This window comes from Bradyrhizobium sp. Arg237L (genome assembly GCF_029990105.1).
Taxonomy (GTDB): Bacteria; Pseudomonadota; Alphaproteobacteria; order Rhizobiales; family Xanthobacteraceae; genus Bradyrhizobium.
Window position 1 is genome coordinate 1 of sequence record NZ_JAQMIL010000052.1, and the last position, 57,671, is coordinate 57,671.

Annotated in this window: 49 protein-coding genes and 1 tRNA gene; 30 read left to right on the top strand and 20 right to left on the bottom strand. The window is 63.1% G+C overall.

The genetic code is table 11. The annotated features are described in order from the left end of the window. Positions 1-286: 286 nt before the first annotated feature. Both OZ411_RS27795 and OZ411_RS27800 read right to left on the bottom strand, forming a co-directional pair. The gene (locus OZ411_RS27795; RefSeq protein ID WP_282530508.1) at positions 287-1,453 is read right to left on the bottom strand and encodes a cytochrome P450; all 1,167 of its coding nucleotides are present in this window, start codon (positions 1,451-1,453) and stop codon (positions 287-289) included. A gap of 84 nt (positions 1,454-1,537) precedes the next feature. Continuing rightward, positions 1,538-2,314, bottom strand: coding sequence for a LuxR C-terminal-related transcriptional regulator (locus OZ411_RS27800; protein WP_282530509.1), 777 nt, complete (start codon positions 2,312-2,314; stop codon positions 1,538-1,540). A gap of 231 nt (positions 2,315-2,545) precedes the next feature. On the opposite strand from OZ411_RS27800, the gene OZ411_RS27805 reads away from it, so the two are divergent. The 4 genes from OZ411_RS27805 to OZ411_RS27820 are packed head-to-tail and all read left to right on the top strand — an operon-like array spanning position 2,546 to position 6,518. Next, a complete protein-coding gene (locus tag OZ411_RS27805) occupies positions 2,546-3,694 on the top strand; it encodes an ABC transporter substrate-binding protein (RefSeq protein ID WP_282530510.1) in 1,149 nt (382 codons plus the stop codon). A gap of 23 nt (positions 3,695-3,717) precedes the next feature. Further along, the gene (locus OZ411_RS27810) at positions 3,718-4,932 is read left to right on the top strand and encodes a cytochrome P450 (protein WP_282530511.1); all 1,215 of its coding nucleotides are present in this window, start codon (positions 3,718-3,720) and stop codon (positions 4,930-4,932) included. Positions 4,933-4,943: 11 nt separating this feature from the next. Continuing rightward, a complete protein-coding gene (locus OZ411_RS27815; protein WP_282530512.1) occupies positions 4,944-5,267 on the top strand; it encodes a 2Fe-2S iron-sulfur cluster-binding protein in 324 nt (107 codons plus the stop codon). A gap of 39 nt (positions 5,268-5,306) precedes the next feature. Then, positions 5,307-6,518, top strand: coding sequence for an ABC transporter substrate-binding protein (locus OZ411_RS27820; protein ID WP_282530513.1), 1,212 nt, complete (start codon positions 5,307-5,309; stop codon positions 6,516-6,518). An 80-nt stretch (positions 6,519-6,598) separates the two neighbouring features. On the opposite strand, the gene OZ411_RS27825 is transcribed toward OZ411_RS27820, so the two are convergent. After that, positions 6,599-6,675, bottom strand: a tRNA-Arg gene (locus tag OZ411_RS27825). A 299-nt stretch (positions 6,676-6,974) separates the two neighbouring features. Between OZ411_RS27825 and OZ411_RS27830 the strand changes: the two genes are divergently transcribed. Together OZ411_RS27830 and OZ411_RS27835 are read left to right on the top strand one after the other, a co-directional pair. After that, positions 6,975-8,324: a globin-coupled sensor protein gene (locus OZ411_RS27830; RefSeq protein WP_282530514.1), complete on the top strand. Its 1,350-nt coding sequence runs from the start codon at positions 6,975-6,977 to the stop codon at positions 8,322-8,324. A gap of 362 nt (positions 8,325-8,686) precedes the next feature. Then, positions 8,687-9,304: a hypothetical protein gene (locus OZ411_RS27835; RefSeq protein WP_282530515.1), complete on the top strand. Its 618-nt coding sequence runs from the start codon at positions 8,687-8,689 to the stop codon at positions 9,302-9,304. A gap of 115 nt (positions 9,305-9,419) precedes the next feature. Here OZ411_RS27835 and OZ411_RS27840 read toward each other — a convergent pair whose 3' ends face one another. Both OZ411_RS27840 and OZ411_RS27845 read right to left on the bottom strand, forming a co-directional pair. Beyond that, complete coding sequence (locus tag OZ411_RS27840; RefSeq protein WP_282530516.1) at positions 9,420-9,638, bottom strand: hypothetical protein; 219 nt, start codon at positions 9,636-9,638, stop codon at positions 9,420-9,422. Positions 9,639-9,698: 60 nt separating this feature from the next. Then, the gene (locus OZ411_RS27845; protein ID WP_282530517.1) at positions 9,699-10,703 is read right to left on the bottom strand and encodes a 2-dehydropantoate 2-reductase; all 1,005 of its coding nucleotides are present in this window, start codon (positions 10,701-10,703) and stop codon (positions 9,699-9,701) included. A gap of 146 nt (positions 10,704-10,849) precedes the next feature. On the opposite strand from OZ411_RS27845, the gene OZ411_RS27850 reads away from it, so the two are divergent. Together OZ411_RS27850 and OZ411_RS27855 are read left to right on the top strand one after the other, a co-directional pair. Next, a complete protein-coding gene (locus OZ411_RS27850; RefSeq protein WP_282530518.1) occupies positions 10,850-11,455 on the top strand; it encodes a YidB family protein in 606 nt (201 codons plus the stop codon). Positions 11,456-11,505: 50 nt separating this feature from the next. Next, positions 11,506-11,784 (top strand): GlsB/YeaQ/YmgE family stress response membrane protein, encoded by a 279-nt coding sequence (locus tag OZ411_RS27855; RefSeq protein WP_130583799.1) that lies wholly within the window; start codon positions 11,506-11,508, stop codon positions 11,782-11,784. Positions 11,785-11,913: 129 nt separating this feature from the next. Here the strand turns inward: OZ411_RS27855 and OZ411_RS27860 are convergent, their stop codons facing one another. Further along, positions 11,914-12,696 (bottom strand): SDR family oxidoreductase, encoded by a 783-nt coding sequence (locus OZ411_RS27860; RefSeq protein WP_282530519.1) that lies wholly within the window; start codon positions 12,694-12,696, stop codon positions 11,914-11,916. A 266-nt stretch (positions 12,697-12,962) separates the two neighbouring features. Between OZ411_RS27860 and OZ411_RS27865 the strand changes: the two genes are divergently transcribed. From OZ411_RS27865 to OZ411_RS27875, 3 genes are read left to right on the top strand one after another with little or no spacing between them, the layout of a single operon-like run. Beyond that, positions 12,963-14,030, top strand: coding sequence for an acyl-CoA dehydrogenase family protein (locus tag OZ411_RS27865; RefSeq protein ID WP_282530520.1), 1,068 nt, complete (start codon positions 12,963-12,965; stop codon positions 14,028-14,030). Between the two features lie 15 nt (positions 14,031-14,045). Next, complete coding sequence (locus OZ411_RS27870) at positions 14,046-15,206, top strand: acyl-CoA dehydrogenase family protein (RefSeq protein ID WP_282530521.1); 1,161 nt, start codon at positions 14,046-14,048, stop codon at positions 15,204-15,206. A gap of 39 nt (positions 15,207-15,245) precedes the next feature. After that, complete coding sequence (locus OZ411_RS27875; protein WP_282530522.1) at positions 15,246-16,046, top strand: enoyl-CoA hydratase/isomerase family protein; 801 nt, start codon at positions 15,246-15,248, stop codon at positions 16,044-16,046. Positions 16,047-16,149: 103 nt separating this feature from the next. Here OZ411_RS27875 and OZ411_RS27880 read toward each other — a convergent pair whose 3' ends face one another. From OZ411_RS27880 to OZ411_RS27890, 3 genes are all read right to left on the bottom strand, one after another. Continuing rightward, a complete protein-coding gene (locus tag OZ411_RS27880; protein WP_282530523.1) occupies positions 16,150-16,902 on the bottom strand; it encodes a hypothetical protein in 753 nt (250 codons plus the stop codon). Positions 16,903-16,904: 2 nt separating this feature from the next. After that, on the bottom strand, positions 16,905-17,699 hold the full coding sequence (locus tag OZ411_RS27885; RefSeq protein ID WP_282530524.1) for an enoyl-CoA hydratase: 795 nt from the start codon (positions 17,697-17,699) through the stop codon (positions 16,905-16,907). 145 nt (positions 17,700-17,844) lie between these two features. Then, positions 17,845-19,053, bottom strand: coding sequence for an ABC transporter substrate-binding protein (locus OZ411_RS27890; protein ID WP_282530525.1), 1,209 nt, complete (start codon positions 19,051-19,053; stop codon positions 17,845-17,847). A gap of 519 nt (positions 19,054-19,572) precedes the next feature. On the opposite strand from OZ411_RS27890, the gene OZ411_RS27895 reads away from it, so the two are divergent. After that, a complete protein-coding gene (locus tag OZ411_RS27895) occupies positions 19,573-20,313 on the top strand; it encodes a hypothetical protein (protein ID WP_282530526.1) in 741 nt (246 codons plus the stop codon). A 145-nt stretch (positions 20,314-20,458) separates the two neighbouring features. Next, complete coding sequence (locus OZ411_RS27900) at positions 20,459-21,493, top strand: LysM peptidoglycan-binding domain-containing protein (RefSeq protein ID WP_282530527.1); 1,035 nt, start codon at positions 20,459-20,461, stop codon at positions 21,491-21,493. Positions 21,494-21,631: 138 nt separating this feature from the next. Here OZ411_RS27900 and OZ411_RS27905 read toward each other — a convergent pair whose 3' ends face one another. The 3 genes from OZ411_RS27905 to OZ411_RS27915 are packed head-to-tail and all read right to left on the bottom strand — an operon-like array spanning position 21,632 to position 23,877. Next, on the bottom strand, positions 21,632-22,258 hold the full coding sequence (locus OZ411_RS27905; RefSeq protein ID WP_130579256.1) for an isoprenylcysteine carboxylmethyltransferase family protein: 627 nt from the start codon (positions 22,256-22,258) through the stop codon (positions 21,632-21,634). A 25-nt stretch (positions 22,259-22,283) separates the two neighbouring features. Continuing rightward, positions 22,284-23,333 carry an NAD-dependent epimerase/dehydratase family protein gene (locus OZ411_RS27910; protein ID WP_282530528.1) on the bottom strand — a complete coding sequence of 350 codons (1,050 nt, stop codon included), beginning with the start codon at positions 23,331-23,333 and terminating at the stop codon, positions 22,284-22,286. A gap of 25 nt (positions 23,334-23,358) precedes the next feature. Beyond that, positions 23,359-23,877 (bottom strand): Mpo1-like protein, encoded by a 519-nt coding sequence (locus OZ411_RS27915; RefSeq protein ID WP_282530529.1) that lies wholly within the window; start codon positions 23,875-23,877, stop codon positions 23,359-23,361. A 263-nt stretch (positions 23,878-24,140) separates the two neighbouring features. Between OZ411_RS27915 and OZ411_RS27920 the strand changes: the two genes are divergently transcribed. Both OZ411_RS27920 and OZ411_RS27925 read left to right on the top strand, forming a co-directional pair. Then, positions 24,141-24,884, top strand: coding sequence for a thermonuclease family protein (locus OZ411_RS27920; protein ID WP_282530558.1), 744 nt, complete (start codon positions 24,141-24,143; stop codon positions 24,882-24,884). Positions 24,885-25,068: 184 nt separating this feature from the next. After that, positions 25,069-26,565, top strand: a complete 1,497-nt coding sequence (locus OZ411_RS27925) for a M48 family metalloprotease (RefSeq protein ID WP_282530530.1) — start codon at positions 25,069-25,071, stop codon at positions 26,563-26,565. Between the two features lie 172 nt (positions 26,566-26,737). Here OZ411_RS27925 and OZ411_RS27930 read toward each other — a convergent pair whose 3' ends face one another. Beyond that, on the bottom strand, positions 26,738-28,054 hold the full coding sequence (locus tag OZ411_RS27930; protein ID WP_282530531.1) for an MFS transporter: 1,317 nt from the start codon (positions 28,052-28,054) through the stop codon (positions 26,738-26,740). Positions 28,055-28,247: 193 nt separating this feature from the next. Here OZ411_RS27930 and cyoA point away from each other — a divergent pair, with 193 nt between their 5' ends. The 12 genes from cyoA (at position 28,248) to OZ411_RS27990 (ending at position 43,647) form a co-directional block, all read left to right on the top strand. After that, positions 28,248-29,414, top strand: coding sequence for a ubiquinol oxidase subunit II (cyoA, locus tag OZ411_RS27935; RefSeq protein ID WP_282530532.1), 1,167 nt, complete (start codon positions 28,248-28,250; stop codon positions 29,412-29,414). A gap of 10 nt (positions 29,415-29,424) precedes the next feature. Further along, entirely contained in the window at positions 29,425-31,434 is a 2,010-nt protein-coding gene (cyoB, locus tag OZ411_RS27940; RefSeq protein ID WP_130579246.1) for a cytochrome o ubiquinol oxidase subunit I, read from the top strand. Next, entirely contained in the window at positions 31,431-32,060 is a 630-nt protein-coding gene (gene cyoC, locus OZ411_RS27945; RefSeq protein ID WP_130579244.1) for a cytochrome o ubiquinol oxidase subunit III, read from the top strand. Before cyoB ends, cyoC begins: the two co-directional genes overlap by 4 nt. Beyond that, positions 32,057-32,452, top strand: a complete 396-nt coding sequence (gene cyoD, locus OZ411_RS27950; RefSeq protein ID WP_282530533.1) for a cytochrome o ubiquinol oxidase subunit IV — start codon at positions 32,057-32,059, stop codon at positions 32,450-32,452. Before cyoC ends, cyoD begins: the two co-directional genes overlap by 4 nt. A gap of 26 nt (positions 32,453-32,478) precedes the next feature. Then, positions 32,479-33,273 (top strand): SURF1 family protein, encoded by a 795-nt coding sequence (locus OZ411_RS27955; protein WP_130579267.1) that lies wholly within the window; start codon positions 32,479-32,481, stop codon positions 33,271-33,273. Further along, positions 33,245-34,636 carry an ATP-binding protein gene (locus OZ411_RS27960; protein WP_282530535.1) on the top strand — a complete coding sequence of 464 codons (1,392 nt, stop codon included), beginning with the start codon at positions 33,245-33,247 and terminating at the stop codon, positions 34,634-34,636. Before OZ411_RS27955 ends, OZ411_RS27960 begins: the two co-directional genes overlap by 29 nt. Next, on the top strand, positions 34,626-35,159 hold the full coding sequence (locus OZ411_RS27965) for a response regulator transcription factor (RefSeq protein WP_282530536.1): 534 nt from the start codon (positions 34,626-34,628) through the stop codon (positions 35,157-35,159). The genes OZ411_RS27960 and OZ411_RS27965 overlap by 11 nt, the downstream gene beginning before the upstream one ends. A 148-nt stretch (positions 35,160-35,307) precedes the next feature. Further along, positions 35,308-38,352, top strand: coding sequence for a GAF domain-containing protein (locus OZ411_RS27970; RefSeq protein ID WP_282530537.1), 3,045 nt, complete (start codon positions 35,308-35,310; stop codon positions 38,350-38,352). A 2-nt stretch (positions 38,353-38,354) separates the two neighbouring features. Continuing rightward, positions 38,355-38,744 carry a response regulator gene (locus tag OZ411_RS27975; RefSeq protein ID WP_130579234.1) on the top strand — a complete coding sequence of 130 codons (390 nt, stop codon included), beginning with the start codon at positions 38,355-38,357 and terminating at the stop codon, positions 38,742-38,744. Next, positions 38,741-39,991 carry an adenylate/guanylate cyclase domain-containing protein gene (locus tag OZ411_RS27980; protein ID WP_282530538.1) on the top strand — a complete coding sequence of 417 codons (1,251 nt, stop codon included), beginning with the start codon at positions 38,741-38,743 and terminating at the stop codon, positions 39,989-39,991. Before OZ411_RS27975 ends, OZ411_RS27980 begins: the two co-directional genes overlap by 4 nt. Before the next feature lie 299 nt (positions 39,992-40,290). After that, complete coding sequence (locus OZ411_RS27985) at positions 40,291-41,919, top strand: GMC family oxidoreductase N-terminal domain-containing protein (RefSeq protein WP_282530539.1); 1,629 nt, start codon at positions 40,291-40,293, stop codon at positions 41,917-41,919. 390 nt (positions 41,920-42,309) lie between these two features. Continuing rightward, complete coding sequence (locus OZ411_RS27990; RefSeq protein WP_282530540.1) at positions 42,310-43,647, top strand: extracellular solute-binding protein; 1,338 nt, start codon at positions 42,310-42,312, stop codon at positions 43,645-43,647. A 61-nt stretch (positions 43,648-43,708) separates the two neighbouring features. Here the strand turns inward: OZ411_RS27990 and OZ411_RS27995 are convergent, their stop codons facing one another. Then, positions 43,709-45,043, bottom strand: coding sequence for a TAXI family TRAP transporter solute-binding subunit (locus tag OZ411_RS27995; protein WP_282530541.1), 1,335 nt, complete (start codon positions 45,041-45,043; stop codon positions 43,709-43,711). Between the two features lie 252 nt (positions 45,044-45,295). Continuing rightward, positions 45,296-46,054, bottom strand: coding sequence for an autotransporter outer membrane beta-barrel domain-containing protein (locus OZ411_RS28000; RefSeq protein ID WP_282530542.1), 759 nt, complete (start codon positions 46,052-46,054; stop codon positions 45,296-45,298). 607 nt (positions 46,055-46,661) lie between these two features. On the opposite strand from OZ411_RS28000, the gene OZ411_RS28005 reads away from it, so the two are divergent. After that, positions 46,662-48,104 (top strand): FAD-binding oxidoreductase, encoded by a 1,443-nt coding sequence (locus OZ411_RS28005; protein ID WP_282530543.1) that lies wholly within the window; start codon positions 46,662-46,664, stop codon positions 48,102-48,104. A 141-nt stretch (positions 48,105-48,245) separates the two neighbouring features. Here the strand turns inward: OZ411_RS28005 and OZ411_RS28010 are convergent, their stop codons facing one another. From OZ411_RS28010 to OZ411_RS28030, 5 genes are all read right to left on the bottom strand, one after another. After that, on the bottom strand, positions 48,246-49,181 hold the full coding sequence (locus OZ411_RS28010) for a CarD family transcriptional regulator (RefSeq protein ID WP_282530544.1): 936 nt from the start codon (positions 49,179-49,181) through the stop codon (positions 48,246-48,248). A 250-nt stretch (positions 49,182-49,431) separates the two neighbouring features. Further along, positions 49,432-49,770 (bottom strand): ferredoxin FdxA, encoded by a 339-nt coding sequence (gene fdxA, locus OZ411_RS28015; protein WP_130584213.1) that lies wholly within the window; start codon positions 49,768-49,770, stop codon positions 49,432-49,434. A 150-nt stretch (positions 49,771-49,920) separates the two neighbouring features. Then, on the bottom strand, positions 49,921-50,190 hold the full coding sequence (locus OZ411_RS28020) for an RNA-binding S4 domain-containing protein (protein ID WP_282530545.1): 270 nt from the start codon (positions 50,188-50,190) through the stop codon (positions 49,921-49,923). A 29-nt stretch (positions 50,191-50,219) separates the two neighbouring features. Beyond that, positions 50,220-53,708, bottom strand: a complete 3,489-nt coding sequence (locus tag OZ411_RS28025; RefSeq protein ID WP_282530546.1) for a helicase-related protein — start codon at positions 53,706-53,708, stop codon at positions 50,220-50,222. Between the two features lie 609 nt (positions 53,709-54,317). Next, complete coding sequence (locus OZ411_RS28030) at positions 54,318-55,100, bottom strand: DUF3108 domain-containing protein (protein WP_282530559.1); 783 nt, start codon at positions 55,098-55,100, stop codon at positions 54,318-54,320. 442 nt (positions 55,101-55,542) lie between these two features. Between OZ411_RS28030 and rpmB the strand changes: the two genes are divergently transcribed. Next, positions 55,543-55,848 carry a 50S ribosomal protein L28 gene (gene rpmB / locus OZ411_RS28035; RefSeq protein WP_282530547.1) on the top strand — a complete coding sequence of 102 codons (306 nt, stop codon included), beginning with the start codon at positions 55,543-55,545 and terminating at the stop codon, positions 55,846-55,848. Between the two features lie 224 nt (positions 55,849-56,072). Next, entirely contained in the window at positions 56,073-57,566 is a 1,494-nt protein-coding gene (locus OZ411_RS28040; protein WP_282530548.1) for an ATP-binding protein, read from the top strand. The last annotated feature ends 105 nt before the right edge of the window (positions 57,567-57,671 follow it).

Genomic DNA, 57,671 nt, shown 5'->3' on the forward strand with positions numbered 1-57,671 from the left:
CCGCGCCGCTACCCGCGATGGTCAGACGAAGCAAATCACGCCGAGGAATTTTTCGCTCAGGGTTTTCCTTCTCAGGATATTCCTTCATCGCGGCGCGCTCCCAAAACCAGGTTCGCTATTCGCTACGCTACTCCGCGCGATGCCGGACTTCAATTGCGAACCGATCACCTCGCAGTGCAGCAAGCGTTACCATCCGCGCACCGCGACAGCCGGTCGCATCCAGTCGGAAAAACCTGGACGTGCCGTTCTCTGTAGCTATCCGTTAAAAGCGAATCTCTTGAGGTGCCTAACCCCATGCAACAGGTAAATTGAGCAACCCGCGAAACGCCCAGCCGCCGATCCGCACAGGCTCGTTCTCGACGATGCGGAGGTTCTTCAGTCTGGCAAAGACAGCCGGAAGCGCAACATCGGCGACCATGGCGCGCGAGGCCCAGGCGCCGGCGCAGAAATGCGGGCCGGCGCCGAACGCGATGCTTTTGCTGGTGTCGCGTCCAAGGTCGAACTCATCAGCGCGTTCGAAATGCTTTTCGTCGCGGTTTGCCGAGCCGAACATCAGGAACACCCGATCCTCGGGCGCAAAGGCGACGTCACGGATTTGCCACGGCTTGGCGATGCGGCGGGGCGACATGCCGATCGGCGAGATCCAGCGGGCATATTCCTCGAATGCCTGCATCCAGGGAATCTTGCCATCCATGACCGATCTCAGTTGATCGGGGTGCGTCAGCAGTGCCCAGGCGGTGCCTGCGATCGCATCCCGCGGTTCGTTTTGACCACCGCTGATCGAAAGCTTGATGTTGGCGCGCACGCTCTCCATCGGCATGCCGGATGCGAGCATCACGCCGAGCAGGCTTTGATCGGGCTTCTTGCTGAGCACCGGCAGCATATCATCGATGGCCGCATCGATGCCCGAAGTCGCGGCGTGACAGCGCGCCTCGACGGCGGGGTCTCCAATATAATTGGCGATGCCGTCGATCATCCCCTGCGACCACGCGTTCATGTCCTGAAAGCGCATGTTGGTCAGCCCGGTGATCGATTTCAAACACTCCGCCGAGAACGGCAGCGCGAAGTCGCGCACGAAATCGCATGCACCCGCGGGCTCGAGCTCGGCGATGATGCGGTCGGCATGGGCCTGGAATTGCGCCGTCCAGTAAGATTTGACGGTCTTCGGAGATACCGCAGGAAAGATCGCCTTCCGCTCCGACAGGTGCGCCTCGCCGTCCTTGCGCATCATGTTGTGGCCCATCAGCCTGTTCATCAGGCCTGCGGGCTGGTGCGATGAGAAGACGTCGATCTGCTTTTCCGAGATGAAGATGTCCTCGCGACTGCAGAGCAGCGTGCTGCCGAGCTGCGGCACGAATGCGATCGGGGCATCCTGACGCAACTTTGCAAGCGTCGGATAAGGATCGCTCCAGAATGCCGCGACGTCGATATCGATACGAGGCGCAGTGCTCACGGTTTGGCCCTCCGGGTATTCCTCAAGCGTACCCGAGGAGTCGGAGAGACGTCTGTCCCGCTGGTTGGGGACAGGAACTCCCGGCTAATGCGCGGAGCGGGGCAGCGCCATCAGGCGCAATGCAATGCTGAACAGTTCGTTTTGCGACGAAATACCGAGCTTCTCATAGGCTCGCTTGCGATAGGTGAAGGTCGAGTGCAGGCTGATCCCGAGATCCGCCGCGATCGCCTCGGACCCATAGCCCGACAGGATCCGCAGGCAGACGTCCTTCTCCCGGCCGGTCAGCCTGAGGAACGGCTCGCGGGTCGCAAACAGCGTCTGCAGTTTTGTCGGAGCCTCCGCGACAACCTCCTCCTGACAGTGACGCGCCACGATCGCGGTGATGGCCGGCGCCATGTTGCAGAGACGTGTGGCCTCACTGCGCGTAAACCGGCCTTGCTCCGTGGTCCGGTAGAAGTTCACGTAGAAACAGGCGCTGTCGACCCAGATCGCGGCAGCGATCTTGTCGACGATCTCTGCGTCCTCAAAAAACATCTTCCGATAGCTGTCGCTATACATGCGGCGGGAAAAGCTCGGCAGGACGATCGGGCGAGGTGCCGCTCGTTGGTGCAGGATCGTCTCCCGGTTCGGATCGGCCAGATGAAAGTGTTCGGAATACGCGGCGCCGAGGTCCGGCCCGATGCCGATGTTTCCGATTCCCAGCGCGCAACGCGCCGTCCGCTCCGTCTCAAAGGCAAACACCATGCAATGGCCGACACCGGCCACGGCCCGAACCGTATCCATCAGGACCTGCGAGAACGAAGGCCGGCCGATGGCAAGCACCATCGGCGCAAGGACGCCTGACGAATCTCCCGGTTCCATCGCTCCTGTCCCCATCGCTTCCTCCGAATTTTTCTTCAAGCCTATCAGCAACATCCGCGGGTTTGAAGCGTCTCCTGCGACATCCCGCACCCCTTTTGGGCCGGCATGTGTCACCAATCAGGGGGACAGACGCACACCGCGAGACAGGCGATAATTGCAGAGCGCGGATGTGGCTGACGTCCTCGGCGTATCCGCGCGCCTTGAAAAAGAATTCTTGCGGGAGGGACTACAATGAGGCTGGGCCTTGCCGGGCTTTGGATCTTCGTGACCGCGGTTCTCTGCGCCTCGGACGCGAATGCGGACATCAAGGTTGGGATCGTTGTCTCCGCGTCCGGACCGGGCTCGGCGCTCGGACAACCACAGATGCGAACGGTTGCGGCACTGCCGAAGGAGATCGGCGGCGAAAAAGTCGTCTACATCCCGCTCGACGATGAATCGGATACCACCAAGGGCGTCCAGAACGCCCGGCGCCTGGTGATCCAGGACGGTGTCGACATCCTGATCGGATCGTCGCTGACACCAGTGACGATGCCGATGCTCGATATCGCCATGGAATCGAAAACCCCGATCATCTCGCTGGCGGCTGCGACGGCCATCGTCCAGCCGATGGATGACCGCCGCAAATGGGCGTTCAAGGTCGTGCCGAACGATGACCTGATGGCGGCGGCCATTCTCAAACATATCGCGAAGTCGGGCATCAAGACGCTGGGCTATATCGGGGTTTCGGATGGATATGGCGAAGGCTATTACAAGGAGGTCAGCCGGCTCGCTCCGACGCTTGGCCTGACGGTGACGACGCATGAAGTTTATGCGCGCGCCGACACCAGCGTCACGGGCCAGGCTTTGAAGGTGATGGCGACCAATCCGGAGGCGGTGTTCGTCGCATCCGCGGGCACGCCGGCCGTATTGCCCCAACAAGCCCTCCGCGAACGGGGCTATGCCGGCAAGATTTTCCAGACCCATGGCGTCGCGACCGAAGAGTTCATCAAGCTCGGTGGCGCCAATGTCGAAGGCGCGGTGTTTACCGGGGAAGCGTTCACCATCGCGGAGGACCTGCCGGCGAACGATCCGTTCCGGCTGGTCCGGGAGGAGCTTGTCTCTGCCTACGAAAAGGCGAATGGACAGAAGCCCAACATCTTCGCCGCGCATTTGTGGGATGCCGTCGCGCTGTTCAAGAGGGCGGCGGCAAACGCCTTGAAGACCGCCAAGCCGGGCACGCCGGAATTCCGGGCTGCGCTGCGCGACGAGCTTGAACGCGGCAAGGACGTCTATTTGAACAACGGGCTGTCCACCATGAGTCCGACCGACCACAATGGCTACGACGAGCGTTCCGCCTTTCTCATCAAAGTGGATGGTGGAAAATTCCGGCTGGTGCGATAGGGCAAGCAAGAGGGAGGACTTGAATGAGCACACTCGGCTCCTCTTCCACGACCAGCACCGTTCCGCATCTGGACGTTGATCCCTTTGCGATCGAGTTCTTCGCCGATCCTTTCCCGATCCATGAGGTCCTGCGGGAGGCGGGGCCGGTCGTGTATCTGGATAAGTGGAACGTCTACGGCGTTGCGCGCTACGCCGAAGTCCATGCGGTGCTGAACGATCCTGCGACCTTCTGCTCCAGCCGCGGCGTCGGCCTGAGCGATTTCAAGAAGGAGAAGCCATGGCGGCCGCCGAGCCTGATTCTCGAAGCCGATCCGCCCGCCCATACCCGGATGCGCGCCGTGCTCAGCCGCGTGCTGTCCCCTAGCGTCATGAAGCAAGTGCGCGACGGCTTCACTGCTGCCGCCGAAGCGAGGGTCGACGCGCTATTGGACAAGCGCAGTTTCGATGCGATCGAGGATCTTGCGGAAGCCTATCCGCTCTCGGTCTTCCCGGATGCGCTCGGACTGAAGGCCGAGGGCCGCGAGCATCTGCTCCCTTATGCCAGCCTGGTGTTCAACGCGTTCGGTCCGCCTAACCAGCTACGGCAGGAGGCGATCGAACGCTCGGCGCCGCACCAGGCCTATATTGCCGAGCAATGCCAGCGCGAAAACCTCGCGCCCGACGGCTTTGGCGCCTGCATCCACGCGCGCGTCGACGAAGGCGAGATCACCGCCGCCGAGGCGCCGCTCCTGGTGCGCTCGCTGCTGTCGGCCGGCCTCGATACGACCGTCAACGGCCTCGGTGCGGCGATCTATTGCTTGGCGCGCTTTCCGGATCAATGGCAATTGCTGCGCAACAATCCGATGCTGGCGCGCAACGCCTTCGAGGAGGCGGTGCGTTTCGAAAGCCCTGTTCAGACCTTCTTCCGCACCACGACGAGAGAGGTCGAACTCGGCGGCGCGCCGGTCGGCGAGGGCGAGAAGGTGCTGATGTTCCTCGGCGCGGCCAATCGCGATCCGCGGCGCTGGGACCAGCCTGACAGCTACGACATCAACCGGCGCACCAGCGGCCATGTCGGCTTCGGCTCGGGAATCCACATGTGCGTCGGCCAGCTCGTGGCCCGCCTCGAAGGCGAGGTGATGCTGTCGGCGTTGGCGCGCCGCGTCGCGAAAATCGAGATCACGGGCGAGCCGAAGCGCCGCTTCAACAACACGCTGCGCGGGCTCGACAGCCTGCCCGTTACGATCACTCCGGCATGACGAGAGACGCGATGACTGCGATCACCTTCATTCATCCCAATGGCCGAAGCGATCGGGTCGAGACCGGCAACGGCGAGAGCGCGATGCAGGCCGCGACCCGTCACGGGCTGGATGGCATCCTGGCCGAATGCGGCGGCAACGCCATGTGCGCCACCTGCCATGTCTATGTCGACGATGGCTGGCTTGCGCGCCTCCCGCCGATGGGCGACGAGGAAGACGCCTTGCTCGACGGCACCGCCTGCGACCGCCTGCCGAGCAGCCGTCTGTCCTGCCAGATCAGGATGACACCCGACCTCAATGGGCTCGTGCTGCGCCTGCCGGAACGGCAGGTCTGAGCAACGATCGGCTGCGAGGACATGACCGGGGAGAGGATGATGAAGCGGCTGGGCTGGACCCTTGTGCTACTCGGAAGCCTGACGGCGAGCGCAGCGAGCGCCGAGATCTCCGACAACATCGTGCGCATCGGCGTGCTCAATGACATCTCCGGCATCTTCCAGGACACCAATGGCATGGGCTCGGTGGAAGCTGCGCGGATGGCGGCGGAGGATTTCGCCGGCGGGGGCAAGAACATCAAGGTCGAGATCGTCTATGCCGATCATCAGAACAAGGCGGATGTCGGGTCCGCGATCGCGCGCAAATGGCTCGACGTCGACGGGGTCGACGCGATCGTCGACGTCCCGAATTCGGCCGTCGGCCTCACCATCAATTCGCTGCTTCGCGGCACGCGAATGACCTTCCTGGCGTCCTCGACGGCAAGCTCTGACCTGACCGGCAAGGCCTGCTCGCCCAACACCATTCAGTGGGTCAACGACGCCTGGGCCACCGGCAACACCACGGCCGCGGCCATGATGCAGCGCGGCGGCAAAGACTGGTACTTCGTCACGGTGAACTATGCGCTAGGGCAAGGCATCGAGGCGGAAGCGACCAGCTACATCGAAAAGCACGGCGGCAAGGTGCTGGGATCGAGCAAGCATCCGCTCGGCACCTCGGACTTCGCGTCGTTCCTGCTGCAGGCCCAGAACTCCAAGGCCAAGGTTATCGGGCTCGCCAATGCCGGCGGCGACACCATCAACGCGGTCAAGCAGGCTGCCGAGTTTGGCATCCAGGAAGGCGGCCAGACACTGGTCGCGTTCCTGCTGTTCATCAATGACGTGCACGGCATGGGACTGAAGGTCGCGCAGGGACTTCAGCTCCTGGAAGCCTTCTACTGGGACATGGACGACGATACCCGCGCCTTCGCCAAGCGATTCGCCGCGCGACCGGGCATGAACGGCAAGATGCCCAGCGGCAACCAGGCCGGCGTCTACGCCTCAACTCTGGCCTATCTCAACGCGGTCGCCGCAACGGCAAGCGACGATGCCAAAGAGGTCGTGCCTCAAATGAAGAAGCTCAGAGACAAAGACAAGCTTTTCGGCGACGTCGCCATCCGCCAGGACGGCCGGGTCATTCACCCGCTCTATCTGTTCGAGATCAAGAAGCCCGAGCAGTCCAAATACCCCTACGACTACTACAAACTGATCGCGACCATCCCGGCCGAACAGGCATTCCGGCCGATGGCGGACGGCGGCTGTTCGCTGGTGAAGTAGGAGAGGTCCTGAAATCGGCGGAACGGATGCAGTACGTCAAGAACTGCCCGTCTTTATCGGGATTCCTGCGTCCGGAAGAATGGCGATCCCGGGAAGACTCGAACTTCCGACCTACGGTTTAGGAAACCGCCGCTCTATCCGGCTGAGCTACGGGACCGCGAACCCCTCTCTCGGAGCTTCGGCACCTCATAGCAGACTGAAAGTCCGATCGCCAGACTCCGCGGCGGTCGGCGCCGCTCGCGGCTGATCGCGTGAGAAAGGGTTCCGGCGCGCTGTCCGTACCTGGTCGAAGGGCCGCTTCCGCGAATACGCGCGCGCCAGATGTGAACAACAAGTTAACCGGCTGACCTGCCTTGCTTGAGCCAGATCAAGGTCATCTGGCTCGAATCGCGCAAGAATCCGGAGCGGCCGCTTTCGGCCGTCCCCACCTCACTCCTTCCCCATCCGGAGCACTCTGTGAATAGCGCCGGCAGCCTTGCCACCCGTCTCGCCTTCCATCGCATCGACCATCACGCCACTGCCTTGTTGCGCGAGGCGCGCAGCCTTGTCATCGACGCGCTGCCCGGGATCCTTGACCGCTTCTACGATCACGTCAGTCGCTTCGCGCAGACCGCGCGCTTCTTCCGCAGCCGCGAGCACATGATGCATGCCAAGCAGATGCAGATAAAGCACTGGTCCATCATTCTGGAGGGACGCTTTGACGCCGACTATGAAGCATCCGTGACGCGGATCGGCGAGATTCACAACAAGCTCGGGCTCGAGCCGAGCTGGTATATCGGCGGCTACAATGCGCTGTTGTCGGATCTCGTGAGCGAGGTCGCGATCCGCATGCCGATGCGCATGCTGAGTCGCGGCTCCGCAGCGAAGCAGGCCGCGATGCAGCGCGCGATCGTCAACGCGGCGCTGCTCGACATGGATATTGCGCTTGCCGTCTACACCGAGGCCGAACGCCGCGACCGGCGGCAGATGCTGGACCGGCTGGCGACGGATTTCGAGACCGCGATCGGCGGCGTCGTCGGCATTGTCGCCTCCGCATCCGCCGAGCTGCAGGCGGCGGCGCAATCGCTGCAGGGCGCGACCGATCGCACCTCGGCGAAGTCGGGTCTGGTCACGGTGGCCTCGCGCGAGGCAACGACGAATGTCAACGCGGTCGCCGCCGCGGTCGAGCAACTCACCAATTCGATCCGCGAGATCGGCGCGCGCGTCACCGATTCGGCCCGGATCGCGACGGAGGCGACTGCGGCAATCAATGCCGCCGGCGACAAGATGCAGAAGCTCTCGGCCGCCGCCCAGCAGATCGGCACCATCGTCCATCTCATCACCGACATTGCCGGCCAGACCAACCTGCTCGCGCTCAACGCCACCATCGAGGCGGCGCGCGCCGGCGACGCCGGGCGCGGTTTTGCCGTGGTTGCGCAGGAGGTCAAATCGCTCGCCGAGCAGACCGCCAAGGCGACGGCCGACATCGCCGCGCAGATCGGCGACATCCAGCAATCGACCACGGAGTCGGCAAGCGCCATCGGCGATATCGTCGGCGTGATCCGCTCGATGGGCGAAGTGTCGACCGCGATCGCCTCCGCCGTCGAGCAGCAGGACGCCGCCACCAGCGAGATCTCGCGCAACATCCAGCAGGCGGCCGTCGGCACCAGGGACGTGTCTGAGAATATCGAGGACGTCACGCATGCCGCCGAGGAGAGCGGCGGCAGCGCATCGAATGTGCTCGATGCGGCGGGCGAATTGTCGCGGCAGTCGGAGCTGCTGCGCAATGAAGTGTCAAAATTCCTCGCGACCGTGAAGGCCGCCTGAGAACGTTCCGAGCAGACGCCGCTGTGGTTCTGCATCCTGGGCGGGGCGGAAAACGGTGGCGGCCGGGCGAGGTAAGCGAAATCCTCGTCGCTGTCGCGTGGGTTCCATCCGGACCCAAGCCCATTGTGTGAATCGCGGCGACAACGACCGCGGCCAGCTTGCGTGCCGTCCTTCGCCTTGAAATTTCTTGAAAATCTTAATCGAAGCCAAGCGTGACCGGGTGCGCTATGAGACCTCGCCCACACCCTGTGGACGCACGGTTCCACCGTGACAAGCGCCATCAAAATGACGACAATCCGCCCAACTCTCTCGCCCGTCCGAATCTGGCTGGGAATGCCTCTGTGATCGCCTCGCGTTTGCTAATGCTCAGTGTTGCCGCCACCGCCGGTGCAGCCGTGCTTGCGCCCGCGCGCGTCGACGCGCAATGGTGGCGCGGCACGCCGAGGGATTTCGAGGAATGCGCCGACGTCGCCGAGAAGGCGAAGACCAAGGAAGACAAGACCTCGCAGCTTGGCGACTGCAACGCGAAATTCGCCGGCCGCCGCAAGCCCGGCGGCGGCTACACTTATTATGACTTCCTGCAGGACCGCTCATTCGACATCTCCGGCCCCAACCCGACGCCGGAGGAGCAGAAGAAGATCGACCAGGAATATGCACGCTATCTGGAAAAGCAGCGCCGCGAGAGCATGACCGCGGCGCTCGCCTTGAAGCAGCAGCAGGAAGCGCAAGCGCAGCAACCGCCAATGCAACCGCCCGCGCAGCCGGACGTCCAGAAGGTGACATTGCGGACCGAGACGGTGCGGGTGCCGGTGCCGGTGGCAAGCCCGGTCAAGCGGGCCGAGCGCATCAGAGCCGCAAAATGCGCCAAGGACTCGTTTTCCTGCGACTGGCCGCGGGTCTCCGCGAGCTGGAACGAGTTCAAGAAGATTTTCGCCCCGCAGCCGCCGGCGCCGCCCGCCAAGGCGAAGCAGCGGAGCTGATCCATTCGGAATTGTAGTAGCCCGGGTGAAGCGAAAGCGTAACCCGGGGCCGCCCCCGCCTAAGGCAAAGATCCCGGGTTGCGTTTCGCTCCACCCGGGCTACGACGTGCCCTAACTAGCGCGGATGGGTCCGCTTGGCGCGGTGCGGCGCGACCGGCTTGCGGGCAGGCGCAACCGGATCAAAGGTCGGCGCCCGCGATGCCGCGCGGCTCTCCTGCAATCGTGCGTCATAGCCCGGCGAAGGGACGACCGTCGGCGGCGCGGCATGGGACGCCGCGACTGAACCTAGAGTCAGGGTCACAACCGACCACAGTGCGGTGGCGATCCGTCTCATCGATCCTCCTTCATCATGTCCTCATTGAAAGTCGTGCGGGACCGACGCCGTTTCAAGGCATCAGCCTCGGATCTGCTCGACCGTCAACCCGGGCGAGCCCTTGCCCGCCGCCTCGGCCTGCTTGACCAGTTCGACGATACGCCGCGACAGCGGCGCCTTCAGGCCGCGCCGGTCGGCGATATCTGTGATGACGCCCTGCAGATAATCGATCTCGGTGCGGCGCCCGCGCTTGAGATCTTCCCACATCGAGGAGCGCGCCTGCGGATCGATCTTCATGGTGCGCCCGAGCAGTGCCCCGAAGATCGTATCGGGTAGCCGCAACAGCGGCGGCATCAGCCCAGGCGGAATCGGCGTCGGCGACACCGGCCTGATGCCTTCCGCCTTGATCACCGCGAGCCCCTCCGCCATCTGGTCGGCGAACAGCTTTCGCCAGCTTCGCTGCGCGAGCTGCCGGCGCAGCGGGACGTCGGAGAGCGCATTCAGCGCGTTGTTGAGATTGACGATCAGCTTGCCCCACTGCACGCGGTCAATATTGTCGGTGGCGCGCATCGCAAGGCCCGGCACCGATAATCGTTGCGCCGTGCCCGCCGCATCCCGTTCGACGACGATCGCGCCTGATGTCGAGCGGTGAAACCTGCCCTCGCCGAGCCCGACCACGTTGAACGGCACCATCCCGCCCAGCACCTTTCGCCCGGGCAAACGCTGGCGCAACAGGCCGACATTGCCGACGCCGTTCTGCAGGCTGACGATATCAGCGTCTTCAGGCGCGTGGCCGGCGATGATGTCGGCCATATCAGCGGTATCCGCGCTCTTGACCGTGACCAGCACCGTGCCGGCGTCGTCAAAAATCGAGGGATCGTCCGACAGCGTGATTTCATTCGCGGCAAGCCTTTGCTCCGACCCGTCGAAGCCGGTCAGCCGCAGCCCGTTACCCCTGATTTCATCGATCACGCGCGGCCGCGCCAACAGCGCCACCTTGCGGCCGGCGGCAGCCAGCATGCCGCCGACAAAACAGCCGATGCTGCCGGCGCCGGCGATCCCGATCGGTCGATCTAAAGCATTCATCCGCCGTTCAACCTCGTGACCATAATCGATAGCAGAGTTGGTATTTTGTGCCTACCGAACGGAAGCCGCAGCTTGCGGCCGTGCCTTGTAACCGTCATGGGCGGCCGTTATGTTTTCGGCGCGGGGCAGATACGCGGGAGAAGACGATGGGTTTACTCGACGTACTCAACGGCATGCAGAATGGCCCGCGCGGGCCCAGCACGCCGAGCGCCGAATCCGACAAGGGCGGCATGTCGCCAATGACCATGGCCATCCTGGCACTGCTGGCCTGGAAGGCGGTCAAGCATTTCACCAATCAGCCCGGCGAGGCCCCACGGCAGGCGCCGACGCCGACGCCACCTCAGACACCCGCTCCCCCGCCCGGCAACGTCGTGGCCGCAGGCCTTCCCGGCGGTCCCGCCGGCGGCGGACTGAGCGACCTTCTCAAGGGCGGCCTTGGCGGACTGCTCGCGGGTGGTGCGGCCGGCACCGTCCTGAGCGGCGGGCTCGGCGATCTCCTCAAGCAACTCCAGGACAAGGGCCTTGGTGACCACGCCGATTCCTGGGTCAGCAACGGCCCGAACAAGCAGGTCGCGCCGGGCGATCTCGCCAATGCGCTGGGTGCCGACCAGATCGACCAGATCTCCGCGCAGAGCGGAATGTCGCGCGACGACCTGCTCCGCGGCTTGAGCCAGTATTTGCCCGACGCCATCAATCATCTGACGCCGGACGGCCGGTTGCCGAACGACGATGAAATCTCGAGGCGGATCTAATTGCGACCGTGTGAAGCGGTGATCTCTCGTTTCAGGAAAGGACGACCGCCATGAGCGGCATTCTCTGGATCATTATCGTCGGCTTTGTCGCCGGCATCATCGCGCGGTTCCTGTCGCCGGGACCGAACAACCCGAGCGGGTTTATCCTGACCACGGTGCTCGGCATCGCCGGCGCGTTCCTCGCAACCTGGATAGGTCAGGCCATCGGCCATTACAGCCCCGACCAGGGCGCCGGCTTCATCACCGCCACGATCGGCGCGCTGGTGGTGCTGTTCATCTGGAACCGGCTGGTGGCGAGCGGCGTCATTCCCGATCCCGGCAGGCGGTAGTCGTTCGCCGCTTTGAGCGCGCACGTAGGGGTGGGCAAAGCGCAGCGTGCCCACCTTTCTCGCACGGTCCGTGGATGGTGGGCACGCTGCGCTTTGCCCACCCCACCGCAGTGCTCTCGCAATCGACGATTATGCGATCAGATGCATCCCCGCATCCATGCGCACGCACTCGCCGGTCATGTTGCCCGAGGCCGGCGTCGCCAGGAAGCAGACGAGCTGCGCGATATCTTCGGCCGTTGAGGCGACCTTCAGCGGCACCCTCGCCACGACAGCATCGCGCACCTGCTTGGCGCCGGCTTCGCCGCGGCCCTTGGTGAACCAGGGCGTATCGATATAGCCGGGACAGACCGTGTTGACGCGAATGAGCGGCGCGAGCGCGCGCGACAGCGACAACGTCATGGTGTTGAGCGCGCCCTTGCTTGCAGCATAAGCGATCGAGGAGCCGACGCCGGAGATGCCCGCGACCGACGAGACATTCACCACCGCCGAGGCGCGCCCCGACGCGCTCGCGGCGGCTTCAAGAAGCGGACGGGTCGCGCGCACCATCTGGAACGGCCCGATCGTGTTCACCGCGTAGATGCGCTGGAAATCTTCCGCCGAGAGCCCGTCGAGATTGTCGTGCGCGACATGCTTGGTGGTGCCGGCATTGTTGATCAGCGCATCCAGCCTGCCCCAGGATGCCGCCGCGGCGGCGATCTTCCGACAATCCTCGTCGCACGACACGTCGCCCTGCACCACCACGACCTCGGCGCCGGCGCTGCGGCAGAGATCGGCGGTCTCCTCGGCTTCCTTCTTGCTGTTGGAATAGTTGACGACGACGCGCCCGCCGACCTTGGCCAGGATCTGCGCGGTCGCGGCCCCAAGGCCGGACGCCGAGCCCGTTACGATTGCATACAAACCATCCTTCGACATCCGCACTCCCTCTTTAGCTTTTGCGCTCAAAACGTTCCGGCGCTGGCATACCATATCGCGCACCCAGCGCGACAAGCCAGAACTCCGTTGCGTGGAATTTTTGCTTTCCGCACTATGGCTCGCATGCCGCCGCCGCAGGCGGCCCTGCGGACAGCGCTTGTCACGGCTATGGCTTTTCCGCATCATAAAGCGCAAGAACGGAACGCACTTGGCGCGACAGTTTGGCGCGTCCGAGACGTGCCAAATTCCATAACTTGAGGAACGCCGTGGCGGAGAGTGAGAATATCGTCGTCGAGACCGCAGAGAAAATCTTTGCCGATCTCGCCGACGCCCAGACCATCAACAGTGACAAGACGGGAAGCTGGAAAGCGCCACTCTGGCAGGCGCTGAGCGAGGCCGGCCTGCCGCTTGCCTGGGTGCCGGACGATCTCGGCGGCTCCGGCGCGAGTCTGGCCGATGGTTTTGCCGTGCTCAACGCCGCCGGCCGGTTTGCGGTCGCGGTCCCGCTCGCCGAGACCATGCTGGCTGGCTGGCTGTTCGCGCAAGCGAAGATCGCTTCTCCCGACGGCGAGATGACGGTGATCCCCGGGAGCCCAAAGGATCGCATCACGCTCAATGCCGATGGCAGCCTGTCCGGCCGCGCCCGCGGCGTGCCGTTTGCCAAAGCAGCAAAGCATTTCGCGGTGCTGGCGCATGGCAACAATGGCGGCATCTCGATCGCATTGGTCGACGCTGCCAAAGGCCGGATCGAGGCCGGCCTCAATGTCGGCTACGACAATTCGGACACCGTGACGCTGGACAAGGTCGAGCCTGTTACGATCAAGCCGGCGCCCAAGGGGTTTGACCAAGCCACGCTGATGCTGATGGGCGGCGTGGTCCGCAGCCTGCAGATCGCGGGCGCGCTGGAAGCGATGCTCGACATTTCCGTGCGCTATTCCAATGAGCGCGTCGCCTTCGAGAAGAAGATCTCGAAATTCCAGGCGGTGCAGCACAATCTCGCACGCCTCGCTGGCGAATCGGCCGCCGCGCTCGCCGCCGCTACCTCTGCTGCCGATGCCATCGCGAACGCGACCTCCTTCGACGACGCGGTGTACCTCGAAGCAGCGTCCGCCAAGATCCGCTGCGCGGAGGCGGCGGAGAAAGGGGGCGCCATCGCGCACCAGGTGCACGGCGCGATCGGCTTCACCATCGAGCACATCCTGCACCGCTATTCGCTGCGCGCGCTGGCCTGGCGCGACGACTTCGGCTCGGAAAGCCATTGGGCGGTCGAGCTCGGCAAGCGCGTCGCCGCCAGAGGCGCCGACGAATTGTGGCCGCTGGTGGCCTCGCGCTGATTTACGGAAAGAGCTATGACTGCAGCCCTACGTTTCGATCCGATCCGCCTGCCGCCCGAATGCGAGCGATTGCGTAAAGAAGTGCGCGCCTTCCTTGCCGAAGAGATCGCCGCCGGCACCTTTGATCCGAACAAGCCCAACCGCGAAGACACCGACGCACCGGAATTCTCGCGCCGTGTCGGCGCCAAGGGCTGGCTCGGCATGACCTGGCCAAAGAAATATGGCGGCCAGGAGCGCTCGTTCCTGGAGCGTTATGTGGTGACCGAGGAAATGCGGGTCGCCAACGCGCCGACACGACGCTTCTTCGTCGCCGACCGCCAGAGCGGACCGGTGCTGCTGAAATATGCGCCCGAGCATGTCAAGATGGACATCCTGCCGCGCATCTGCCGCGGCGAGCTGTGCTTTGCGATCGGCATGAGCGAGCCGAATTCCGGCTCGGACCTGTTCGCGGCGAAGACGCGCGCGACCAAGACCGATGGCGGCTATCTGATCAACGGCAGCAAGATCTGGACCTCCTCGGCGCATATCGCCGACTACATGATCGCGATCTTCCGCACCTCGCCGCCGACCAAGGAAAATCGCCGCCACGGCCTGACCCAGTTCCTGGTCAAGATGAAGCAACCAGGCATTCAGGTGAATCCGATCGGCCAGATCACCGGGCAGTACGAATTCAACGAAGTCGTCTTCACCGACTATTTCGTGCCCGACGATCACGTGCTCGGCGAGATTGACGGCGCCTGGAAGCAGGCGACGAGCGAGCTCGCCTATGAGCGCAGCGGCCCCGAGCGCTTCCTCGAGACTTACTACGTGCTGACCGAACTCGTGCGCGCCGTCGGCGACAAGCCGGACACCCGCAGCGCCGAAGGCATCGGCCGCCTGGTGGCGCAGCTACACACCATGCGCCGCATGTCGGTCTCGGTCGCCGGCATGCTGCAGGCCGGCAAGGAGCCGGTGGTGGAGGCGTCCATCGTCAAGGACATCGGCACCGTATGGGAGCAGCAATTGCCGCACCGGGTGCGCGACCTCGCCGCCTTCGTCGAGGAGACCGCATCCAACCGCGAGACGCTGGAGAAGCAGCTCGAGTTCGCGATCAGGACGGCGCCGAAACTGACGATCCAGGGCGGCACCACGGAAGTGCTCCGCGGCATCATTGCGCGCGGACTTGGTTTGCGCTAGGCGCGCGGCCGGCCTGCGCTAATTCAAAGGGGAACGCTCATGAGCAAATATACCGATATCGGCGTCGAGAAGCAGGGCCACGTCGGCCTGATCGAAATCCGCAAACCGCCGTTGAACTTCTTCGACGTCGCGCTGATCAATCAGATCGCGGATGCGCTCGAGGAATTCGACCGCGACATCGAGATCCGCAGCAGTGTGCTCGCCGCCAAAGGCAAGGCGTTCTGTGCCGGCGCCAATTTCAGCGATCCGGCACGGCAGGAGCAGGAAGCGCGCGCGGAGTCCGATCCGGCCGCCAATCTGCCGATCAACCATCTCTATGTGCAGGCGGTGCGCATCTTCCGCAACAAGAAGCCGATCGTCGCCGCCGTCCACGGCGCCGCCATCGGCGGCGGACTCGGACTTGCCGTCTCCGCAGACTTCCGCGTCACCTGCCCCGAGGCGCGCTTCTCGGCGAACTTCACCAAGCTCGGCTTCCATCCCGGCTTCGGATTGACATTCACGCTGCCCGAGTTGATCGGCAAGAACAATGCCGAATTGATGTTCTACACCAGCCGCCGCGTCACCGGCGAAGAGGCCTATCGCTGGGGGCTCGCCAACGTGCTGGTGCCGCAGGACCAGGTGCGATCAGAGGCGCTCAAGCTCGCGCAGGAGATCGCCGAATGCTCCCCTCTCGGCCTCATCTCCACCCGCGCCACCATGCGCGGTGACCTCGCCGACCGCGTGCTCGCAGCCACCAACCATGAACTGATCGAGCAGACCAGGCTGCGCGCCACGGAAGATTTCAAGGAAGGCGTCAAAGCCAGCGCCGAGCGCCGCGTCGCGAATTTCAAGGGGCGGTAACGCCGCTTGCGCCGACGCGTAGGGTGGGAAAAGCGCAGCATGCCCACCTTCTCTTGGACGGACCGTGAATGGTGGGCACGCTGCGCTTTGCCCACCCTACAAGTCAGTGCATTAGGCGGAACGTTACCCCACCCAACGAGAATTCATCGCCGGCGACGTTCAGACCTTTCTTCCCGGCAGCGTCGCGGACCTTCGCAACATCGGCGACCTTGAACGTGAGCGCGCTCATGATCTCGCTTTCGCCGTTGACGAAGCGGAAGCTGCAATTCGGCAGGCGTAACTCGGCCTCGCCGTTCACCGGCCAATCAAGAATCCGCCCCCAATGCTGCGCCAGCGCTTGCGGCTCCGGGCTCTGCATCTCGACTTCCGTCAGCGCCTGCGTCACATCTTTTCGGATGTGTTTCTGCCACTCCGGCCCGGCCGGGGGATAAGGCCCCAGAACATCGTCGCTGCCGTCGGTGTGGTTGAACTCGATGAAGGCAGCGCGGCAGTCGCGCGGGTGGAGCTGCACGCCGTGATAGGGCGCATGCGTGATGACGTTCGCGGTGCGCACGCCGATGGCATTGGCATGCGCGCCACGCGCGTCAGGATCGTCGCAGCAGAAGATCGCCATGTAGCCGCCGCGGCCGCCGGTCTTCTCGATGAAGCGGCCCGCCGCCGTGCCCGGCTGAAACGGCGCCACCACTTCGAGCAGGATGGTGTCGACCGGCAGCAGCGCGTTCTCCAGCCCATATTTCGCGACATTGCCGTCGCGATAGCAGACGTTCAGGCCCATGATGTCGGTGATGTCAGAAATCACGGGCGCGAGCTGTGGGGCCACCAGGCAGATCTGGCGCAGCCTGAGATAGCCGGCCATCCCTACTCGCCCTTGAAGACGGGCTTGCGCTTCTCGACGAACGCCTTGGCCGCTTCCTTGTGGTCGGCGGTCTCGCCGCAGCGCGTGTGATGGATCGCTTCGCCATCGAAACAATCCTCGAGCGACAGATGCTCGGCATTGTTGATGTTGCGCTTGATGAAGCCGAGCGCGATCGACGGTCCCTGTGCCAGAGACATCGCAAGCTCGCGTGCGGCGGCGTCAATCTGCGCATCCGGCACCACCGTGGTCACGACGCCAAGCGCATGCGCCTCCTGTGCGGTGAGGACCGGCGAGCTCAGATAGAGCTCGCGCGCCTTCGCGCTGCCGAGGAGCTGGGTCAGGAAATAGGTCCCGCCATAATCGCCGGAGAAGCCGACCTTGGCGAAGGCGGTCGTGATCTTGCATGACTCGCTCGCCACGCGCAGGTCACAGGACAGCGCGATCGAGAGCCCGGCGCCGGCCGCCGCGCCATCGAGCTGCGCCACCACCGGCTTTGCCATCTGATGCAGGATCCGCGAGACCTCCATGCCGCGGCGCAGATTGGCAAGCTTGGCCTCGAACGGCAGCGGCGCCCGGCCCTCCGCCATCGACTTCACGTCGCCGCCGACGCAGAAGGTGCCGCCGGCGCCCTTGATCAGCACCGCGCGCACCTCGTGATCCTCGGCCGCCCGACGCGCCGCCTCGACAAGTCCGCGCGTCATATCCGGGTTCAGCGCATTGCGCCGCTCCGGGCGATTCATGGTGATGGTGAGCAGGCCGTTGTCGAGGTTTTGCAGGACGATGCTGTTTTCAGTCATGGGATTCGCTTTCTTGGTTGTTGGTTCTCGACATCATATCCCCCGCCGTCATTGCGAGCGCAAGCGAAGCAATCCATCTCGCCGCTTGCGGAGGCATGGATTGCTTCGTCCGCTACGCTCCTCGCAATGACGACCACGTTTCGCGTCACTTCTTCACCAGCGGGCAGCGCGAGTTCTCCAACGATTGGAACGCCTCGTTGCCCGGAACGGTCGCGAGCAGCTTGTAGTCGTCCCAGCGTCCCTTCGACTCGGACGGCTTCTTCACCTCGAACAGATACATGTCGTGCACCATGCGGCCGTCCTCGCGGATCCTGCCGTTCTTGGCGAACATGTCGTTGATCGGGGTCTCCTTCATCACCTTCATGACAGCCGCGGAATCCGTGGTGCCCGCGGCCTTCACCGCCTTCAGGTAATGCGTGACGGACGAATAGACGCCGGCCTGCGCCGAGGTCGGCACGCGCTTGGTGCGCTCCATGAAGCGCTTGGTGAACGCGCGGGTATCGTCGTTCAGGTCCCAATAGAAGGCTTCGGCAAGCAGCAGCCCCTGCGCTGTGTCGAGCCCGACGCTGTCGATGTCGGTGACGAAGGCGAGCAGCGGCGAGAGTTTCTGGCCGCTCTTGGCCAGGCCGAATTCGGCCGCCTGCTTGATCGCGTTGATGGTATCGCCGCCGGCATTGGCAAGCCCGACCACCTTGGCCTTCGAGGCCTGCGCCTGCAGCAGGAAGGACGAGAAATCCGATGTGTTGAGCGGATGGCGCACGCTGCCCAGCACCTTGCCGCCGGTCTTGACCACGACATTGGTCGTGTCCTTCTCGAGATCCTGCCCAAAGGCGTAGTCGGCGGTCAGGAAGAACCAGGTGTCGAGGCCGGACTTCACCGCCGCGAGACCCGTCACATTGGCCTGCGCGAAGGTGTCGAACACATAGTGCACGGTGTAGGGCCCGCAGGCCTCGTTGCTGAGGCGGATCGAGCCGGGGCCGTTGAAGATGATGATCTTGCCCCGCGCCTTGGCGATCTCGCCCGCGGCAAGCGCGGTGGCGGAAGCCGCGACGTCGAAGATCATCTCGACGCCCTGGTTGTCGAGCATATCGCGCGCGATGTTCGCGGCGAGGTCGGCCTTGTTGAGATGGTCGCCGACGACGACTTCGACCTTGCGCCCCAGCACCTCGCCGCCGAAATCCTCCACCGCCATCTTGGCGGCGGCTTCGCTGCCGGGGCCGGTGATGTCGGCGTAGAGGCTCGACATGTCGAGGATGCCACCGATCTTGAGCGGCGGCGGCTTGCTTTGCGCCAGCGCCGCGGTGGCCGAGACCGCCAGCATGCAGGCGAACGCGCCTGACAGAATTCGTTTCATGAAGCCCTCCCGGTTCGTCAGCCACATTGACTGTGGTCTACCATTTTGCGGCGCGATCATGCCGCATGGGATTGATGGCAGCAAGCCGCGGCAACGCATGAATCCATCTTTGGTTTTCCGCTAAGCGGAATGATCTTCGGCGTTGTCAGCCGCACGAAATATCTCGATGTTCATCGAAGTTTGTGGTCGCGGCGGCCGGACCAAGCAGCGCTTTGACCGCGGATCGCCGCCCCAAGCAGCGGCTTGCAAATCGAGCCCGTAAGCGCGCCGGATATGCCGCAATCAAAAGCGCGTGCCCGGCCGCTAATTTCGTTTGCCTCCCGACGGTCGCCATGTTCTCGCCAAGTTCCCGCCCATTCCCCTAGCTCACGACAAACATTAACGAATCCCGCAGATCGTGTTGCTCCCGAGACACGCCGCAACAGTAAAGCCACGCTACGCGTACCGCTTTTGTTGCGGTTGCGAGCGCGCCGGGGTTACGGTCATCGGCAATATTCGGTAGCGCTTCGAGGAGGAGCCATGAACGCATATCGCGGCCACACTGGACTGGTCGGCCGGCATTTGTCTCCGCGGCTGCGCGCCATCGCGACCGCGCTGTTGCTGCTGCTTCCGGTCGTCGCAAGCCCGGCGCAGGCTGCGCCGGAATCGGCGGCCGCTCGCGCCTCCACCGCGCACGTCTATATGCTCCGAGGGGTGTTGAACATCTTCTCGCTGGGACTGGATCAAATTGCCGCCAAGCTGCAGGCCCAGGGCATCCAGGTGACCATCAGCAATTACGTATTCTGGTCGTCGCTCGCCAACGAGGCCGCGGCCGAATACCGAAGCGGCAAGACCAAGACCATCATCCTGGTCGGCCACTCCTCGGGCGCGACCTCCCTGCCCGACATGGTCGGGAGGCTGGACCAGCTCGGCGTTCCCGTGAAGCTCGCAATCGGGCTGGACTCGGTGTTCCACACCAGCCTTTCCGGACGCGTCGGACGATACGTCAATTTCTACGTCGCCAACGGCGCCGGCACGCCGGTCGAAAAGACCAGGGGCTTCCAGGGCACGCTGGAGAACGTCAATGTGGCGAGCGTGCCGGGTGTCGGGCACCTGACGATCGAAAAGAACCAGATCATGCAGCAGAAGGTGATCGGCGAGATTGACGCCGTCGTCTTCGGTCGACCGAGTCCGGCATCGCCGACGAGGCGACGGCAGCCGAGTGAGGCAAGCGTCGCCGCACCACCACGGGCGGCCAGCGCGGCTGCTGCTCGCAACTGATCCTGGGCCGATCGAATTGCGGCGCATTGGTTGCGCCGCAATTCTGCCAATTCCTGCGCGATAGTCCATCCTGAACGCGGGCAAGTGGCCTGCCGGCGATCGAGAGCCGGCGTATCTGCGCGCCGAAACCACAGGCGGAAGGCGCATGATCAATCCGAAGCCGGTTATGGCCATTGTGTTCCGGGCGATGCTTATCGCCTGCGTCTGGTCGGCTGGTTGCAATTTCACACTCGCGGCTCCCGCCGCAAAGCAGGCCAATACCGCCGCTGCGGTGGCGGCACCGCCGCCGCCTGCCCCGGAACAGCCCCCGCCGACTCCACGCGTGCGCGCCTATCTGTTTCGTGGCGCGATGGGCCCGATTTTTTCGCGCGGCATGGATCAACTGACCAGCCGCCTCGAGGAGGTCGGCGTCCAGGCCGACGTCTACGAGTTTACCATCTGCCGGCTCATCGCCGCGAAGGCGATCCGCGAATACAAAAAGGATCCTCTTCCGATTGTCCTGATCGGGCACTCGATGGGCGGACTCTGCTCCGTGATATTCGCCGAGGTCCTGCAGCAGGAAAATATCCCGGTCAACCTGATTGTCGCCATCGATCCGGCGCACGCAACGGGGAAAGTGCCGCTCAATGTCGAGCGCTTCATCAATATCTTCATGTCCGACAGCGTGCTGGGGGGCGGCGATGTCGTCGCGGAGACAGGCTATCAGGGCCACTATGCAAGCTACGACTTGAAGGATCACTCGGAAGTCACCCACATCAACATCGACAAGATGGACACCATCCACGACCAGTTGGTGAATGCGGTCGTGCAACTCGGGACGACACCGATGCAGGTCAAGGGCGAGACGGCGCCGCTGCGCTACATCGTTCCATCGGATGCGCCGCTCGAGCTGTGGGATAGCGGCATTCCGCAATTCGCCCGCGCAGGCGACACCTTGCAGAGCCTCGCCACGGCGAACCACGTCCCGCTGTGGGCGCTCACCCAGGCCAATCAGCTACCGGATAACGCCCCGCTGACCGCCGGTCAGCGCATCGTCATTCCGCGTCACCTGATGCCGATCGCACAGCAGCCCGCCACGACGGCGACGGCTGCGGAGCCGGCAAAGCGACCGACAAGTCCCGCTCCCCGCTCTTCGCGGGGCCAGGCTTCGGGCGACAAGTCCTCGCCGCGACCACGGTGACGGATTTCTGCACGTAGCCCGGGTGGAGCGGAACGCGCAAACCCGGGGCCACTCGCAAACGCTGAAGCAGATGTCCCGGGTTACGCTGACGCTCCACCCGGGCTACGGCACGCTGATTTAGGCAGAAACCATCCTGCGCTAGCCGGCCGGCATGAACGGGATCAGCATCGGAACGCGCCGGCGATAGGCGCCATATTCCTCCGCGCCGAGTTCGGCGCTGAGGAATACCTCCTCCATGCGGGCCTTCTGCGCCATGCCGAGCGAGATCAGCACTGCCCCGAGGATCGCCGTCACCGTCCCGACGGCAATGCCGGTGACCAGCATTCCTGCGATCAGGCCGGTATAGATCGGGTGGCGCACAAGGCCATACGGCCCGGTGTCAATGACGTGGTGGCCTTCCTTGTGCGTGATAGCGTTCGACCAGAACCGTCCGAGGTGGATTCGCGCCCACCACGTGAAGGAGATTCCGGCAAGCGTCAGGACCGCCATCACATAGATGCCGAGGCTGCCGAACTGCCACAGCGGCTTTTCACCCAGGATCCTTCCGGTCCACGGCAGGAACAGGATCGCGCCCAGGAGGATGGGGATGCGGTACCTCAGCGACTCCGAGGTCATGACATGCTTCTTGGTCTGGCCGGACCACACCGACGCCACGACCCAGCTCGTGACCCACAGAATCCAGATGATGGCGAGCAATTGGGTGGGCCAGGTGGCGGTCCACCCGCTCCAGACAAACGCGAACCATTGACCAGGGTCTTGCGACATATTGCAACCGTATCAGGCGATTGGATCAGACGCCAAACCGGCGCGTGGTATTGAACGATTGGGCGCCCGGGCTCGACGCCGGTTCCCATTCCGCCTGATTGTGACCGGAGCCAAGCAGATGCGCAATGGTTTCGCGAAGCACAGGCTCGACCGGCCCCGGCGCATAGCCGAGTTCACGCTGCGCTTTTTCGATCGACAGCGCCTCGGCCCGCCGCGCGATCCGCACCCCTTCAGCCGTACCGGATGGCGGCCGGTGGGTCACGTGATCGGCAACGAACTCCAGGAGGCCCGCGGTGATCTCAGCGAGGCGGCCGTTCATCGCAAGGCGCGGCGTGCGGCGGCCCCGGACATGCGCCATGATCCGCAGCACCTGCTTCAGCGCGATGCCTTCGCCGCCGAGAATGTAGCGATGTCCGAACTGCCCGCGTTCCATGGCGAGGATAAGCCCTGCCGCGACATCGCGCACGTCAACCAGGTTCACGACGAAGTCCAGATAGAGCTGCACGCGCTGGTTCAGGAACAGCCGGAGCATCTCCGTCGGCGGCGTGAAATTGTGGTCGTGGGTCCCGATCGGCATCGTCGGGCAGCCGATGACGACAGGATATCCCGATGCCGCCTGCTGCATCGCGTAGCGCTCGGCGAGCATTTTCGAGCGCGTATAGGGCCCCGGCATGTTGTCGGGCAATAGCGCATCGTCGGCCAGGCGATCGTCCGATCGCGAGGCGCGGAACAGGATTGATTCGGTGGAGCAGTGCAGGAGCCGCTTCACGCCACGCTTGCACGCGGTCCCGATCACGACCTCGGTGCCACCACAGTTGACGTCGTGGAAATCGGCCTTCCGCGGCAGCCACATCCCGGGCAGCCCGGCAAGGTGATAGACCTCGTCGACGCCGTCGATGGCGCTGTGCACGAGGTCGCGGTCAAGCACCGATCCCTTGACATACTCGACCTTCGGCAACGCTCGCGACGGCGGCTGCAGATCAAGCACGCGCACGTCGCTGCCTTGCGCGACAAGCGCCGAGACCAGGTGCTTGCCAATGAAGCCGTTACCGCCTGTAACCAGGATTCGTGTCATGCGGTGGGATGCAGTACGGCTGGAGCTACTGGGAATACGACAGGGAATCTTGCGGAGGCTGGATAATACTCGCGAGATCGTGCCGAAAGCCCAGCGCGATGAATAATTTCGCCATCACGAACATCGGTCCGAGCAGCAGATGGGTGGGGTGGTCAGCCATCGAGGGTTTCCTGCGTTCGAACACCTGGTGCCCGATGATCTGCGAGGCGACTCCCACGACAAGGAGGACCGCCGTAAGCGACCACAGGCCGGTGATGGTCACATGACTGACGATCCAGGCGGCCAGTGACAGCAGAACGACAGCCCCGCAAAAGATTCCGGCGCCAAGCGCCAGATCGAGCAAGAACCAATAAAACAGGACCGGCAGCACGGCGATCACGGCCGCGCTGACCTCAACTCCGAACAGGGTGAAGGACAACAGGCTGAGGGGGAGAATGGCCGCCAGAAACAGGAACACGATGCCGAACACATGCATCACGCAATTCCAGGGGTCACGATGGTATTCAACGTAATCGGTCAACTGCCGCCGAAAAAACGAGTTCATGCAGCACTTATCTTTCCTGTTGTGCCGGGACGCGCGGCAAGACTGGCTTGCGCGAAACCCAGCGCTCCGGCTTCATTGCTGGTCCCCGCCGATGGGGTGCTACTTATGCTCGCAATCGGCCTCAAGTCAAAATGCCCCGGGGATAGTGTCGGACGGAGACCGACGTCGTTGCGGAAAATCATGTCCTAATTCAGTCGGCTAGCAGCGGCGTCATGACACGGGGCCACAAAGTGACAGCGCATCACACGAAATTTTGTGCACAAATGTTGCTGTTGTGCCTCATCAGTACAGTGGTAACCGATTCGGCCCGCGCGGCGGGATGCGCTTTCGAAGCCCAGGGCGAGGGCCGGGTCGTGTCCGTGACCGACGCGCGCAGCTTTCGCCTCGAGGACGGCCGCGAGATCCGCCTCGCCGGCATCGAGATTGCGGACCGGCAGAAAGGGGCCGCAGCCCTGTCGGCGCTGGTGATGGGACGCGACATCTCGCTGCAGGGCGAGGACGACGTGCCGGACCGCTATGGACGCCAGGCGGCCTTCGTCTTTGTCTCGGGGTCCGACGCGGCCGTACAAAGCGAACTATTGAAGCAGGGCCAGGCGATGGTATCGCCTGATGTCTCGAACCGGGATTGCGCCACCCTGTTGCTTGCGGCCGAGGCCGAGGCGAGGCAGGCCAAAAGGGGAACTTGGGCCGACGCCTCCGCCATAAAAAACGCGGAAAGTCCGGGCGATATTTTGGCGGGGATCGGGCGCTTTGCGGTGGTCGAGGGGAAGGTTTTGTCCGTCCGTCAGGCGGGAGCAACCACCTACCTCAACTTTGGCCGGAACTGGACACGGGACTTTGCTGTGACTATTCCAAGGCGCATGATCCCCGCGCTCGAGGCGGCCGGGCTTGCGCCTAAGTCCCTGGAAAATCGACGGATTCGTGTCCGCGGCTGGGTCGAAGCGCGCAACGGGCCACGGATCGAACTGCTCCGGGTGGGGCAGTTGGAAGTGCTTGGCGGGACCTAAGGGCATGAAAAGGGGAAGCGGTTCTCCGAAAAGATCGTGCTCAAGCAAACAGATGAGAGCATGATCCGGGACGTGGAGGCTCGTTCTTTCAAGAGATCATGCGCAAACAGGGCGCAAACAGGGATGGGGTCATGATCCGGCCGGTCGGACCATGATATCTTCCGGCAGCTTGAGAGTAGCTGACGTGATTGAGGGTGTGGGACGGCGGGACAGGACGGGCCGCGGCCTTTCGGCTGCGCTGGCGCTCCTGTGCGCGGCGACCCTGCTGTCCGCCTGCGGCAACCTCGGCATCGGCCGGTTCGAAACCGCAGCTCCGGTAGCGACGCCCCAACCGGCAAAGCCGAAGCCCACGGTGGCGCAGACGCCGGCGAGCGAACGCGAGCATGAGCGGATCCTTGCCACCTATGGCGGCGCCTATGACGACCCAAAGCTGGAAGGCCTGATCAGCAAGACAGTCGATCGGCTGGTCGCCGCGTCCGACCGTCCCGACCAGGGTTACAAGGTGACGATCCTCAATTCCGGCGCGGTGAACGCTTTCGCGCTGCCGACCGGACAGCTCTATGTCACGCGTGGCCTGATCGCGCTCGCCAGCGACACCTCGGAGTTGTCGTCCGTGCTGAGCCACGAGATGGCGCATGTGCTGGCTAAGCACGCCTCCATCCGTGAAGACCAGGCGCGGCAGGCGGCGGTGGTGACGCGTGTCGTCACCGACATGAGCAACGATCCCGACCTCACTGCGCTGGCCCTGGCCAAGACCAAGCTCACGATGGCGAGCTTCTCGCGCCAGCAGGAATTCGAGGCCGACGGCATCGGCGTCGGCATCGCCGCGCGCGCGCATTTCGACCCCTATGGCGCCTCGCGTTTCCTCACCGCGATGGAGCGCAATGCGGCGCTGAAGGTCGGCAAGACCTCGTTCGATCCGCGCGCGCAGGATTTCCTGTCCTCGCATCCGGCAACGCCCGAACGCGTCTCCAATGCGCAGGCCGCGGCGCGGCAATATACGGCGCCCGAAGGTGCCGAGCGCGACCGCGAGACCTATCTCGCCGCGATCGACAACATCGTCTACGGCGAAGATCCGAGCGAAGGTTTCGTCCGCGGCCGCCGCTTCCTGCACCCCAAGCTCGCCTTCACCTTCCAGGCACCCGAGAACTTCACGCTCGACAACACTGCGCAGGCGGTGATCGGCGTGCGCGAAGGCGGCTCGCAGGCGATGCGGTTCGACGTGGTGCGGGTGCCGGCGGAGCAGTCGCTCGGCGACTATCTCAACTCCGGCTGGATGGAAGGCGTCGACAAGGCTTCCACAGAGGATATCACCGTCAACGGCTTCCCGGCGGCGTCCGCCACCGCGCGGGGCGACCAATGGCAGTTCAAGGTCTACGCGCTGCGCTTCGGCAGCGACGTCTATCGCTTCATCTTCGCGGCCAAGCAGAAGACGACCGAGAGCGAGCGCAATGCGCGCGAGACCGTCAATTCGTTCCGCCGCCTGACGCTCGAGGAAATCCAGGCCGCGCGCCCGCTGCGCATCAAGGTCATCACCGTGCAGCCCGGCGACACCGTGGAATCGCTCGCGCACCGCATGGGCGGCGTCGACCACCCGGCCGAGCGCTTCCGCGTCCTCAACGGGCTGGACGCCCACGCCCAGGTCAAGCCTCGCGATCGCGTGAAGATCGTGGTGGAATAGCGAAGCGTTTTCGAGCGAAGCATGCCCTCGGACTTGATCCGAGGGTGGATCCCGGTTCGCGTAGCAATCAAGTTTACGCAGATTGCGTACACTTATCTGCGCAGAAAACGCGTCAAAACAAGGGTCTGGAGCTTCGGTTCTGATTCAATCAGAACCGAAATGCGCTTTACCCTTACTCGATGATATTTTCGCGCAGCCCGCTCAGCCAGAGCGCCAGCAGCGTCCACACCGCGCCGGACAAGAGATAGGCGCCGGCGGAGATCAGGCCGAAATGGGTCGCGAGCAAGAGCGCGGCCAGCGGCGCAAATCCTGCGCCGAACAGCCAGGCGAGGTCCGAGGTCAGCGCCGAGGCGGTGTAGCGGTACATCGGCGCGAAGCTGGAGGCGATCGCTCCCGAAGACTGGCCGAAAGACAGGCCCAGCAGAATGAAGCCGAGCACCATATAGATCGTTTCACCGACGGCGCCGGCATCGAGCAGTTGCGGGGCGAAGCCGCTATAGACCGCGATCGCGATCGCCGAACCGGTCAGCAGTAATTTTCGGCCGACGCGATCGGCGATCACTCCCGAAGCCACGATCGCGACGACGCCGAACGCGGCACCGATCATCTCGATGATGAGAAACCGCACCGGGCTTTCGCGGGTGAACAGGAAGACCCAGGAGAGCGGAAACACCGTGACCATGTGGAACAGCGCAAAGCTCGCCAGCGGCGCGAAGGCGCCGAGCAGAATGTTACGGCCCTCGTCACGAACCGTGTCGACGATACGGGCCGGCTGCAGTTCGCGGCTTTCGAACAGCGAATCATATTCCGGGGTCGCCACCATGCGCAGCCGTGCGAACAAGGCGACCACGTTGATCGCGAACGCGACGAAGAACGGGTAGCGCCAGCCCCAGTCGAAGAAATCTTCCGCGGACAGGTTGCCGGCAAAGAACGCGAACAGGGCGCTCGCCACGATCAGTCCAAGCGGCGCGCCGAGCTGCGGCACCATGGCGTACCAGCCGCGGTGATGCCGCGGCGCATTGATAGCGAGCAGCGAGGCAAGACCGTCCCAGGCCCCGCCCCAGGCCAGGCCCTGGACGGCGCGCGCCAGCGCCAGCAGCCAGATCGCGGCGACGCCGATCGTGTCGTAGCCGGGCAGGAAGGCGAGTGCGACCGTCGCAGTCCCCAAGAGGAACAGCGCGATGATCAGCTTCGCGCTCTTGCCGTAATGGCGGTCGACCGTCATGAAGATGACGGTCCCGAGCGGACGCGCCACGAAGGCAAGCGCGAAGATGCCGAAAGAATAAAGTGTCCCGGTCAGTTCGTTCGCGAATGGGAACACCAGGCGCGGAAACACGATCACTGACGCGATCGCATAGACGAAGAAATCGAAGAATTCGGACGTGCGGCCGATGATGACGCCGATGGCGATCTCCCCGGGGCGCGCCGGTTCGTGACCTGCCGTCATCGGGTGGCCGTGAGCCATTGCAGGGGCCTGTGTCATCGCCATCGCGCCTTATGCCTTATGCCTTATGCCGTTCTTGATTGAGGCGGCCGCCAGGCGGTCTTGCCGTTAGCGACCTCAAAGGCGCTGTTTGAGCCGCCATTGCGCACTGCAACATTGGACAAATTGTCCAATGTCCTCCTTGTTGCATCGCAGCTACCCCCTGTTTCACATAGGAAATTTCCAACAAGGTTCCACCGTGCGTGTCTTGAGGATTCTTGCGTTGCTGCCACTCGCAGCCGCTCTTTCAGGTTGCGATTTTGTCGTGCTCGCCCCGGCCGGCGACGTGGCCGTGCAACAGCGCGACCTGGTCGTGATCTCCACCGTTCTGATGCTCTTGATCGTCCTGCCGGTGATGGCGCTGACCGCGCTGTTCGCCTGGCGCTACCGGCAGTCGAACACATCAGCCCGCTATGAGCCCGATTGGGACCATTCCACCCAGCTCGAGCTCGTCATCTGGTCGGCGCCGCTCCTGATCATCGTCTGCCTGGGCGCTTTGACCTGGATGGCCACCCACCTGCTCGACCCCTACCGCGCGCTTGGCCGCATTGACGCCGATCGCCCGATCGAGGCCCAGGACAAGCCGCTCAATGTCGAGGTGGTCGCGCTCGACTGGAAATGGCTGTTCATCTATCCGGAGTACGGCGTCGCGACCGTCAACGAGCTCGCAGCTCCCGTCGACCGCCCGATTCGTTTCCGCATCACGGCCTCCTCCGTGATGAACTCCTTCTACATCCCGGCGCTGGCGGGCCAAGTCTACGCCATGCCGGGCATGGAGACGAAGCTGCACGCCGTGACCAACAAGCCCGGCGTCTACAAAGGCTTCTCCGCCAACTACAGCGGCGCTGGCTTCTCCGGGATGTACTTCTCGTTCCATAGCCTGACGACGGCCGACTTCGACAAATGGATCGCGAAGGTGAAGGCAAGCGGCGACATGCTCGGCCGCAACGAATACCTCGTGCTCGAACGTCCGAGCGCCAACGAGCCGGTTCGCCGCTATGGCTCGGTCGATGGCGACCTGTTCAAGGCCATCGTCAACATGTGCGTCGAGCCGGGCAAAATGTGCGCGAGCGAGATGATGGCGATCGACGCCAAGGGCGGGCTTGGTCGCGAAGGGCTGAACAACACGCTGCCGCTGACTTACGACAAATATGCCCGGCGCGGCGCGGTGTTCGGACCCGAGCCGACCTACGTGGCGGGCATCTGCTCGGTCGACGAATTGAAGGGGCAATCCGAGCCGGAGAGCACCGTCCCGTTCGACACGACGCCGCTGCGCGGGGCCGGCCTCAAGCGTCCGCTGTTCTCGCCCGCCAATCCATCCTCAAGTTCCCTTCTTCTCGGATCGCGTCCGAAATCAGACTCCTAAAGAGCGCCGCATGTTCGATACTTCCTCCCTCGCCAAAGCGATTTTCGGCCGCCTGACACTGGAATCGCTGCCGCTACATGAACCGATCGTCGTCGGCACCTTCGTCGTCGTGGCGCTGGGCGGCGTCGCCCTGCTCGGCGCCGTCACCTATTTCCGGCTGTGGGGCTATCTGTGGCGCGAGTGGTTCACCACCGTCGACCACAAGCGCATCGGCATCATGTACATGATCCTCGGCATCGTGATGCTGCTGCGCGGCTTTGCCGACGCCATCATGATGCGCCTGCAGCAGGCGATCGCCTTTGGCGGCTCCGAAGGCTATCTCAACGCCCACCACTACGATCAGATCTTCACCGCCCATGGCGTGATCATGATCTTCTTCGTCGCCATGCCGCTGGTCACCGGGCTGATGAACTATGTGGTGCCGCTGCAGATCGGCGCGCGCGACGTGTCGTTCCCGTTCCTCAACAATTTCAGCTTCTGGATGACCGTGGGCGGCGCGGTGCTGGTGATGGCGTCGCTGTTCATCGGCGAATTCGCCCGCACCGGCTGGCTCGCCTACCCGCCGCTGTCGAACATCGGCTACAGCCCTGATGTCGGCGTTGACTACTACATCTGGGGGCTGCAGGTGGCCGGCGTCGGCACGACGCTATCGGGCATCAACCTGATCTGTACCATCGTCAAGCTGCGCGCGCCCGGCATGACGATGATGAGGATGCCGGTCTTCACCTGGACCTCGCTGTGCACCAACGTCCTCATCGTCGCCTCTTTCCCGGTGCTGACGGCGGTTTTGGCGCTGCTGTCGCTTGATCGCTACATCGGCACCAACTTCTTCACGAACGACTTCGGCGGCAGCCCGATGATGTACGTGAACCTGATCTGGATCTGGGGTCACCCCGAGGTCTACATCCTGGTACTGCCGGCGTTCGGCATCTTCTCCGAGGTGACCTCGACCTTCTCGGGCAAGCGCCTGTTCGGCTACACCTCGATGGTCTACGCCACCGTCGTCATCACCATCCTGTCCTATCTGGTCTGGCTGCATCACTTCTTCACGATGGGCTCGGGCGCCAGCGTGAATTCCTTCTTCGGCATCACCACCATGATCATCTCGATCCCGACGGGAGCGAAGATGTTCAACTGGCTGTTCACGATGTATCGCGGCCGCATCCGCTTCGAATTGCCGATGATGTGGACGGTCGCGTTCATGTTCACCTTCGTGCTCGGCGGCATGACCGGCGTGCTGCTGGCGGTACCGCCGGCCGACTTCGTCCTGCACAACAGCCTGTTCCTGGTCGCGCATTTCCACAACGTGATCATCGGCGGCGTGGTGTTCGGCGCATTTGCCGGCATCGCCTACTGGTTTCCGAAGGCGTTCGGCTTCAGGCTCGATCCGTTCTGGGGCAAGCTGTCGTTCTGGTTCTGGGTGACAGGCTTCTATTTCGCCTTCATGCCGCTCTACGTGCTCGGCCTGATGGGCGTCACCCGCCGCCTGCGGGTGTTCGATGACCCAAGCCTGCAGATCTGGTTCGTCATCGCCGGCATTGGCGCGTTCCTGATCTTCCTCGGCATCATCTCCTTCCTGGTGCAGATCGCAGTCAGCGTGCTCAAGCGCGAAGCGCTGAAGGACGTGACCGGCGACCCCTGGAATGCACGCACGCTGGAATGGGCGACGTCGTCGCCGCCGCCGGCCTACAACTTCGCCTTCACCCCCGTCGTCCATGACAACGACGCCTGGTGGGACATGAAGCGCCGCGGCTATCGGCGTCCGCTCACCCGGTTCAAGCCGATCCACATGCCCAGCAACACCGGCACGGGCGTCATCCTCGCCGCACTGGCCACGGCGATGGGGTTCGGCCTGATTTGGTACATCTGGTGGCTGGCCGCCGTGAGCTTCATCGGCCTGCTCGCGGTCGCGATCGGCCACACCTTCAACTATCACCGCGACTATCACATCCCGGCCGATGAGGTCGTCCGGGTGGAAGATGCGCGCACGCACCTGCTTGCCGCTGGAGCCAAGTCATGACACTCGCCGTCGTCCCTCCACAAAGCTCCGAACCGGTCTTCTACGTCGTCGACGAGCACGATCATCCCGAAGGCGCGAGCACGATGCTCGGCTTCTGGATCTACCTGATGAGCGACTGTCTCATCTTCGCGATGCTGTTCGCCACCTTTGGCGTGCTCGGCGGCAACTACGCGGCAGGCCCGACGCCCAAGGACCTGTTCGACCTGCCGCTCGTGGCGGTCAACACCTCGATGCTGCTGCTGTCGTCGATCACCTATGGTTTCGCGATGCTGGCGATGGAGAAGTCGCGCGTCGGCGCGATGCAGGCCTGGCTCGTGATAACCGGGCTGTTCGGCCTGGCGTTCATCAGCATTGAACTGTTCGAATTCGCCCACATGATTCACGAGGGCGCGACGCCGCAGCGCAGCGCCTTCCTGTCGTCCTTCTTCACGCTGGTCGGCACCCACGGCCTGCACGTCACCTTCGGCCTGGTATGGCTGGTGACATTGATGGTGCAGGTCGCCCGCTACGGCCTGATCGAGGCCAACCGCAGGCGCCTGATGTGCCTCAGCATGTTCTGGCACTTCCTCGACGTGGTCTGGATCGGCGTGTTCACCTTTGTCTACCTGATGGGAATGCTCCGATGAAATCCGACACTCACGCCCTGCAACCCGCACCCAACGCACATCCTGCAGACGGACATGGCGAGCACCATGCCGGCGGCTCGCGCGAAAGCTACCTGATCGGCTTCGGCCTCTCCGTCATCCTCACCGCCATCCCGTTCTGGCTGGTGATGAGCGGCGTGCTCGGAGACAAGCAGCTCACCGGGCTTGCGATCACGGTGCTGGCGGCGATCCAGATCGTGGTCCACATGGTGTATTTCCTGCACATGAATACCCGCTCCGAGGGCGGCTGGACCATGATGGCGCTGATCTTCACCATCATCATGGTGGTGATCGGGCTGACCGGAACGCTGTGGGTCATGCATCACCTCAACGTCAACATGATGCCGGGGCATGACATGAGCACCATGCAGTGACGGCGCGCCCATCTGCCCTCTCGCTGCTGCTGGTCGCCCTCGCGGCGCTGGGCGTCGTCGCGCTGACCGCGCTCGGCGTGTGGCAGCTTGAGCGCAGGACGTGGAAGCTGGCGCTGATCGACCGGGTCGAGCAGCGCCAGCATGCAGCCCCTCAGCCGCTGCCCTCGCCCTCGTCGTGGCACGCGATCACCGCGTCAAGCGACGAATACCGGCGCGTGACCGTCAGCGGCCATTTCCTGCATGAGCGCGAGACGCTGGTGGCGGCCGTGACCGACTATGGCCGCGGCTTCTGGGTCCTGACGCCACTGCAGACGATGGACGGAGCCACGGTCCTGGTCAATCGCGGCTTTGTTCCCCCGGAGCGGCGAGATCCTTCAACGCGGCGCGAGGGAAATCCGCCCCGCGCGGTGAGCATCACCGGCCTGCTGCGGATCACCGAGCCAAAGGGCGCCTTCCTGCGCACGAACGACCCGGCGACAAACCGCTGGTACTCGCGCGATGTCGCTGCGATCGCCACAGCGCGCGGACTGTCGCAGGTCGCGCCATTCTTCATCGATGCCGACGCGGCCCCCAATCCCGGTGGCTACCCGATCGGCGGGCTGACCGTGGTCAGGTTCCCGAACAACCACCTGATTTACGCGCTGACATGGTTCGCCATGGCCATTATGCTGGCGGCTGCACTCCTGCGCGCTTTGCGCGGCAGGGACCATGTCCGCGACTTCGATGCGCGGCGCGATGCCGTGCGGAGCCTGGTGGCCGCCGCACGCAATTTATCTCGCAAGACGGGCCCAGATGCTCGAGCGCATATCGGATCAGCATGACCACGGGAAAACGGCGGACGAGGCCATGACGCTGCCGGCCAGGGCCGGCGCCGGCACGGCCCCGGTCGCGCTGGATGCTCCAAAATCGACCGACGACACGACCAACCGCAAGAACATGGCGCTGCTGATCCAGCTCCGCTGGACCGCGGTGATCGGCCAGATCGTGACGATCGCGTTCGTCGACCGGTGGCTGGGCATTGCGCTGCCGATCCTGCCGATGGCCGGCGTGATCGCAGCCCTCGTGGCGCTCAACCTGTTGAGCCTGGTCTGGGTACGGTATCGGGCGGAAATCAACAATCGCGAACTCCTGCTCGCGCTGATGCTCGACGTCGCCGCACTGACCGGCCAGCTCTATCTGAGCGGCGGGGCGACCAATCCGTTCACATCGCTCTACCTTCTGCAGGTGACCCTCGGCGCGGTCCTGCTCGACGCCCGCTCGACCTGGTCGCTGGTCGGACTGGCCTGTTTGAGCTTCGCCGGGCTGACCGTCGCCCATCGCCCGCTCGGGCTGCCGCAGTACGGCTTCAGCGATCCGTTCAGCCTTCATGTTGCCGGCATGTTCATCGGCTTTGCGCTCAATGCCGTCCTGCTCGTGGTGTTCGTGACGCGCATCAACCGCAACCTGCGGAAACGCGATGCGAATTTGGCCGCGCTGCGCCAGCATGCCGCCGAGCAGGATCACATCGTCCGGATGGGCCTGCTTGCGTCCGGGGCGGCGCATGAGCTCGGCACCCCGCTGGCGTCGCTGTCGGTGATCCTGAGCGACTGGCGCCGCATGCCGGCCCTCGCATCGAATCCGGAGCTTTCGGACGATCTGTTCGAGATGGAGACGTCGCTGCAACGGTGCAAGTCGATCGTCACGGGTATTCTCGTCTCGGCCGGCGAGGCGCGCGGCGAAGAATCGTCGCCGACCACTGTGACTGCATTTCTCGCGGCGCTGGTCCAGGAGTGGCGCACCACGCGCCCGTCCGCCACGCTGTACTTCCGGAACGAGTTCGGCACCGACCTGCCTGTTGTCTCCGAGGTCGCGCTCAAGCAGGCGATCTTCAACGTCCTAGACAATTCCGCCGAGGTGTCGCGCGACTGGATCGAGCTCGCGGCCGAGCGGGCCGACGACCGGCTCGTCCTGTCGGTCACCGATCGCGGACCGGGCTTTGCGCCGGAAATGCTGGCGCAATTGGGCAAGCCCTACCAGTCGAGCAAGGGACGCCCGGGAAGCGGCCTCGGCCTGTTCCTGGTCGTCAACGTCGTGCGCAAGCTCGGCGGGGTCGTGACGGCGCGAAACAATGCAGAGGGAGGCGCAACCATCAGCCTCGAACTGCCCCTGGCAACGCTTGCGATCGGAGGCAGCCTTGACGGATGAACGGCTGCTTTTGATCGTGGAGGACGATGAGGGCTTTGCCCGCACGCTCAAACGTTCGTTCGAGCGGCGCGACTATCAGGTCGTCGTAGCGGCCTCGCTCGACGAGGTCAGGAAAGTGCTGGAAGAGAAAACGCCCGGCTATGCTGTGGTCGACCTCAAGCTGGGCGGCGCCTCGGGGCTGGCCTGCGTGGAAGCGCTGCATGTGCACGATCCCGAGATGCTGATCGTCGTGCTGACCGGGTTTGCCAGCATCGCCACCGCGGTGGAAGCCATCAAGCTCGGCGCTTGCCATTATCTCGCCAAGCCGTCCAACACTGACGACATCGAAGCCGCCTTCCGCAAGGCCGAGGGCAACGCCGATGTCGAAGTGGCCGCGCGTCCCACCTCGATCAAGACCCTGGAATGGGAACGCATTCACCAGACCCTGATCGAAACCGATTTCAACATTTCCGAAACCGCAAGGCGGCTCGGCATGCACCGCCGGACCCTGGCCCGAAAGCTGGAAAAACGCCAGGTGAGGTGACCGGAGCGCTTTCGAGCGAAGATGCCGGCACGCCGCGGGCACTGGCCCCCGGCCGGGCGGGGTGTGATAATGCGGCAACCTTGGCTGGCCGGCCTCCGTCGGCCGTGCAGTGCGCCAGCTTGCGCAGCGGTGCTGAACCGGATCACGAATGACCGCGCTTTCCCAGGATATGATCGCCGAGCTGAGGCGCAGGATCGACGAGCTGGAGCAGCAATTGCGATCCGGTACCGCCGAGAATGCACGCCTGCAAAGCGAGCTTGCGGTTGCGCGTGATCGCCAGAGCGCGGGCGCCGCGATCCTGCGCACCATCGCAGCCTCCCCCTCCGATGCCCGGCCGGTGTTCGAGGCCATCGCGTCCAGCTCCAAGCGCCTGCTCGGCGCCTTCTCCGCGACCGTGCTCCAATTCATCGGCGATGAGCTTCATCTGGTGGCGTACACGCCGATCAGTCCCGCAGCGGACGAAGGATTGAAGTCATCATTCCCGCGACAGATCGCGGACTTTCCGACCTTTGCCCTGGTTCGCGGTGGCAAGACAGTTCAATTTCCGGACAGCGAGGCCGACGACGTCCCGCAACTGAACAAGGAGCTGGCAAGGCTGCGCGGTTTCCGCAGCGTCTTGTTCATGCCGCTGATGAACAGGGGAACGCCCGTCGGCATGATCAGCGTCACGCGTGCCGAGCCGGGCGCGTTTGCCGCCGATCACGTGCAGTTGCTGCAGACCTTCGCCGATCAGGCCGTGATCGCGATCGAAAACGCGCGTCTGTTCAACGAGACACGGGAAGCGCTGGAGCGGCAAACCGCCACTGCCGATATCCTGAATGTGATGGCAAGCTCGCCGTCCGACGTGCAGCCGGTGTTCGAGGCCATCGCGGCCAACGCCAACCGGCTGATCGGCGGCTTTTCCACTGCGGTGCTTCGCTATGCGAGCGGCGCCGCCCATCTGGCGGCCTTCACCCCGACCGATCCCGCCGGCGACCTTGCGCTGCAGGCGGCGTTTCCAATGCCCTTCGCTCGATTCCCGCCCTACCAGCTCGTGGCGGGCGGTACGGCCGCGCAACTGCCCGACACCGAGCTCGAGCCGGCCGCGCGGGACGTCGCCCGTGCACGCGGCTATCGCAGCATGTTGTTCGCCCCGCTGGTGAGCGAGGGCGAGGTCATCGGTATCATCATCACCACGCGCCGGGCGACCGGCACGTTCAGAGCGCACCAGGTCCGGCTGTTGCAGACCTTCGCCGACCAGGCCGTGATCGCGATCAAGAATGTCGGGCTGTTCAACGCGACGAGGGAAGCGCTGGAGCGGCAGACCGCGACCGCCGAAATTCTCAACGTCATCGCGAGCTCGCCAACCGACGTGCAGCCGGTATTCGACGCCATCGCCGAAAGCGCGAAGCGGCTGCTCGGGGGCCAAACGGGGCTTGTCACACGCGTTGTCGATGACATGCTTCATCTCGCAGCTCGTACTGCTGGAAGCGAAGCCGGAGACAGGGAGATCGAGAATTCATTCCCTACTCCGCTTACGTCCTCGGGGATTCACAGCCGGGTCGCGCAGAGCTCAACCATCGCGTTTCGCACCGATATCGAAACCGAACCCGATGTCCCCCAGACCGTCAGGGACATGGCACGCGCCAGAGGATATCGAAGCATCATTGTCGTGCCGATGCTGCGCGAAGGCGTTGCGATCGGCACGATCGGTGTTTCGCGCGCCGAAGCGGGCGCGTTCGCCGACAACCAGATCGCCCTGCTCAGGACATTTGCCGATCAGGCCGTGATCGCGATCGAAAACACGCGGCTGTTCAACGAAGTGCAGGCCAAGTCCCGCGATCTGCAGGAAGCCCTGACCTATCAGACCGGCAGCGCCAACATCCTGAAGGTGATTGCCTCCTCGCCGACAGATGTCGGACCGGCATTGAAGGCAATCGTCGAAAGCGCCTGCGAGCTTTGCGATGCCTATGACGCCGCCGTGGTGCTAAAGGACGGCGACGACCTGCGATTTTGCGCCCATCACGGGCCGATTCCGATTCACCTTGAGAAATGGCCGATCAATCGCAACTGGACTGCGGGCCGTGCCTTCGTCGACCAGACCCCGGTGCACGTCGCCGATCTGCGTGACGATACTGACTTCCCGGAAGGCCGTGAGCTTGCGATGCGGATGGGTCACCGCACCATCTTGAGCGTGCCACTGCTGCGGGAAAACGAGAGCATCGGTGCGATCGTGCTCCGCCGCAACGAGGTGCACCCGTTCACCGACAAGCAGATCGCACTGCTACAGACCTTCGCTGACCAGGCCGTGATTGCGATCGGCAATGTGCGGCTGTTCGAGCAAGTGCAGGCCCGCACCAGGGAACTTGCAAAATCCCTCGACGATTTGCGCGCCGCGCAGGGTCGCCTGATCCAGACCGAGAAGCTCGCCTCCCTTGGTCAGCTCACGGCCGGCATTGCGCACGAGATCAAGAATCCGCTCAACTTCGTCAACAATTTTGCCGCACTTTCCACGGAACTGACGGGCGAGCTGAGCGATTTGCTGGCATCAGCGTCACTCGCTGGCAGCATTCGCGGCGAGATAGATGAACTGAGCGGGCTCCTGAAGGACAATCTGCAAAAAATCGTGCAGCACGGCAAACGCGCCGATTCCATCGTCAAGAACATGCTCCTACATTCGCGAGAGGGCGGCGGCGACCACCGGCCGACCGACGTGAACGCGCTGGTCGAGGAGAGTCTCAACCTCGCCTATCACGGCGCGCGCGCCGAGAAGCCGCAGTTCAACGTTACCCTCAGGCGCGACCTCGATCCGGACGCCGGCACGATCGAGGTGTTCCCGCAGGAGATCACTCGGGTGCTGCTGAACCTGATTTCCAACGGCTTCTATGCGGTCGCCAAGCGCGGCAGCGAAAATGGTCCGGGATTTGAACCGAAGGTCAGCGCCAGCACACTCAGCCGTGGCGAATACGTCGAGATCCGCATCCGCGACAACGGCGTCGGCATTCCGCCCGAGGTAAAAGAGAAGATGTTCAACCCGTTCTTCACGACCAAGCCGCCAGGGGAAGGCACCGGCCTCGGACTTTCCATGAGCCATGACATCATCGTGAAGCAGCATGGCGGCACGATCAATGTCAAAACCGAGCCCGGCGAGTTTACCGAGTTCACCATCCTGCTGCCGCGCAGAAGCAATTTTTCGGATAGTAACAGAGGTTAGCCGTGAGTGTGATGGTTCTGGTGGTGGATGACGAGCCCGATGTGGAGGCCTTGTTCCGCCAGCAATTTCGCCGTGATCTTCGCGCCCAGCGGTTTGTGATGGATTTCGCGGGGTCGGCGTCGGAAGCCCTGAGACGCATCACCGACGTCGGCGAGCACTCGCTGATTCTGATTTTCTCCGACATCAATATGCCCGGGATGAACGGGCTGGAGATGCTGCCGGAGGTCCGCGCCCGGCGGCCTGACGTTCCCGTGGTCATGATCACGGCCTACGGAGACGCCGCGACGCGCAAGAGGGCGCTGGAGCGAGGCGCGGAGGGCCTGTTGACCAAGCCGATCGACTTCGGTGAGGTCCGCCAGGAGATCGACGCGAGGCTGGAACAATCCGCATGACCGCCACCATCCTCGTAGTCGACGACGAGCCGGATCTGGAGGCGCTCGTGCTCCAGAAATTCCGCCGGCAGATCCGCGACGGACTGGTGAGCTTCGTCTTCGCGCGTGACGGCCTTGAAGCCCTTCAGTCGATCGAGCAGCATCCCCATGTCGATCTTGTGGTTTCCGACATCGCCATGCCGCGCATGGATGGCCTGTCGCTGCTGGCGAGACTGCAGGAGGCAGAGGACAAGAAGTCGACCATCATCGTCTCGGCCTATGGCGACATGAGCAACATACGCACCGCGATGAATCGCGGAGCATTCGACTTCCTGACCAAGCCCATCGATTTCGTCGACCTGGAAACGACGATCCAGAAGACGATGCGTCACATCGAGATCCTGCGCGAGGCACGTCGCCGTCAGATGGAAGCGGAGCGCGCCCACGCTTCGCTGTCGCGTTACTTCTCGCCCGAGATCGCCAAGCGCCTTGCCGCCGGGGACGCCGGCAACGACATGGAGGTGCGCTGGCGCGAGATCGCCGTGATCTTCACCGATATCACGGGCTTTACCTCGCTCGTCGAGACGGCCGTACCCGAGGTGCTGGCGGAAATGCTCAACGAATATGTCGGCGGCCTGACGGATGTCGTCTTCGCGCATGAGGGAACGGTGGCGAAGGTGATCGGTGATGCAATCCAGGTGCTGTTCAATGCGCCCGGCGACCAGCCCGACTACGCGACCCGCGCGATCGCCTGCGCACAGGCGCTCGACGAATGGGCGGAGGCGTTTCGCGGGCGTTGGAAAGGGAGAGGCGTGAATTTCGGTGCCACGCGGATCGGCGTGCACGCCGGCCCTGCGCTGGTCGGCAATTTCGGCGGCGACCGCTTCTTCGATTACACGGCCTACGGCGACACGATCAACACCGCCGCCAGGCTGGAATCCGCGAACAAGGCGCTGGGCACGCGGATCTGCGTCAGTGGCGCGGTCGCAAGCGCGGCACAGGACTTCAAGGGACGCCCCGTTGGCGATCTTGTCCTGCGCGGACGCAGCGAGCCGTTGCGCGCCCACGAACCTTTACCGGCGGCGGAATTCGATGCGCCAGCCACAACGCAATATGCGATCGCCTTTGCCAAGCTCGAGTCGGGCGACGCCGCGGCCATGCCGGCTTTCGCCGCACTGGTCGGGACGCATGCCGACGATCCGCTCGCCAGCTATCATTTGAGGCGGCTGCTCAACGGCGCCAAAGGCGTCCGCATCGAGCTCCATTGATCAGCGCTCGTTATGCGCCGGTAGTTTCCTCCATTTCGTCATCTCGACTGACCGGCGAGCGGTCGTTCCTCTTATGGACGGCTTGTCCGAGGAGCTTTCCGTTTCGGCGTCCGGAACCAAGCTCCGTTACATCTGAAACGTAACCTGCAAAGTGGAAATCGATCCGAATGACGATTCACATAGGACGTCGCATTCAACGCTACGGCATCTGGCTTGTTGAGTCTTGATGATCGATTACTTCTGACGACAGGGCCATTGCATTGCTTTGTGCGAGCATCGCGCTCTGGAGGGTCGAAAAATTGAAACGACGATCGTACGATTATATCGTTGTTGGAGCAGGCTCCGCGGGCTGTGTATTGGCGAGCCGTCTCTCCGAGGATGCTAATTCAACTGTTCTCTTGCTCGAGGCAGGTGGATACGACCGAAATCCGCTGGTCCGCATTCCGATCGGACTAGGAAAGCTTCATGAGTATGGGATCTACGATTGGGGCCTGATGGCCGAGCCTGATGCCGGGCTCAATGGCCGCGTGATTCCCGCAAAGCGCGGGAAAGTGTTGGGCGGATCTCACTCGATCAACGTGATGGCATTCACGCGCGGCGATCGTGCCGACTATGACGGCTGGGCTCGCGCGGGCGCCCAAGGATGGTCCTACAGCGATGTTCTCCCTTACTTCAAACGTTGTGAAACGTGGCAGGAAGGAGGAAGCGTCTTGCGCGGCGGATCGGGGCCGATACACGTCGAGTTCTCGCGCTCAAGCGATCCGCTGTTCGACGCCTGGCTCGCCGCTGCGCGCGACCTCGGCTTCACATTCACGAACGACTTCAATGGAGAAACGCACGAGGGGTTCGGGATAATCCAAAATACCACATGGAAAGGCCGTCGAGAGACGACAGCCTCAGCCTACCTTCGATCCGCGCTGAAGCGCGCAAATCTGGTACTTCATACCAGAGCGCAAGCGACTCAAATCGTTTTTGAGGGTACCCGAGCGGTGGGAGTGCGGTACGTCAGCGGTGGGCGAAGCGCCTACGTGATGGCGGATCGAGAGGTCATACTGTGTGCGGGCGCGTATCACACGCCACATTTGCTCATGTTGTCGGGTATCGGGCCGACGAAGCATCTCGCCTCTCTTGGGATCGAAACGCTTATCGATCTGCCGGTAGGCCAGAATTTGCAAGATCACCTTGCTGCATGGTTCAACTGGAGCCGCCCCACGCCGGGTGCCTTCCACAGGACGATGCGCCTTGACCGAATTTCGCTAGCCCTGGTCCGAGCTTATCTATTTGGGACCGGACCTGGGACAATGCTTCCCAGGTATCTCTTCGGGTTCGTCAAGACCGATCCTTCGCTCGAGGCGCCGGACATCGAATTCATGTTTCGGGGGACGGCCGCTCAGCCCTACGTCTGGTTCCCAGGGATTCGTCCGGCTTTTGAAGACGGCTTTGCGATCCGTCCAACATTGCTGCATCCAAAAAGTCGCGGCGAGGTCGCGTTGCGATCGACCAACCCGCTTGATGCACCGAGGATCCGCAATGGATTCCTCCAGCACCCGGACGACCTCGCGACGTTGCTGCGCGGAGCAAAAATCGGTCTCGAATTGGCCGCTCATCCGGCGGTTGCCGCACTGGCGGGAAAATCAGCCGGACCTTCGCGCGTCCAATCGGACGGCGACGTTGAACAGTGGATTCGAAGCACGGCGATCACCGCAAACCATCCGTGCGGCACCTGCGGAATCGGTCGCGTCGTGGACAGCCAGCTTTCCGTCCTTGGCGCGACCTCGCTTCGGATCGTCGACGCGTCAGTCATGCCAACAATCGTATCTGGGCACATAAATGCATGTGTTCTCATGATAGCCGAGAAGGCCTCTGATCTGATCCGGGGCCAACAGGGACAGGTCCTGGAAAGGCATGGCTTGACCCCGGCACAATAGTCGCCCGGGCGCAGCCGCCATGGCAAGGTTCCCCGTTATCTCGACTGGCCGGCGAGCGACCGTTCCTCCATCGCGACCAGACAGAACGCGGCGCAGCCCAATCGGAGCTGTAAGTCTTTCGCTTCTTGGTTTTGAAGCGATCCGATGACGGAAAGAAACGTTGGGACAGAGTGGCTGTCGGATTATACAGCTTGCTCCAATACAACTTTAGGCATTGAATTCACGATAATGCGCTGCTGCCGCGGGTCGTTTAGCGATGCAGTGTTTTGATCAATCAATTCTGTTCAATCTCACGCGAAGCAAGTCACCATAGGCTTGCGCGCTCGCTTTTCCGCGCATTGCGACGAAGCGCAAAAAAACAAACACCAATTGGCCAGCATGGAGGGAACAATGTCACGAAAGCTTTCGCGACGACAATTTGTAAGTGCGACTGCCATGTCGTCCGCAGCGCTCATCACTGCACCATATGTGCGCGGCGCTTACGCCGCCGGCAAACTATCGATGGGTTTCTGGGACCACTGGGTGCCGGGCGCTAACAAGACCTTGACCGATCTCGTCAATGAATGGGCTGCGAAGGAAAAGGTCGAGGCTCAGATCGACTACATCACGAGCCAGGGCAACAAGATCCTCCTGACCGTCTCCGCCGAAGCGCAAGCCAGATCCGGCCACGATATCCTGGTTATGACGACTTGGCTGCCGCATGCGAATGCCGAACTCCTCGAGCCCGTCAACGACATCATGGCGCCGATCGTCAAGCAGAACGGCGCGGTCAACTACACAGTAGAATATCTCAGCCAGGCCAACGGCAAGTGGCTCGGCGTTCCGTCTTGCGTCGGCAGCCAGATCAAGGGGCCCTGCTCGCGTATCGACCTGATGAAGAAATACGCCGATATCGACGTGCAGGAAATGTATCCGGCCGGCAGCCCGCCGAAAGCGGACAACTGGACCATGGATACATTCCTCAAGGCTGCCGAGGCCTGCCAGAAGGGCGGCTTCCCCTTCGGCATCGGTCTCGGCGAGACCGCGGACAGTACCGATACCGCCGGGGCCGTCTTCCAGTCGTTCGGCGCAGAACTCGTCGACGCCAAGGGCAACCTTACTGTCAAGACGGACGCCGTTCGGCAGGCCCTCGATTTCTACAAGAAGCTGATCGCCTTCCTGCCATCAGACGTCGCGGCGTGGGACGACGCCTCCAACAACAAATGGCTGATTTCCGGCAGGGGCGCGCTGATCATGAACCCGCCGAGCGCCTGGGCGGTCGCCAAGCGCGACGCTCCGCAAGTTGCCAAGCAATGCTGGACCCACGGCTTTCCGTCCGGCCCAAGGGGCCGCTTCGCGCCTTACGTGCCTTTCTTCTGGACCATCTGGCAATTCTCGAAGAACAAGGCGGCCGCCAAGAGCTTGCTGGTGCATCTTTCGCAGCCGTCATCGATTGAGAGGCTGGTGGTCGCCAGCGGCGGCTATGACCTGCCGGCCTACGCGAACCTCACGACGCTGGAGGTTTGGGCGGAAGCGGAGCCGCCGAAGGGCACGCTCTATCATTATCCAAATCCCTATAACCATCAAAAGCTGTCAATTGCGGCCTCGCCAGCACCGCCCAAAGTCGCGCAGCAAATCTACTCGCAGGCGACGCTGACCAAGATGTGCCTACGCTACTCGCAAGGTGAAGCGATGGAGAAGACCCTCGCATGGGCGGAAGCCGAGTGCGAAGGCTTCATGAGGAGCTGAAGACACGCACCGTCGCCAATGCAATCCATGGCGACGAACTCAGACCCGGTTGCCAAAACCCTCACGGCCTGGTTTTCAACCTGGGCTCTGGGCTTTCTGCAGCCAGCGCCGCCTTGCGATCATGGATGAGGTTCTCCAGACGATGGGCGGCGACATTGAGCGTAGCCGCATCAAGCGCGCTTTCGTCGTCCGTTCCCGCTCTGGCACGCTGCGCACGCAGGACCTCGTCGATTTGATTTTCAATCTCGAACAGCTCCGATTCCGTTTCAGCCTTTCGGATCCTTTGTCCCAACACATAAAGCGAATCCAGCGCCGCTTCCTTGGTCTTGAGTTCGCCTGATCGGAGAAATTTCCAGGCCGCCGCCAGGATTGAGGCAAGCGCGCCCAGTGCCATTGGAGTCAGAAAAATCGCGTTGCTCCACTTGTCCAGGAAGCTTTGCTGGGTGCCGTTGTAGAACTCTGCAGCGCCTGGATGAACCGGAAGATAGGCGCCGGGATCGGTGTCAGGTGCCTTCATCTGCGCCAGGATCGGCAGTTCGCCCGACAGGTCTCTTCGCGCGTTCGTAAAGGCTTGCGTGAATTCAGCAATCAGGTCGTTATCAAGCGACTTCTTGGCAACCAGGTAGAACGAAACCTTCAGCGTCGTGACATCATCTGCCGGAATCGGAGGGGAGCCCCGCAACGTACCCTTGGGGATGTCGAAGCTCTCGTACGCGCGTTCCTTCTCGGCAATTGCTCCCGCAGCGTCGATCGGGATCAGACCCGGAGCGGCTTTCCCGCTCTGGGTGAAGAGCCCTCGCACCAGCGACAAATACTTCTCGGTCACGGGTATCACGAACAGGACGGCGCGCACCTCCTTGCTATCGACCGCCCGGCGCGTGTCCGCCGGCGCAAGGTTCTTGAACACGACATTGGCGCGATCGAGGGCGTATTCCTTGGTCAGCACGCTGACGATCTTCTGATTGGTCTCGCCTCCAACCACCCCCACAGTGACGCGCTTCAGGCCGGTCATGTCGGTAATCGACGATCCCGGTGGTGCGACCAGCAACGCCACCGCTTGAGCCAGGACAACGATTGCTTGCGCCTGCGACAGGTCGCCGACGTCGCCGCGGACCACCGCGAGGTCAGTCTTGCCCGAGGCGAACTCGCTGGCGGATTCGAGTGCGCCAGTGGTTTCGACAACCTTGAGCCGGACCGGCGCGTTCACCTCAGTGAGCCGGCTCGCGAGCGCGGATACAACTCTTGGCGCCTCGCCATCCAAAGACCCGACCGCGATCGAGAGTGTCACCGGCCGGACATACCAGCGGTACGCGAACAGACTTGCACCCGCGGCCAGAGCAAGCAGCCCGGCGACCACAGCAATGCGCAGCCAGATCGGCAGCTTGATTGCGTCCATGCCTATTCTCATCGGCAGAACCCGCGTCTCCCCCCTGCGCGAACCTCGACAGCCAAGCCGTCACAAGGCAATGAGCCGACGGACCGGCGCCGAGGCCGTCTTCCTTCCAATAGCTTTGTGCGCGAGGCGGGGATGCAATTGATATAGATCAAGATTTTTGTCGTCGCCGGCGCGGGGCAAACAGCGGGCCGGCTCAACAAAAAGCCCCGGGAAATGCCCGGGGCTTAAAGTTTGCTGGAGATTAACAGTCCATCAGTAACGGGCAGCAACCGGGGGGGCATAACCGCCCCAGTTGAAGTGGTAGTTCACGCGCACCGTGACCATGTCCACGTCCTGGCTGATCCGATTGACCGCGCCGGCAACGATGGGATTGACCACCGAGAACGAATTGTTCGCATTGCCCATGAAAAGGTGGTCGTACTCGACACCGACCGACCAGTTCGGTGCGAAGCCGTACTCATATCCGACACCCACGCTACCACCCCAGCGGGTCGAACTGAACGAGGCAAATTCAAAGGCGGTAAGCGTGTCGAGTACGCTGAAGCGGTTGCTCGTCACCGCCGCGCCGCCCTTGAAGTACAGCAGTGATGTGTTCCAGGCATAGCCGATCTGGCCGGTGAAAAGGCCGATGCCGTCGGTTTTCACGCGCGTCGAGAAAAACGGATCGATGAGGCTGGCGCGCGTGTTCCGGAGATCGGCCCAATCCCCTTGGGCCTCTACGCCGGCCACCCAGCCGCCGCCAAACTGCCACCGATACCCGATCTGCCCGCCGACCACGCCGCCGGACCGCTCGCGACACCCGTCACTGAACACGTCACCGAAAGCGTCGATAAAATTCCAGCAATTGCGGCTCTGGGCCCAGCCGCCATTGGCGCCGACGTAGAAGCCGCTCCAGCTGTAAATCACCGGAAGCGGAGCCGGTGGCGCCTTGACCGCCATATCAGCGGCCAGCGCCGGAGCGGTCGCGCCGAGTGCAATCAAACCTACAGTGCCCAGCAAAAACTTCTTCATATCGTTCCCCCTCTTCGGCGTCGCTTAAGGATCGGACGGCCGATGGACTTGTTGCGACGGTTGTGTCTGCATTCCAATTCCACCCGCGAGCATAGATGATTTCACCCGCGAAACTTGTGCCAGAACAGCAACACTCGGTTTTTGTTTCGGGAAGAAGTGGCAGATATTCTGACACGTCGGACTATGCGGTTTGTGCCATCGCCGCCGTGTTTCTGCGGCATCTTCAAGATCACTTCGGCATCCCTGTCGCAGAACGCGCGCGTAGACCTCGGGAAAAAGCTGACCGCGTTATCGATAGAGAAGAGGAGCACCATCAAGCCGGTTGATGCCAAGCGACTGCCATTCGTTGCGCCTGTGCAGCTTGCCTCCGCGCTAAAAAGCCCCGCCACATCTCGCGAAGCATTCCGTCGTTGAACCATTCCTTGACCGGGTTGGACTAACGTCCAGGCGGAAATTCTCCGTTCGCTGTGTCGAACGGACAGCAAAAGACGTTTCTGCGCTACCTCGGCTGTGAATGACAGCTATCAGCGGCGCCCGCCTCTTTATTGATCTCGGCCAGAAAATGCTGGCCCGAAAAACAGTCACCGCTAGTTACGGAGGAGATGCCATGACGGAGATCCGGCTGGCCTCGCTGCAGGGCGGGGCGATTGCGTTTGCAAGCGATGCGATAGATGCCTTTCGGCAAACATTACGGGGCGATGTCTGCCTGCCCAACGAGCCGGGCTACGAGGAGGCACGCACGATCTGGAATGCGATGATCGACCGCCACCCGGGCGCAGTCGTACGCTGCAAAGGAGCTGCAGACATCATGCGCGCCGTGCGGTTTGCGCGCGACCACGGACTCTTGCTCGCCGTGCGTGGCGGCGGTCACAACATCGCAGGCAATGCCGTTTGTGAAGGCGGGCTGCTGATCGATCTTTCGCTGATGCGTTCGGTCCGGATCGATCCGCTTAACCGCACTGCGCGTGTAGAGCCAGGCGCAACGCTTGGCGAATTCGACAAGGAGGCGCAGGCTTTTGGCCTTGCCACCCCCCTCGGCATCAACTCGACGACTGGCGTTGCGGGATTAACGCTGGGCGGCGGCTTCGGCTGGCTCAGCCGCAAGTTGGGGCTTGCCGCTGATAACCTCATCTCGGCCGACGTGGTGACGGCCGACGGCGGACTCGTGCGGGCGAGCGAGGCCGAGGACGCTAACCTGCTCTGGGCGCTGCGCGGAGGCGGTGCCAATTTCGGCGCGGTGAGCTCGTTCGAGTTTCGCCTGCATCCGGTCGGCCCAATGGTGTTGGCTGGACTCATCATCCATCCCTTTGCACGGGCGAACGAGCTCCTTGCGGGCTACCGCGACGTCGCCGCCAAGGCGTCGGACGAGCTCACGATCTGGGTGGTGCTCCGACAGGCGCCACCGCTGCCATTCTTGCCTGCCGAGATGCACGGCAAGGAGATCGTCGCGTTCGCCGTCTGCTACACGGGTGGCGAGGACGAGGGTAACCGCGCCCTGGAACCGTTACGCGCGCTTGGGGAGCCGGTTGCCGACGTGATCGGCATGCAGCCCTTCGCGAGCTGGCAGAGCGCGTTCGACCCGTTGCTCACGCCGGGAGCCTACAATTACTGGAAGTCGCACAATTTCGCCGAGCTCGGCGACGGCCTCCTCGACACGCTCGTAAGCCATACGAAGAGCCTGCCGACCGGAGAGTGCGAGATTTTCATTGGTCAGCTCGGCGGCGCCACCAGCCGCGTGGCTGTCGACGCGACGGCGTTCCCCCACCGCGACGCCAGATTTGTCATGAACGTCCATACGCGGTGGCGTGACCCCGGCGACGAGCAACGCTCGATTACCTGGGCGCGCAAGCTGTTTGCTGAGACTGCGCCGCACGCAACCGGCGGCGTCTATGTCAACTTCATGCCGGAGGATGAGAGCGATCGCGTGTCCGGCGCCTACGGCCCGAACTACGCTCGTCTCGCGGCGCTTAAGGCGCAGTACGATCCCGGCAACCTGTTCAGGCTAAATCAGAATGTTCTTCCGGCCGCCGCACAGCGACCGGCCGCCTGACAAGGTACAGGTGATTGGACCCGCAACTGGGCGGGCTCCAAGGCGAAGTTGGATGTAGGCCCCTCGGCCTCAATTCGCGACACTCAAACAAAAAGCCCGGCCGCTTGGCCGGGCTTTTCGCTGCAAATCTTTGCTGGCTGCTTATGCCGCCTCATCGGCGACGGTCGCGTCGTCGCTGTCGCCGTCGAGATCGTCGGCATCGCCTTCACCGTCTCCCTCAGCGCCGGCTTCTTCAGCCTTGGCCGCGCCGCGGCGCGGACTCTTGGCGAGCTGGCTCTCGATCTCCTTGATCGCTTCGGTCTCGGTCGAGTGCTGCACCACCGCGATCTCGCGCGACAGCCGGTCGAGCGCCGCTTCATAGAGCTGGCGTTCAGAGTAGGACTGCTCGGGCTGCGATTCCGAACGATAGAGATCGCGCACCACTTCCGCGATCGCGACGATATCGCCCGAATTGATCTTGGCTTCGTATTCCTGCGCCCGGCGCGACCACATCGTGCGCTTGACGCGGGCACGGCCTTTCAGCGTCTCCAGCGCCTTCTTGACGAGCGCCGGGTCGGACAATTTGCGCATGCCGACATTGGCGACCTTCGCGGTGGGCACGCGAAGCGTCATCTTGTCCTTCATGAAGCTGATGACGAAAAGTTCCAGCTTGGCGCCCGCGATCTCCTGCTCCTCGATCGCGAGGATCTGGCCGACGCCATGGGCCGGATAGACCACGAATTCGTTGGCCTTGAAGCCCTGGCGCTGGGTCACAACCTTCTTCGGCTCCTCGACGCGCGGGGCCGCAACCGGCTTCGCGGCCGGCTTGACGGCGGCCTTTGGCGCAGGCGCTGCGGCCTTAGGGGCGGTCTTGGCGGCGACTTTCGAAGCAATGGTCTTGGGAGCTGTCGCTTTCGCGGCAGTTTTGGCAGTCTTTTCTGGCATCACGCTTCTTTTGTTCTTCGAGGACTTTGTAGCCGCAGCCTTACGGGCCTCCTTCACGGACGCCCTGGCACGACCTTTGACTGCGCTGCGGGCAACTGCAGCGGCTTTCTTTGACGATTTGGAAGCACTCTTTTTACGCGTTTTCTGTGACACAGCCTGCGCGCGGAAACTGCCACGCCCCTGTTCGATGTTTTTGCGGAAACGAACGGGGCCAAGGATCGGGGATGGCCGGGTTCGGCTCTGGCAATGTGCCTAATATAGCACATTTTCCGCAAAAATCAATGATTTAGGGCCGAATCCCGCCGCTTGCAGGCACTAGCGGTCATAACGCTGTCATTAGGGTTAAACGATGGCGCGATTCCCCGCCTGAATACGGTATCGATCCGGCAGGGCAGCGCGCGAATCAGTCGCCACTTCCGGGGTTCGCAGAGAAATATTTCTCGAACTTGCCCTCCTGCCCGTCGAACTCCTTGGCGTCCGGGGGCGAGTCCTTCTTCTGGGTGATGTTGGGCCAGCTCTTGGCGTATTCGCTGTTGACCTCGAGCCACTTCTCCAGGCCCGGCTCGGTATCCGGCTTGATCGCATCCGCCGGGCATTCCGGTTCGCAGACGCCGCAATCGATGCATTCCTCAGGATGGATGACCAGCATGTTCTCACCCTCGTAGAAACAATCGACGGGGCAGACCTCGACGCAATCAGTATATTTGCACTTGATGCAGTTTTCAGTGACGACGTAGGTCATCCAGGACTCCGAACCAAAGACTCCGAAAGCGGATTCATTCTTTCAGGGTTGCGTTTCAAAAATTGCGTAGCGCAGGAGAACCGCTGCTGCAAGATAAGCAAGCCGGTTCGGCGCCGTGTTTTCAGGCAACTGATCGCCTCCCCGAGATAATCACTCGGCGCGGCTCTGCAAATCCTCATACAGCACCCGTGCGGCGGTGGCGTCGCCCCGCCGCTCGGAGAAGCCGATCACCTTCAGCACGCGCACGCTGCGATCGAGCGCGATGGTCAACACGTCGCCCGGTTTGACCGCGTGCCCGGGCGCGCTCTCGCGCACGCCGTTGATGCGGACATGGCCGGCCTCGACCAGCGCGGCGGCGCTGGTGCGCGCCTTCACCACCCGCGCATGCCACAGCCATTTATCGAGACGCTGACGCTCCAATCGGCCTCATGTTCTCTGTTTGGCGCGGCTCAATCCTTGCGGTTGCCGGCGAGCTGTTCCTTCAGCGCCGCGAGTTTTGCGAACGGCGAATTCGGATCGATCGCGCGCTCGCGTTCGCGCGGCGCCGAGCTCGCATATTGGCGGAGCGCCGGGCCGCTCTCGCGCCCCTTGTCGCGGCCGCCTTTGTCGCGGAAATCACGGCCGCCGCGCTCGCGGTCGCCACGGTCGCGATCCTTGCGGTCGCCGGAGAATTTATCGCGGCGGCGATCATTGTCGCGGTCGCGGCCCTTGCCCTCGAAGCGCTCGCGGCGCCCGCCTTTGTCCTCGCGCGGGGCGCCATTGCTGGCGGCTGCAGCGGCTGCTTCCGCGGGGGGCGCGTCCTCACGGGGTTTGCGGAATTCGTGATGGCGGCGGCCACGGCGCTGCTGGTCGCGCTGCGCGCCATCGGCACCTTCGCCCGCTGCGGCCGCGCCCTGCGCGCCCTCGCGCGGCTGATGGCGGTGGCGGTTGCGGTCATGGCGCGGGCGACGCTCCTCGGAGCGGCCGCCGGGGCGCCAGACTTCGACCAGTTGCGGTTCGGCCGGGGTCTCGGCTGCGGCGGGCGCGGCGACTGCTTCGGCAGGTGCGGCTTCCTCGGCACCGGCTGCAGCCTCGGCTATAGCCTCCGTTGGCATCGGCTCTGCCGGCGCGTCGGCAGGGACCTCTGCGGGAATGGCTGACTCCGCCTGTACTTCGGCGACTGGATCTGCCTGCGCCTCGATCGCCTCAGGCTCCGGCTGCGCTTCAGCCACCGGCTCTGCCTGCGCCTCAGTCGCTTCCGGTTCCGGCTGCGCTTCAGCGATGGGCTCTGCGGCGGCAGCCGCTGGTTCCTCGCTCGGCGCGGGCGCCAGGGTAACTTCGGGCAACAGCGCCGCGGATGGGCTAACCTCATCGGACGCGGGCAGCTCGGCGGCCACTTCTTCCACCGGTGCCTCCGCCGCAGCCTCGGCAGGCGCTTCCACCGGCGGCGTCTCGGCGGACACTGTCTCGACCACTTCCACCGGCTTCGGCGGCGGGGCCGGGCGGCGTTCCATGCGATAGCCGAGCGCGCGCAGGATCGAGGCGAAATCCTCGCCGGCCGAGCCGGTGAGCGAGGTCATCGCCTGCGTCACCACGAAGCCGCGGCCGTCGAACGCGCCCGCGGGCTTCTCGCCGGCCGAGCCCTCGCGCCAGGCCAGTGCGGGACGGATCAGGTCCGCCAGCCGCTCCAGGATGTCGACGCGCACCGCGCGCTCGCCGCACTGCTTGTAGCCGAGCACGCGATAGGCATCGCGCGGCAGTGCCTTGTCGATCGGGAACGAGGTGCGCCCGCTCGACGCCAGATGCTGCACATTGGAGAGCGCCGAGAGATCGACATTGTCCTGCTTCTCGGCCCAGAGCAGCGAGGCCAACGCGCGTGCGGCCGGCTTCAGGAGCTGCGGGAAATAGATGTGGTAGGCCCCGAACCGCACGCCGTATTTGCGCAGCGTCGCCCGCGAGGGCTGGTCGAGATCCTTCATCTCGGACGAGATCTTGATCCGCTCCAGCACGCCGAGCGCTTCCACGAGCTGGAACGCGATGCCGCGTGCAATGCCTTGCAGATCCTCCGCCTTCGACAGGTCGAACAGCGGCCCGAGCAATTTCGTAATATGCGTCTTGAGCCAGAGATCGAGCCGGTTCTGCACGGCCTCGCGCGGCGCGCCGGTCAGCCGCTCGTCGGAGATGATGCGCAAGCGCGGATGCAGCGCGTCGTCGGCCGCGACGAGTTTGGCCACCGCATCGCCGGTCCAGCGGATGGTGCCGTCGGAGGTCAGCACGAAGGTTTCGTCCGGTGCGGCGCTCAGTTTCTCGGCCCGCGTGTCGATCTCGCGCGCCAGCACCTGCTGCGCTGCGGCCTGCAGCGCCTTGGCATCTGAGCCCGCTTCCGCCGCGTCAGGCGCAAAAGTGAATCCGTCGAGCCGGCCGATCACATGCCCCTCGACGATGACTTCGCCGGTCTTGCCGATTTCAGTATTCAAAACAGAGTTCTCCCGCAGGCGGCGCATCAATACACTGGTACGCCGATCAACGAAACGCTCCGTGAGCCGTTCATGCAGCGCATCGGATAATTTATTTTCGAGCTCGCGCGTGATCCCCTGCCAATGTTCGGGATCGGACAGCCAGTCCGGCCGGTTCGCCACGAAGGTCCAGGTGCGCACCTGAGCGATCCGGCCCGACAGCGTGTCGATGTCGCCGTCGACGCGGTCGGCCTGATCGACCTGGGCGGCAAACCATGCATCGGGAATACGCCCCTTTTGCATCAGGAAGCCGTAAACGGTGGTCACAAGCTCGGCATGGGCGGCCGGCGAGAGCTTTCGGTAATCGGGTATCTGACAAGTCTCCCATAGCCGCTCGACGGCGGTAGCGCCATGCGCCATGTCGCGCACCTCGGCATCGCGCGCGGCATGGTCGAGCACGCGCATGTCTTCCGCGATCGGCGCCCTCGTCAGCACCTCATGCGAAGGCGGCAGCGACAGTGAGACCTGCAGGCTGCCGAGCGAGGAGAAATCCAGCTTCGAATTGCGCCATTGCAGCATTTTCACGCTGTCGAAGGTGTGGTTCTGCAGCGCGTTCACCAGTTCCGGCTCGAACGGCGCGCAGCGGCCCGTAGTGCCGAAGGTGCCATTGCGCGTCGCGCGCCCCGCGCGTCCGGCGATCTGCGCGAACTCGGCCGGCGTCAGGCGACGGAACTGATAGCCGTCGTATTTGCGGTCGGAGGCAAAGGCGACGTGATCGACGTCGAGATTCAGCCCCATGCCGACGGCGTCGGTGGCGACGAGGTAATCGACGTCGCCGTTCTGGAACATTGCGACCTGCGCATTGCGCGTGCGCGGCGAGAGCGAGCCGAGCACGACCGCCGCGCCGCCATGCTGGCGGCGGATCAATTCCGCAATCGCATAGACCTCGTCCGCCGAGAACGCGACGATCGCGGTGCGCCGCGGCTGCCGCGTGATCTTGCGGTCGCCGGCGAATTCGAGCGTCGAGAGCCTTGGCCTTGTGATGATGGAGGCGCCGGGTAGCAGCCGCTCGATGATGGGACGCATCGTCGCAGCCCCCAGCAGCAGCGTCTCATCGCGGCCGCGCCGATTGAGGATGCGGTCGGTGAAGACATGCCCGCGCTCGAGATCGGCCGCGATCTGGATCTCGTCGACCGCAAGGAACGAGACGTCGAGATCGCGCGGCATCGCCTCGACCGTCGAGACCCAGAAGCGCGGCGACTTCGGCTTGATCTTCTCCTCGCCGGTGATCAGCGCGACGCTCTCGGGCCCAGCGCGATCGGCGATCTTGTTGTAGACCTCGCGCGCCAAGAGCCGCAGCGGCAGCCCGATCAGCCCGGACGAATGCCCAAGCATGCGCTCGATGGCGAGATGCGTCTTGCCGGTATTGGTCGGCCCGAGCACGGCGGTGACGCCGGCGCCGGGCGCGCGCTCATGGGCGAAGGGAGGAGAGGAAAGAGCCATGATGTTCTTGGTACTTTTCTTGGTGCTTGTCGGCCGCGAACGCTATCTCAGTTCCTCATCCTGAGGAGCGCGGAACGCGCGTCTCGAAGGATGAGGTGCGGATATATCCATGCATTCCCGCTTGCCATAGGCATCGGGGGCCCTCGCCCTTCGAGACAGTCGCTCGCGCGACCTCCTCAGGGTGAGGGGGATAAAGCTGTTCATGTGCCGGCACTTCCGCAAAAAATTGTCTCACAATGCGACGGCCCCTCCGCCGCGGCTTAAGCTTCGGAACGAGTCTAGAACAAATCGCGGCCGAATCGCTGACTCCACTGCCGTTCTTCTCCGTTCACCGCAACATGTCGCGGCGGCGCTTCAGTTCCAGCACTAGATGGGGTTTGAGGATGGTCACGGCGCGGGCAAATTCCTTAAAATCGTTGAGATGCGGAGTCGAATCAGAAGCGGCAAAGAGTCAACAGGATTCCTGTTTCTCCGTCATTCCGGGGCGTCCGCAGGACGAGCTATGATGTGCTCTTGCACATCAGAGAATCCATCGGGCCGCATGCACCAGCGGAGAAATGGATTCCGGGCTCATCGCTTCGCGATGCCCCGGAATGACGGTGCGCAGCCTCACTGCGTCTTCGCCACCCGCGGCGGCGTGGCCGACGTCACGAACGACGTCGCCTCCAGCATGGCGAGCCCGAACGGCGTCGGGATCTTGACGCGGTACGGGATCAGGATGCGCGTGCCCGCGATCGGCACGAAGGCGATCTCCATGTTGCGCGCTTCGGCGAGATACTTGATGACGGGACGGTCGGGGATATAGCCCGCGATCGGCGTGAAATAGATCGCACAGACCAGCGCCGGGCCCTGATAGCCCTTCTCCGCCTTGACCATTTCCACGCGCTTGAAATCGAGCTTCAAATCGTAGCGCAACCGGCCGTCGAAAATGCCCGCGCTGGTGCGGCAGCTATCCGGGCTCATCAGTTCGCCCGTGCCCGGCACTCGCAGCAGCGAGCCGGTCATCGGATCGAACACGTTCTTCTTGTGGGCCTCGGTGACCGGGATGCGGTTCGGATCGACCGGCGGTTCCGGCTCGATCACGGTTTCCTTGATGCCGCCGCCGCCGAGCGCCATCCGGATGATCTCGGATTTCTTGTAGCTGTTGTAGTTGACGGTATAGCCCGATGCCACCAGCGCGCCGTTGACCACGCGCCCCTGGGACCCGCCCATCCCGCCGGCGCCGGCGAATGCCTTCAAGAGCCCGGCGGTGCCGCCCTGCGCGATCGCGGAAAAGGTGTCGTCACCGATCTCGATGGTCCAACTTCCCTTGCCGACGGCGATACCGGCGAGCGAGGCCTCGTACTGCGCATCCAGCCGGCCCTGCGCGTGCGCGCCCTCCGGCAACAGCATGAACAGCGCGCCGGCGCACAACAGCCAGGATTCCCTCACGGAGGGCAGAAAACTGCTGAAAATGCTCACAAACTTAACGATCCTGTCGTCGGCGCCAGAGATCATTTGGGAAGAGAAGAAATGACCGGCAAGCAACGCGGGCGAAAACGGAACCACCTTACGAGCCTGAATACGCCCTTTATATGGTAGGTTAAACCGCTGAACAGCCTTGTGAACGTGCAGGTTTTGGGCTCCATAGCGTTTTACCGGCCGGCGCAAAGAAAACGCGGTCAAATTAGGAGTTTCAGGGCACCGGAACGAGGCCCTGAAAGCTATAAAACCTTGACGCTTTGCGGCTCACCCCCTATACGTCCGCGGTTCCTGGAAAATGGACGTGGAATTGGACCCCCGCCGCGCGCGGCGCGCGCTGTTGGTTAAGCGGGGATGGAAGAGGATTTGAACAATGTCGCGGCGCTGTGAACTGACGGCCAAGGGCCCGCAAGTGGGCCACAAGGTGAGCCACTCGAACATCAAGACCAAGCGGCGTTTCCTGCCGAACCTCTGCAACATCACCTTCCAGTCGGAATCGCTCGGCCGCAACATCCGCCTGCGCGTCTCCTCGAACGCGATTAAGAGCGTCGACCACAACGGCGGCCTCGATGCGTTCCTGCGGAAGGCGAATGCCGCGCACCTCTCGCCGCGCGCGCTGGAGCTGAAGCGGCAGATCGAGAAGAAGCAGGCTGCGGCTGCGGAGAAGCGGGCGAGCTGAGGCTGGCTGTATCAGAGTAATGGTTTGAGAGTTTGAGCGGCCGGGTCGAAAGACCCGGCCGTTTATGTTTATTCGTATCCCGCACACGTTGAAGGCTACCGCACCAATCTTGGCTCTGGTGGACAATGTCGTATGGCGCACGGCGCTTCATCCTGAAACACGTTAAATTTGCGTAGTTAGACCCGATTCGGATAGCGATGAGGATGGGGAAGCGCCGACGCACAATGACTGACGACGAGATCGCCCTTGCGAAGGCGATGCTCCGGCGCGGAATGAAAAATGACGTTATTCATTTCTTCTTCAACAAGCCGAAACGGCTGATCAGTTCGGGCCGAATTACGCAAATAAAGCAAAGTAAGTATGGCGCATCAGTCGAGGAGGCCACTCAAGCGGCCCTCGATGAGTTTTTGCAAAACTGGGAAGCGCAAGCGGACAGCAGAAGCACTCCGCGCACGGCCGTCGAGCAGACACACCTTAGATCGATGTTCCACGAACAGGCCGGAGCTTGGATACTTTCGGCCGGAGAAACCGATCATACAGAATGCAAGCGCGCGTTTCGTCTCAATCCTGAAGTCCGCTTCGCTGATGTTATCAGATCAATCGCCGGGCTCGCGAACAACAATGGCGGCTATATCTTCTTTGGCGTCGTCAATCAGACCTTTTCAGTGGAAGGCCTATCAGACGAGAATTTCGCAAAGACAGATCCTGCAGAAATAAATCGCACGCTTGCCAGCTCGCTCGACCCGATACCTCGGATATCGAAAACTGCTATTGAACTCGGCGGAAAATCGATCGGCATTATACACGTCGAAAAGCATGCACACGCTCCCATAATGGCGCTTAAGAATATTGGCAACGACCTTAAGGAAGGAACGATCTACTATCGCTACGTTGGTGAAACACGAGCGATCAAGCCCGGCGAGTTAAGACAAATTATCGCCGATCGAGAGCAGAAGGCGGTGGCCGAATTCTCGACGCGAATGAGAAGAGTAGCTACAGGGGTCGACGCGACACTCAATTTGGATACGGGTGAAGTTAACGGCAAAAGCGGGACCTTCGTTATAGACAAATCGCTTCTTTCGAACATTCAATTCATTCGCGAAGGCGATTTTTCTGAAACAAAGGGCGCACCGGCCCTCAGACTGATCGGCGATGTGGAGCCCGTCAAAGCGGTTGAGCGCCACCGTGCACAGGTAATTCGAGACAACGTTACGGCCGACGCTGTGATCAGAAATTTTCTTGAAGGGGAGAGGGTCGCGGACCCTATGCAATACATCCACTTTCAAGCACATGCGCAGCGACGATGGCTCCCGATTTGGTACTACATTAGAGCGGCAGGCTGCAGCGTCGATGAAATCGTGGATGACCTTCGCCGACAAGTTGCGACACACCCTGCTAGCCGAGACGCGGTCGTCCAACGACTGTTGCGGAAATCAACCGCCCAGAAGGAGCATTTGGGCAAGCCGTCCAAGATAATGGCAGCAATTTTGGATGGAAGTGTTGTTCCGCCAACTGATGAAATCGCTGACGTGCTTTTTGCAAACGCGGTCCAGGGTTTGCCGTCCAACTACCGTAAAGCCGCCGCGCTACGCCCGCATCTATTGGCAAGTTTGAATCGCGCACAGGGTAACAATGGCAAGAGCAGCAATCGGCGTAGCGCGATCTACAGAGCCGCATGCAGGCTGGACGAACTCCTTTACTCGCATCGATCGAGCTGATTCACCATCGATTGCTAACCTCTAACGCAAAGGCGTTCTAACCAGGCAAATAGGGGTCGGCGCCCTCGTGAAGGCTTAAGCACGGCAAACTCGATCACCATGCTA

Excerpts from the sequence above, each read along its gene's own strand:
- OZ411_RS27930 (WP_282530531.1), bottom strand. The coding sequence starts at position 28,054 with ATGGCGATGACACAGGCCCCTGCAATGGCTCACGGCCACCCGATGACG.
- OZ411_RS27920 (WP_282530558.1), top strand. The coding sequence starts at position 24,141 with ATGTTGCTGTTGTGCCTCATCAGTACAGTGGTAACCGATTCGGCCCGC.
- OZ411_RS27970 (WP_282530537.1), top strand. The coding sequence starts at position 35,308 with ATGACCGCGCTTTCCCAGGATATGATCGCCGAGCTGAGGCGCAGGATC.
- OZ411_RS27900 (WP_282530527.1), top strand. The coding sequence starts at position 20,459 with ATGATCAATCCGAAGCCGGTTATGGCCATTGTGTTCCGGGCGATGCTT.
- OZ411_RS28040 (WP_282530548.1), top strand. The coding sequence starts at position 56,073 with ATGACTGACGACGAGATCGCCCTTGCGAAGGCGATGCTCCGGCGCGGA.
- OZ411_RS27845 (WP_282530517.1), bottom strand. The coding sequence starts at position 10,703 with ATGAATGCTTTAGATCGACCGATCGGGATCGCCGGCGCCGGCAGCATC.
- OZ411_RS27840 (WP_282530516.1), bottom strand. The coding sequence starts at position 9,638 with ATGAGACGGATCGCCACCGCACTGTGGTCGGTTGTGACCCTGACTCTA.
- OZ411_RS27835 (WP_282530515.1), top strand. The coding sequence starts at position 8,687 with ATGCTCAGTGTTGCCGCCACCGCCGGTGCAGCCGTGCTTGCGCCCGCG.
- OZ411_RS27915 (WP_282530529.1), bottom strand. The coding sequence starts at position 23,877 with ATGAACTCGTTTTTTCGGCGGCAGTTGACCGATTACGTTGAATACCAT.
- OZ411_RS27800 (WP_282530509.1), bottom strand. The coding sequence starts at position 2,314 with ATGGAACCGGGAGATTCGTCAGGCGTCCTTGCGCCGATGGTGCTTGCC.
- OZ411_RS27870 (WP_282530521.1), top strand. The coding sequence starts at position 14,046 with ATGACTGCAGCCCTACGTTTCGATCCGATCCGCCTGCCGCCCGAATGC.
- OZ411_RS27820 (WP_282530513.1), top strand. The coding sequence starts at position 5,307 with ATGAAGCGGCTGGGCTGGACCCTTGTGCTACTCGGAAGCCTGACGGCG.
- cyoB (WP_130579246.1), top strand. The coding sequence starts at position 29,425 with ATGTTCGATACTTCCTCCCTCGCCAAAGCGATTTTCGGCCGCCTGACA.
- OZ411_RS27995 (WP_282530541.1), bottom strand. The coding sequence starts at position 45,043 with ATGGACGCAATCAAGCTGCCGATCTGGCTGCGCATTGCTGTGGTCGCC.
- OZ411_RS28000 (WP_282530542.1), bottom strand. The coding sequence starts at position 46,054 with ATGAAGAAGTTTTTGCTGGGCACTGTAGGTTTGATTGCACTCGGCGCG.
- OZ411_RS27910 (WP_282530528.1), bottom strand. The coding sequence starts at position 23,333 with ATGACACGAATCCTGGTTACAGGCGGTAACGGCTTCATTGGCAAGCAC.
- OZ411_RS27815 (WP_282530512.1), top strand. The coding sequence starts at position 4,944 with ATGACTGCGATCACCTTCATTCATCCCAATGGCCGAAGCGATCGGGTC.
- OZ411_RS27850 (WP_282530518.1), top strand. The coding sequence starts at position 10,850 with ATGGGTTTACTCGACGTACTCAACGGCATGCAGAATGGCCCGCGCGGG.
- OZ411_RS27810 (WP_282530511.1), top strand. The coding sequence starts at position 3,718 with ATGAGCACACTCGGCTCCTCTTCCACGACCAGCACCGTTCCGCATCTG.
- OZ411_RS27990 (WP_282530540.1), top strand. The coding sequence starts at position 42,310 with ATGTCACGAAAGCTTTCGCGACGACAATTTGTAAGTGCGACTGCCATG.
- OZ411_RS27875 (WP_282530522.1), top strand. The coding sequence starts at position 15,246 with ATGAGCAAATATACCGATATCGGCGTCGAGAAGCAGGGCCACGTCGGC.
- OZ411_RS27860 (WP_282530519.1), bottom strand. The coding sequence starts at position 12,696 with ATGTCGAAGGATGGTTTGTATGCAATCGTAACGGGCTCGGCGTCCGGC.
- cyoD (WP_282530533.1), top strand. The coding sequence starts at position 32,057 with ATGAAATCCGACACTCACGCCCTGCAACCCGCACCCAACGCACATCCT.
- OZ411_RS27960 (WP_282530535.1), top strand. The coding sequence starts at position 33,245 with ATGCTCGAGCGCATATCGGATCAGCATGACCACGGGAAAACGGCGGAC.
- OZ411_RS27980 (WP_282530538.1), top strand. The coding sequence starts at position 38,741 with ATGACCGCCACCATCCTCGTAGTCGACGACGAGCCGGATCTGGAGGCG.
- rpmB (WP_282530547.1), top strand. The coding sequence starts at position 55,543 with ATGTCGCGGCGCTGTGAACTGACGGCCAAGGGCCCGCAAGTGGGCCAC.
- OZ411_RS27880 (WP_282530523.1), bottom strand. The coding sequence starts at position 16,902 with ATGGCCGGCTATCTCAGGCTGCGCCAGATCTGCCTGGTGGCCCCACAG.
- OZ411_RS27890 (WP_282530525.1), bottom strand. The coding sequence starts at position 19,053 with ATGAAACGAATTCTGTCAGGCGCGTTCGCCTGCATGCTGGCGGTCTCG.
- cyoC (WP_130579244.1), top strand. The coding sequence starts at position 31,431 with ATGACACTCGCCGTCGTCCCTCCACAAAGCTCCGAACCGGTCTTCTAC.
- OZ411_RS27805 (WP_282530510.1), top strand. The coding sequence starts at position 2,546 with ATGAGGCTGGGCCTTGCCGGGCTTTGGATCTTCGTGACCGCGGTTCTC.
- OZ411_RS27905 (WP_130579256.1), bottom strand. The coding sequence starts at position 22,258 with ATGTCGCAAGACCCTGGTCAATGGTTCGCGTTTGTCTGGAGCGGGTGG.
- OZ411_RS27885 (WP_282530524.1), bottom strand. The coding sequence starts at position 17,699 with ATGACTGAAAACAGCATCGTCCTGCAAAACCTCGACAACGGCCTGCTC.
- OZ411_RS27855 (WP_130583799.1), top strand. The coding sequence starts at position 11,506 with ATGAGCGGCATTCTCTGGATCATTATCGTCGGCTTTGTCGCCGGCATC.
- OZ411_RS28025 (WP_282530546.1), bottom strand. The coding sequence starts at position 53,708 with ATGGCTCTTTCCTCTCCTCCCTTCGCCCATGAGCGCGCGCCCGGCGCC.
- OZ411_RS28005 (WP_282530543.1), top strand. The coding sequence starts at position 46,662 with ATGACGGAGATCCGGCTGGCCTCGCTGCAGGGCGGGGCGATTGCGTTT.
- OZ411_RS28030 (WP_282530559.1), bottom strand. The coding sequence starts at position 55,100 with ATGCTGTTGCCGGAGGGCGCGCACGCGCAGGGCCGGCTGGATGCGCAG.
- fdxA (WP_130584213.1), bottom strand. The coding sequence starts at position 49,770 with ATGACCTACGTCGTCACTGAAAACTGCATCAAGTGCAAATATACTGAT.
- OZ411_RS27895 (WP_282530526.1), top strand. The coding sequence starts at position 19,573 with ATGAACGCATATCGCGGCCACACTGGACTGGTCGGCCGGCATTTGTCT.